General features: G+C 69.5%; 47 protein-coding genes and 1 tRNA gene. 16 read left to right on the top strand and 32 right to left on the bottom strand.

Features of this window, described 5'->3' with window-relative positions:
- The 10 genes from IEY82_RS15645 to IEY82_RS15600 form a co-directional block, all read right to left on the bottom strand.
- Window positions 1-692: hypothetical protein (locus IEY82_RS15645; protein WP_189124848.1), on the bottom strand; the 692-nt coding region annotated here is incomplete at its 3' end.
- A gap of 1,051 nt (window positions 693-1,743) precedes the next feature.
- The gene (locus IEY82_RS15640) at window positions 1,744-3,108 is read right to left on the bottom strand and encodes a hypothetical protein (protein ID WP_189124847.1); all 1,365 of its coding nucleotides are present in this window, start codon (window positions 3,106-3,108) and stop codon (window positions 1,744-1,746) included.
- Window positions 3,109-3,661: 553 nt separating this feature from the next.
- A complete protein-coding gene (locus IEY82_RS15635; protein ID WP_225262855.1) occupies window positions 3,662-4,060 on the bottom strand; it encodes an Rv3654c family TadE-like protein in 399 nt (132 codons plus the stop codon).
- A 299-nt stretch (window positions 4,061-4,359) separates the two neighbouring features.
- Entirely contained in the window at window positions 4,360-4,677 is a 318-nt protein-coding gene (locus tag IEY82_RS15630; RefSeq protein WP_225262856.1) for a TadE family type IV pilus minor pilin, read from the bottom strand.
- Window positions 4,678-4,768: 91 nt separating this feature from the next.
- Complete coding sequence (locus IEY82_RS15625; RefSeq protein WP_189125050.1) at window positions 4,769-4,936, bottom strand: DUF4244 domain-containing protein; 168 nt, start codon at window positions 4,934-4,936, stop codon at window positions 4,769-4,771.
- A 385-nt stretch (window positions 4,937-5,321) separates the two neighbouring features.
- Entirely contained in the window at window positions 5,322-5,963 is a 642-nt protein-coding gene (locus tag IEY82_RS15620) for a type II secretion system F family protein (RefSeq protein ID WP_189124845.1), read from the bottom strand.
- A 930-nt stretch (window positions 5,964-6,893) separates the two neighbouring features.
- The gene (locus tag IEY82_RS15615) at window positions 6,894-7,604 is read right to left on the bottom strand and encodes a type II secretion system F family protein (protein WP_189124844.1); all 711 of its coding nucleotides are present in this window, start codon (window positions 7,602-7,604) and stop codon (window positions 6,894-6,896) included.
- A 453-nt stretch (window positions 7,605-8,057) separates the two neighbouring features.
- Window positions 8,058-9,212 (bottom strand): TadA family conjugal transfer-associated ATPase, encoded by a 1,155-nt coding sequence (locus IEY82_RS15610; RefSeq protein ID WP_189125049.1) that lies wholly within the window; start codon window positions 9,210-9,212, stop codon window positions 8,058-8,060.
- A 62-nt stretch (window positions 9,213-9,274) separates the two neighbouring features.
- Complete coding sequence (gene ssd / locus IEY82_RS15605; RefSeq protein WP_189124843.1) at window positions 9,275-10,315, bottom strand: septum site-determining protein Ssd; 1,041 nt, start codon at window positions 10,313-10,315, stop codon at window positions 9,275-9,277.
- An 821-nt stretch (window positions 10,316-11,136) separates the two neighbouring features.
- Entirely contained in the window at window positions 11,137-11,916 is a 780-nt protein-coding gene (locus IEY82_RS15600) for a Fic family protein (protein ID WP_189124842.1), read from the bottom strand.
- Between the two features lie 294 nt (window positions 11,917-12,210).
- Here IEY82_RS15600 and acs point away from each other — a divergent pair, with 294 nt between their 5' ends.
- From acs to IEY82_RS15580, 4 genes are all read left to right on the top strand, one after another.
- Window positions 12,211-14,184, top strand: coding sequence for an acetate--CoA ligase (gene acs, locus IEY82_RS15595; protein WP_189124841.1), 1,974 nt, complete (start codon window positions 12,211-12,213; stop codon window positions 14,182-14,184).
- Window positions 14,185-14,489: 305 nt separating this feature from the next.
- The gene (locus IEY82_RS15590) at window positions 14,490-14,930 is read left to right on the top strand and encodes a phage holin family protein (RefSeq protein WP_189124840.1); all 441 of its coding nucleotides are present in this window, start codon (window positions 14,490-14,492) and stop codon (window positions 14,928-14,930) included.
- Window positions 14,920-15,840: an alpha/beta fold hydrolase gene (locus IEY82_RS15585; RefSeq protein WP_189124839.1), complete on the top strand. Its 921-nt coding sequence runs from the start codon at window positions 14,920-14,922 to the stop codon at window positions 15,838-15,840. Before IEY82_RS15590 ends, IEY82_RS15585 begins: the two co-directional genes overlap by 11 nt.
- The gene (locus IEY82_RS15580) at window positions 15,837-16,280 is read left to right on the top strand and encodes a DUF309 domain-containing protein (RefSeq protein WP_189124838.1); all 444 of its coding nucleotides are present in this window, start codon (window positions 15,837-15,839) and stop codon (window positions 16,278-16,280) included. Before IEY82_RS15585 ends, IEY82_RS15580 begins: the two co-directional genes overlap by 4 nt.
- Here the strand turns inward: IEY82_RS15580 and IEY82_RS15575 are convergent.
- Entirely contained in the window at window positions 16,277-17,467 is a 1,191-nt protein-coding gene (locus IEY82_RS15575; protein WP_189124837.1) for a MarP family serine protease, read from the bottom strand. The genes IEY82_RS15580 and IEY82_RS15575 overlap by 4 nt on opposite strands.
- 82 nt (window positions 17,468-17,549) lie before the next feature.
- Here IEY82_RS15575 and IEY82_RS15570 point away from each other — a divergent pair, with 82 nt between their 5' ends.
- The gene (locus tag IEY82_RS15570; RefSeq protein ID WP_189124836.1) at window positions 17,550-18,068 is read left to right on the top strand and encodes a HEAT repeat domain-containing protein; all 519 of its coding nucleotides are present in this window, start codon (window positions 17,550-17,552) and stop codon (window positions 18,066-18,068) included.
- On the opposite strand, the gene IEY82_RS15565 is transcribed toward IEY82_RS15570, so the two are convergent.
- Complete coding sequence (locus IEY82_RS15565) at window positions 18,045-18,692, bottom strand: NUDIX hydrolase (RefSeq protein ID WP_189124835.1); 648 nt, start codon at window positions 18,690-18,692, stop codon at window positions 18,045-18,047. The two genes, IEY82_RS15570 and IEY82_RS15565, sit on opposite strands and share 24 nt — an antisense overlap.
- A 37-nt stretch (window positions 18,693-18,729) precedes the next feature.
- Window positions 18,730-19,437: an endonuclease III gene (gene nth / locus IEY82_RS15560; protein ID WP_189124834.1), complete on the bottom strand. Its 708-nt coding sequence runs from the start codon at window positions 19,435-19,437 to the stop codon at window positions 18,730-18,732.
- Window positions 19,438-19,493: 56 nt separating this feature from the next.
- On the opposite strand from nth, the gene IEY82_RS15555 reads away from it, so the two are divergent.
- Window positions 19,494-20,174, top strand: a complete 681-nt coding sequence (locus IEY82_RS15555) for a Crp/Fnr family transcriptional regulator (protein WP_229697594.1) — start codon at window positions 19,494-19,496, stop codon at window positions 20,172-20,174.
- Here IEY82_RS15555 and IEY82_RS15550 read toward each other — a convergent pair.
- The 4 genes from IEY82_RS15550 to sp36 are packed head-to-tail and all read right to left on the bottom strand — an operon-like array spanning window position 20,156 to window position 22,425.
- Window positions 20,156-20,947 (bottom strand): MBL fold metallo-hydrolase, encoded by a 792-nt coding sequence (locus IEY82_RS15550; protein WP_189124832.1) that lies wholly within the window; start codon window positions 20,945-20,947, stop codon window positions 20,156-20,158. The two genes, IEY82_RS15555 and IEY82_RS15550, sit on opposite strands and share 19 nt — an antisense overlap.
- Entirely contained in the window at window positions 20,944-21,753 is an 810-nt protein-coding gene (locus IEY82_RS15545; RefSeq protein WP_189125048.1) for an NUDIX hydrolase, read from the bottom strand. The genes IEY82_RS15550 and IEY82_RS15545 overlap by 4 nt, the downstream gene beginning before the upstream one ends.
- 58 nt (window positions 21,754-21,811) lie before the next feature.
- A complete protein-coding gene (locus IEY82_RS15540; RefSeq protein WP_189124831.1) occupies window positions 21,812-22,273 on the bottom strand; it encodes a RidA family protein in 462 nt (153 codons plus the stop codon).
- Window positions 22,270-22,425, bottom strand: a complete 156-nt coding sequence (gene sp36, locus IEY82_RS15535; RefSeq protein ID WP_165959776.1) for a Sp36 family protein — start codon at window positions 22,423-22,425, stop codon at window positions 22,270-22,272. The genes IEY82_RS15540 and sp36 overlap by 4 nt, the downstream gene beginning before the upstream one ends.
- Before the next feature lie 76 nt (window positions 22,426-22,501).
- On the opposite strand from sp36, the gene bagA reads away from it, so the two are divergent.
- Together bagA and bagB are read left to right on the top strand one after the other, a co-directional pair.
- Complete coding sequence (gene bagA / locus IEY82_RS15530) at window positions 22,502-23,503, top strand: ATPase BagA (RefSeq protein ID WP_189124830.1); 1,002 nt, start codon at window positions 22,502-22,504, stop codon at window positions 23,501-23,503.
- Window positions 23,500-24,627: an ATPase BagB gene (gene bagB / locus IEY82_RS15525; protein WP_189124829.1), complete on the top strand. Its 1,128-nt coding sequence runs from the start codon at window positions 23,500-23,502 to the stop codon at window positions 24,625-24,627. The genes bagA and bagB overlap by 4 nt, the downstream gene beginning before the upstream one ends.
- 43 nt (window positions 24,628-24,670) lie before the next feature.
- On the opposite strand, the gene IEY82_RS15520 is transcribed toward bagB, so the two are convergent.
- Complete coding sequence (locus IEY82_RS15520; protein ID WP_148036282.1) at window positions 24,671-24,967, bottom strand: WhiB family transcriptional regulator; 297 nt, start codon at window positions 24,965-24,967, stop codon at window positions 24,671-24,673.
- 277 nt (window positions 24,968-25,244) lie between these two features.
- Between IEY82_RS15520 and IEY82_RS15515 the strand changes: the two genes are divergently transcribed.
- Window positions 25,245-27,422 (top strand): transglycosylase domain-containing protein, encoded by a 2,178-nt coding sequence (locus IEY82_RS15515; RefSeq protein ID WP_308015965.1) that lies wholly within the window; start codon window positions 25,245-25,247, stop codon window positions 27,420-27,422.
- 42 nt (window positions 27,423-27,464) lie between these two features.
- Here IEY82_RS15515 and IEY82_RS15510 read toward each other — a convergent pair whose 3' ends face one another.
- Entirely contained in the window at window positions 27,465-27,920 is a 456-nt protein-coding gene (locus tag IEY82_RS15510) for a GatB/YqeY domain-containing protein (RefSeq protein WP_189124827.1), read from the bottom strand.
- Window positions 27,921-28,009: 89 nt separating this feature from the next.
- On the opposite strand from IEY82_RS15510, the gene IEY82_RS15505 reads away from it, so the two are divergent.
- The 3 genes from IEY82_RS15505 to IEY82_RS15495 all read left to right on the top strand — a co-directional run bounded on the left by IEY82_RS15505 (window position 28,010) and on the right by IEY82_RS15495 (window position 29,964).
- Entirely contained in the window at window positions 28,010-28,873 is an 864-nt protein-coding gene (locus tag IEY82_RS15505; protein ID WP_189125047.1) for a metallophosphoesterase, read from the top strand.
- Between the two features lie 84 nt (window positions 28,874-28,957).
- Window positions 28,958-29,031 (top strand) — tRNA-Pro (locus IEY82_RS15500).
- A gap of 201 nt (window positions 29,032-29,232) precedes the next feature.
- Window positions 29,233-29,964, top strand: a complete 732-nt coding sequence (locus tag IEY82_RS15495) for an NYN domain-containing protein (protein WP_189124826.1) — start codon at window positions 29,233-29,235, stop codon at window positions 29,962-29,964.
- A gap of 36 nt (window positions 29,965-30,000) precedes the next feature.
- On the opposite strand, the gene IEY82_RS15490 is transcribed toward IEY82_RS15495, so the two are convergent.
- On the bottom strand, window positions 30,001-30,492 hold the full coding sequence (locus IEY82_RS15490) for a hypothetical protein (RefSeq protein WP_189124825.1): 492 nt from the start codon (window positions 30,490-30,492) through the stop codon (window positions 30,001-30,003).
- Window positions 30,493-31,017: 525 nt separating this feature from the next.
- Here IEY82_RS15490 and IEY82_RS15485 point away from each other — a divergent pair.
- Window positions 31,018-32,757: a nitroreductase/quinone reductase family protein gene (locus tag IEY82_RS15485; protein ID WP_189124824.1), complete on the top strand. Its 1,740-nt coding sequence runs from the start codon at window positions 31,018-31,020 to the stop codon at window positions 32,755-32,757.
- Window positions 32,758-32,842: 85 nt separating this feature from the next.
- Here IEY82_RS15485 and IEY82_RS15480 read toward each other — a convergent pair whose 3' ends face one another.
- The 8 genes from IEY82_RS15480 to IEY82_RS15445 form a co-directional block, all read right to left on the bottom strand.
- Window positions 32,843-33,322, bottom strand: coding sequence for a hypothetical protein (locus tag IEY82_RS15480; protein ID WP_189124823.1), 480 nt, complete (start codon window positions 33,320-33,322; stop codon window positions 32,843-32,845).
- Window positions 33,310-35,274, bottom strand: a complete 1,965-nt coding sequence (locus IEY82_RS15475; protein WP_189124822.1) for a hypothetical protein — start codon at window positions 35,272-35,274, stop codon at window positions 33,310-33,312. The genes IEY82_RS15480 and IEY82_RS15475 overlap by 13 nt, the downstream gene beginning before the upstream one ends.
- A complete protein-coding gene (locus IEY82_RS15470; protein ID WP_189124821.1) occupies window positions 35,271-36,170 on the bottom strand; it encodes an S-4TM family putative pore-forming effector in 900 nt (299 codons plus the stop codon). Before IEY82_RS15470 ends, IEY82_RS15475 begins: the two co-directional genes overlap by 4 nt.
- A gap of 144 nt (window positions 36,171-36,314) precedes the next feature.
- The gene (locus tag IEY82_RS15465; RefSeq protein ID WP_189124820.1) at window positions 36,315-38,447 is read right to left on the bottom strand and encodes a peptidase domain-containing ABC transporter; all 2,133 of its coding nucleotides are present in this window, start codon (window positions 38,445-38,447) and stop codon (window positions 36,315-36,317) included.
- Window positions 38,444-38,632, bottom strand: a complete 189-nt coding sequence (locus tag IEY82_RS15460) for a hypothetical protein (RefSeq protein WP_189124819.1) — start codon at window positions 38,630-38,632, stop codon at window positions 38,444-38,446. The genes IEY82_RS15465 and IEY82_RS15460 overlap by 4 nt, the downstream gene beginning before the upstream one ends.
- Entirely contained in the window at window positions 38,629-39,630 is a 1,002-nt protein-coding gene (locus IEY82_RS15455) for a TIGR04500 family putative peptide maturation system protein (RefSeq protein WP_189124818.1), read from the bottom strand. The genes IEY82_RS15460 and IEY82_RS15455 overlap by 4 nt, the downstream gene beginning before the upstream one ends.
- A complete protein-coding gene (locus IEY82_RS15450; protein WP_225262858.1) occupies window positions 39,630-40,580 on the bottom strand; it encodes an MvdC/MvdD family ATP grasp protein in 951 nt (316 codons plus the stop codon). The genes IEY82_RS15455 and IEY82_RS15450 overlap by 1 nt, the downstream gene beginning before the upstream one ends.
- 60 nt (window positions 40,581-40,640) lie before the next feature.
- Window positions 40,641-40,790 carry a hypothetical protein gene (locus IEY82_RS15445; RefSeq protein ID WP_189124816.1) on the bottom strand — a complete coding sequence of 50 codons (150 nt, stop codon included), beginning with the start codon at window positions 40,788-40,790 and terminating at the stop codon, window positions 40,641-40,643.
- Between the two features lie 368 nt (window positions 40,791-41,158).
- Here IEY82_RS15445 and IEY82_RS15440 point away from each other — a divergent pair, with 368 nt between their 5' ends.
- Window positions 41,159-41,914: a hypothetical protein gene (locus IEY82_RS15440; protein WP_189124815.1), complete on the top strand. Its 756-nt coding sequence runs from the start codon at window positions 41,159-41,161 to the stop codon at window positions 41,912-41,914.
- Window positions 41,915-41,991: 77 nt separating this feature from the next.
- Here the strand turns inward: IEY82_RS15440 and nhaA are convergent, their stop codons facing one another.
- The gene (nhaA, locus tag IEY82_RS15435) at window positions 41,992-43,332 is read right to left on the bottom strand and encodes a Na+/H+ antiporter NhaA (RefSeq protein WP_189124814.1); all 1,341 of its coding nucleotides are present in this window, start codon (window positions 43,330-43,332) and stop codon (window positions 41,992-41,994) included.
- A 236-nt stretch (window positions 43,333-43,568) separates the two neighbouring features.
- Here nhaA and IEY82_RS15430 point away from each other — a divergent pair, with 236 nt between their 5' ends.
- Window positions 43,569-43,970, top strand: a complete 402-nt coding sequence (locus IEY82_RS15430) for a hypothetical protein (protein ID WP_189124813.1) — start codon at window positions 43,569-43,571, stop codon at window positions 43,968-43,970.
- 103 nt (window positions 43,971-44,073) lie between these two features.
- On the opposite strand, the gene IEY82_RS15425 is transcribed toward IEY82_RS15430, so the two are convergent.
- Together IEY82_RS15425 and IEY82_RS15420 are read right to left on the bottom strand one after the other, a co-directional pair.
- Complete coding sequence (locus IEY82_RS15425) at window positions 44,074-44,382, bottom strand: hypothetical protein (RefSeq protein ID WP_189124812.1); 309 nt, start codon at window positions 44,380-44,382, stop codon at window positions 44,074-44,076.
- Between the two features lie 57 nt (window positions 44,383-44,439).
- A complete protein-coding gene (locus IEY82_RS15420) occupies window positions 44,440-44,751 on the bottom strand; it encodes a hypothetical protein (RefSeq protein ID WP_189124811.1) in 312 nt (103 codons plus the stop codon).
- Window positions 44,752-44,981: 230 nt separating this feature from the next.
- On the opposite strand from IEY82_RS15420, the gene IEY82_RS15415 reads away from it, so the two are divergent.
- On the top strand, window positions 44,982-47,900 hold the full coding sequence (locus tag IEY82_RS15415; protein ID WP_189124810.1) for an AfsR/SARP family transcriptional regulator: 2,919 nt from the start codon (window positions 44,982-44,984) through the stop codon (window positions 47,898-47,900).
- Between the two features lie 137 nt (window positions 47,901-48,037).
- Here IEY82_RS15415 and IEY82_RS15410 read toward each other — a convergent pair.
- Window positions 48,038-48,466: RNA-guided endonuclease InsQ/TnpB family protein (locus IEY82_RS15410; RefSeq protein WP_189124809.1), on the bottom strand; the 429-nt coding region annotated here is incomplete at its 5' end.

Genomic DNA, 48,466 nt, shown 5'->3' with positions numbered 1-48,466 from the left:
TGCACGGCCTTCGAGGCCGGAACCATCACATACGCGGCACCCGAACTCCCCGACCCCACCACTCCGCCGTCACCGTCACTCCTGAACGCCTTGACCGTGAACCCCACCCGACGGCCCGCAGCCTTGGCAGGCACAGCCAGCACCGCCCTGCACGAGGAACCCGAGCACGCGCTGCCGGCCGCCACCCTGTCTGCCATACCGGACTGAGTGGCGGAAATCACATACGAATGGAGATCCGGCTCAACGCCCTTGCTCCAGGTCACCTGAATCCTCTTCGCGCCCTGAAGCACCGCCTTCACATTGCTCGGCGACGCCGCCGGCCTCCTCAACCTGAACGTACTCGTCGTGTGGACCCTGCCGGCCATCTCTCCCTTGAGAGCCACCGTGTAGGTCCCGTTGGGAGACCTGCCCGCGTCGAAGGTCCCGGAGAGCGTCTGGTTGTTGTCGCCACGGGCGATCAACCGACTGGTGGAGGGACCCTCCACGTACAGGGCCATCCTGAACTGAAGCGCATCGGTCCGCGCGGAAACCAGCACGGAGGCGCCCGAGACGACCTGGCCTTCAGGGGGCGACGTGATCTGGCCGTCAGCGCTCGTCCGATCCGCCATCACGACAGCCTGCGCGGATCCGCCAACCACGATGACCCCGGCCACGACGATCGCCGCAACCACAACTCTGCCAACCGCCGCCACGACGCGTCCCTCCAACGAGAGCCTCGCGCCACCTGACCGCCCTGGCACGCTCAGGCGACGGCCGGAAGCGCAGTCTGCCGACAGAACACGATCAGCAAGCGTCTCTCGGACGCACCTTGAAGACTCGGTTCCGGATTTCCCGGAATGCGGTGCCGATCGACACGGGCCCGAAGAGGAGCGGAACTTTATGTGAGATACCCAGCTCTTGGACTTCATGTCCAAGGACCAGTGATTTGATCGCGATCCAACACCATGTACCCCACAAGCCACTTGCCTGACCAAAATCACGTTTAGCCCCAGATGGAATCACTTTTCAATCGAACGATCAAGGTGCCTAGTCACACGAGTGGATCGACCTCGAACCAACGTCTCCACACGGCCCGAAGTGAGCCGATACCCCGCTCCGCCTCGGCAAGATGACCCTCCGGCTGCCGGCGCACCACCCTCGCGCCGCGCTGTCTCCGCCCTGGGACAGCCGATTCAACCGCCTTCGTCCCTAACTGATGCCGCCTTCTGCGCGCTGGAGCCGATGTCTCCAGGACCTGCACGCCCTTCCGGTCACAACGCGCGCTCCGAGCACCGGCAATGTGATCACCGGTGAGGTCCAGGGTCACGTCCACGGACGTGGTGTATGAATCGACGACCCATCGGCGATCCTGCATTCGGCCAGCTCAACGCCATCCTTCGCCATCCTTCAAGGCCACGGCCGCTAGGCCGCAGGCTCCCGGGATCGACGATCGCCGGACCTCGCGGCGGCCTGCGCACCGAGATCGGCCGCGCCGTTCACTCGATGGCGGGCGACGAGACGGAACCCGCTGTGGCCACGCCCATGGCGACCGCCATCACCAGCGCCGAATGCCATCCCCCACAGCGTCGCGGAGCCCCGATCCCTACCCCGACGACGTCTGCCCACGCTCCGTGACCAGTATCTCCACCGCTATGCGCTCGCCACGGCCAACGGCTACCTGCCCGCCGCAGGCTTACTCGTCCAGGTCTACCGCGGACCTTGCCGCGAACTCAGTCACCTCGGTTGTCTGCGACCCCAGATCGTTCAGCTTTCGCCGCCTTGGTAACCGCGTAGGGGTTGTCCTCCTCGATCGGCGTCCCATAATTCGATCGCCTTACCGGTGGGACGTTCCCAGAACCCGCTGTCCTCCATCGACCTGGGCGACGGAGGGAGGTAGTCGTCCCAGCGATCTTCGGTGTGGACTGCGCGGGGCGCCAGCGGATCAGAAGACTTGGCAATCGCCAGGACGACGGCGGGACGGCGTGCAGTCGTCGCGGTAGGCCGGATACTGTCGCCCCTCATCCGAGCAGGTCCGTCACCGGACGGCGCGTCGGCGACGATGGAGGGACCGGCGGCCGTCTCGGCGGCCAGGGCACGGCGGCGGGCCCATGCTCCGATGTGGGCGGCGGCCAATAAAAGAACGATGCCGCCCGCGATGTAGAGGCCGTACTGTCCCAGGGCCCCGAGTGGCGACTCCGCTGACTGGGCCGTCACGTGGGTGGCGATCGGCGCCGCCTCGGTGTCGGGTTTCACGCCTTCGGGAGTGAGGCTGTCACTGCTGCCCGTGTCGGTCTCGGCAGTCGGGATCGGAAGATTGCCCTGCCGGTCGGCATCCGGCATCGCAGGCAGCTTGTCATCACTGGCCGGCGCCGTCTGCTTACGGGTCGGCGTGGCAACGACCTTCTCCTGCTTCTTGGCCGGCAACGTCGGCAACGCCTCAGAACCCCGAGTGGTGTCCTCACTCTTGGGCCTCGCACTCTTCACCGGCTGCACGGCCTTCGAGGCCGGAACCATCACATACGCGGCACCCGAACTCCCCGACCCCACCACTCCGCCGTCACCGTCACTCCTGAACGCCTTGACCGTGAACCCGACACGGTGTCCCACGGCCTTGGCAGGCACAGCCAGCACCGCCCTGCACGAGGAACCCGAGCACGCGCTGTCGGCGGGCATTCTGCCGACCACACCGGACTGGCTGGTGGACACCTCGTAGGACTGCAGGTCCGGCTCTGTGCCCTTGGTCCAGGTCACCTGGATCTTCTTGGTGCCCTGGAGGGCGGCGTCGACGTTACTCGGTGCCGCCGCCGGTCTCCTCAACTTGAAGGTGCTCGTCGCGTAGGTCCTGCCGGTGATCTCTCCCTTGAGGATCACGGAGAAGGTGCCGTTGGGAGCACTGTCCGCGTCGAAGGTCCCGGAGATCGTCTGGTTCGCCCCACCGCTCGCGACCTGCTGCCGGCCCGTGGAGGTCCCCTCGACGTACAGGCCCATTTTCAGCTGGATCACGCCGGTGCGTGCGGAGACCAGCACAGACCCGCTCGACACCACCTGCCCGTCGGCCGGCGACGTGATCTGCCCGGCGGCTCCGGCGTGTCCCGTCACCACGGCCGCCTGAGCGGATCCACCGAACACGGTGGCTCCTGCCACGACCACTGCCGCGGCCACAACTCTGCCAACCACCGTCACGACGCGTCCCTCCATCGAGAGCCTCGGGCCGCGCGACCGCCCGAGGCGCTCACGCGGCGACCGGAAGTGCGATCCACCGGCCGACCACGATCATCAACCGCTCCCTCGGACGCATCCCCTGGCGACTTAATCCTGGAGCTACCAGAATCCGTCGTAGTCGGTATGGAACCGAGGTAAGCGGAACCTTATGTGAGATATTCAGCTCTTGGACACCACGTCCAAGAACTCGTGATTCGATTGCGACCTAGCACCACTTACCTCATAAGCCCCAGCCTTTTGACCAGCCTTAATCTGCCATTTCGCCCCGAAAGAACCGCTTCTCATCCAACACCGATCAAGGCCGTTCACCAGCCCAAGCACGGAAGCGAACGACTGTCTCGGCATCTCGACACTGGGCCGACGCGCTCCATTTGGACCGTGACACCATTTCACCTCGACCCGGGCCAGCTGGGTGTCTGCCGTCTCATCGCACGCCTGCGCCTGGACGGGTCGCATCGCGTCAGTCGAGCTCGACCTGATCGATCACCCCTGGCGCCCCTGGGTCCACCCGTTCCGGACCAGCCCGCGCCCTACCGGTCAGAGCGCGGGAGCCCACGACCGGCAAGGTGATCGCGAGTGACGTCCGGACATCCACCACCTCGTCACTGATCGTGCATTCGGCCAGGTCAACGCCGTTTCCTAGGGCCACGGCCGCCGCCTTCCCGCAAGCTCCGTCAGGATCGACTACCACCAGCCTGGCGGCGGCCAACGCACTCAGATCGGCGGCATTGTTCACGCGATGGCGAGCGACGCGCGCGACGCCCACCGTGGCCACCCCCATGGCGACCGCCATCAGCAACCCCATGAACGCCACTCCCCACAGCGTCGCGGAACCGCGATCTCTACGCGCGCCGGACATTGTCCACCTTTCTTGACGATGCTGCGACCGGCGGAGCAAAGAACGCGATGCCGGTTTCCAGAGGGCACATCTTGTATGCCAATGCGGCCACCCACGGCCCGCCTACTCACAGGAGACACATCGTTTGCCTGATGACGTTACGGGTTACGACAGCACGCATCACGTGGGCAGATATCTGAAGCACGAACCCTCAGGGGGATTCTGCGCGACGGTGGGTTCGATCTACACATGAGCCGTTTGGACCAGTGCGACAGCACGCTCTTTGAGCGAACACAACTGAGCGCCGATATGACAGTCGATCATTCGGTGTTGGCCACCGCGGTGGCTGACACCTGGACCGCCGGAAGTGACGAGCCCCAGGAGGGCCGTACCTCCACCGAGACGTTCACCGTCGTGTGCTCCCTGTCACGGCTCACGGTCACCTGTGCTCCCGGGCGGGTCACCGAACGTGCGAGATCACCGACCCGGTCCAGGGACTCACCTCTGGCAGCCGCCCGCGCCGCCGCACGGGCCGCGTCCACGCATTCGAGCTGCACCCCAACGGCTTGGATCGCCCATAGCGCCGCGGCCAGCACGATCGTGAGCGCAGGCAGCATCGCGGCCGTCTCAGCCGTCACCGAGCCTCGACACGCCGACCACTTCCTGCCCCGTGGAATCGCCATCGCCGTGGGCGTCACCACATCCCTCACGGCAGAAGGCTTCCTTTCGTCATCCGCCCGTCTTCAGCGCGCGATCGATCAGTGATGAGAGCATCTCCTGCACCTCAGGACTGCTGACCACCTTGAAGAGCAGGGCTGCGAAGGCACAGGCCGCTATGGTGCCCACCGCGTATTCGGCTGTGGACATGCCACGCTCCCTGTACGCCGCCGTGGCCATGGACGGCCTGGAGACCCACCAGCGTCGACAGCGGTCGATCAAAGCTGTTGATGCGGAGGTCCATGGCGTTTCCGGGGTCGTGCTCGGCTCATCCGGGGTGGTTGCGACAACACGCATCATGCCTCCAGGTGCTTGTTCGCCGGGGTCTTGTCCGGCCTGGCGGGCCTTAGCGTCCCTGAACCCGGCCATACGCCGGGCAGCCGAGTCACGTTCTGTGGATAACCCCGAGGCATGGAACACAGGCTGTGGACAGGCTCGACTGACTGATGCAGGCGCCGAGGCCGCGCCGGCTGTCATCAAGCGCGCCGAGGGAAGACCGCCAAGGTGACCGCCATGGGAAACGGCAGAACTGACCGACCGCCATGGAGGGTCGCGGAGGTGACGGCTATGGGAGGACGATGGTGGCGGCGAGGCCCGCTATGACGGGGATGATCCCGACCAGCACGAAGGCCGGCAGGAAGCACAGCCCGAGAGGTGCCACCGCCTTGACGGCGACGCTTCGAGCGGCGGCCACCGAAGCGGCATGGGCGGCGTCTCGGGTGTCGTCGGCGAGACGGATGAGGACATCCGCCACGGGGGCCCCGCTTTGGGTCGCACGGGTCATCGCTCTGGCCAGGCCGCCCATTGCCGAGTCACGAGCGAGATACGCCCAGGTGGGTTCGGGATCCGCCCCCAGACGGAGTTGACTGCTCACCCAGGAGAGGCGCTCTCCCAGGGGGCCTTCCACAGCGGACGCGGCGGATTCGATCGCCGAGCTGATCGGCTGACCCGCAAGGAGGCAGGCGGCCATCAGGTCGGCGGCGAACGGGAGGTCAGTGATGATCCGACTTCGGGTTTGCCGATCGGCGGGATCTTCTCTCCTGTGCAGGATCACACCCACTACCGGAGCGATCAGCAGGCCGGCCACGATCCCCGTCATCCCACCGACCAGCAGGCCGGAGAGGAGTCCTGCGATGGCTGAGCCGACTACCGTCCGGCGGTCAAGCCGCCTCGGCCCCTTGCCACCGGAGTGGAGCCAGCCGGGCATGACCACCCCACCTTCACTCGTATCCGGATGACTCAAGGGCCAAGCTTCTTCGACGCCGATCGCGGCCCTGACGACAGAGGCTTCCGCTTTGATACCGCGCACCTGGGGTAAAGCCGCAGGTTCTGCCGTAAGCCTCCTGAACGGGTCACCGGGGGCGGATCTCGCTTGAAATGTTCGCCATGGCGAAGTCGTTGCCCGCGAGTGTCGCGGGTCCACGGCTCCGGCCGAGAGAGCCGGAGCAGGCGCACGCGGGGAGAATCGTGTCGTCTCCGCGGTGCGGAGCGTCGGCTTGGCGCGGGTAGGCGGAGGGCGCAGGCGGGCCAGGCGGTCCGCCTGGTTCGTCGGCGGCACGCACAGCCACACGGCCAGGGCGACGCAGAGGGCCGAGAGCAGTTCGAGCATTGTCAGGTTCCGTCCTCTGTCTTTCCCGGCCGCGGACCACGACCGGCTGGGAGCCGCATCCGCCACGGAACGCTCCTGCCGTATGGCGCTCCTTGCCGTTCGGCGAGTCGCATGCCGTTTTATAAGCCACTTGCCGCTTGGGGCGGTGCCTGCCGGGGAGCCCTTGCCGCTTGAGGAGGTGCATGCCGCTTGGGGAGCCGCCCCGGCTAGCCGCGCAGCCGGGGACGGCAACCGTGCGGGATGCGGACACGGTGCGGTCTAGGTGGTACGGACCGGTCATTCGTGGTGCGTGACGAAAGCGGCAGCGCTCGCCAGGCCCACGCCGCTGACCGGCAGCAACACACTGCCGATGGTTCCGGCTGACGCACGGTGGGGCCGCCCGATAGGCGCTCACAGCGACCGCTTAGCGCCCCCAGGCAAGAGTGCCTTGGAGTGGGATGACCAAGTAGAGCCCGGACATGCAACTAAGAGTCATGACTAATAGCCGTTGAGTGACCGTGCGAGCACGAAAACCCCTACGGGCACAGTTCAGGAGGCTTGGGCGTGTAGGGCCATGCGGTGTGTCCACCACAGGCCGCACGCGTCGAGGGCGAGACCCGCTACCAGGCAGGCGAAGCCGGGCAGGCTGCCACACAGGAAGTGGAGCGGGCGCATGCCCAGCGCTCCGGCCATGAGGAGCCCGAGAGCCGGAAGAGCGGCCAGCATCCGGGCGGTGGCGCGAGGGCCGGCCAGTTGCGCTGCGACGTCCTGGCGGTGGGCCTGAGCGGCTCGTAACGTGCGGCCGATCCGTTCGACGAGGGCGGACAGACCCGCGCCCGCGGTCACCCCGATGTCCCAGGACGCGGCCAGTCGGCACAGCCCCTCGCCGCCCTGGGCGGGCGCGACGGCTCTCAGGGCCGCGGACACGTCACCGCCGTCTTTGGCCGCCGCCACCAGCGGACGCAGGGTCTCGGGATCGGGGAAGTCGACCGCGGCGACCGCTCGGGTCAGCGCCTCTCCAGGAGTGCGGCCCGCCGTGAGCTCGGCGGCCAGGGACTGGCACAGCTCGATCGTGGCGCGGCGCCACGCGTCGGCTCGTCGCGTGGGGTTGGGACGCACGACGTATCGGCGCAACGACGGCCAGGGCCATGCGCGCTCGGCCGAGGTCAGCACCCGCAGGCGAGCCATCGCGAGATCGGGGCCTGTCCACAGCCATACGGCCGCGGCTGTGGACATCGCGGCCAGAAGTGCCGCCGTCATTGGGAACCTCCGACGAGAGCCCCACCTTCAGGCGGGAGAGGGATCGGACTCCTGCGGAGCAGGGCAGGGGCAGGCGATTGGCCGCCAGGCGGATCGCCGTCGAAACGCCGCGCGACACCGGACGGTTCGGTGGTGTGTTCGACGGTGGCGAGAACCAAGCCGCCGGATGAACGATCGGCAACATCCTCGCCGCAGGGCTTGCGGAGAGGTGAAACGCCTGTGGAGCCGGTGTAAGACCTCAACGAGAGTCCTCTCTCGGGCGGGCGACCGGCGGTGAAGCAGGAAGCCCGACCGGCGACGGTCGGAATCCCGGTTCTTCAGAGCCGGGAGGATGTCAAGAGCCCACCGCGCGATCACGCTGTGGACCTGGGTCGCCATCGCGCACCACGACGGCGCCCTCAGGGCGGCACCTCGCACGATCGAGATCGGCGCCGGCCCGGCGGACGGGCGGACTCACGGCGAGATCCGGCTGGTGAGGAGGCTGTGGCCGGGGCCGAGGTGAGTGCGGCCATGGGCATCGACGGCCAGGGCAGGGACGGCTTCCACGAAGCCCGCGCCGGTCCGCGACAGGAGGCATATCTCGGCGACGCGGCGACGACCGTCCGAACGGCCGCGGGTCAGGTGGACCACCACGTCGAGGGCGGCGGCGAGTTGACTGTGCACGGCTTCGCGGCTCAGCCCTGCCGCACAGCCGAGCGCCTCCAGCCGGGGCGGCACGTCGGCCGCCGCGTTGGCGTGCAGGGTGCCACAGCCTCCCTCATGGCCCGTGTTGAGGGCGCTCAGCAACTCGACCACCTCGGCCCCTCGGACCTCGCCGACCACCACCCGGTCGGGCCGCATCCGCAGAGCCTGACGGACCAGATCGCGCAGGCCCACCCCGCCCGCGCCCTCCAGGTTGGCCGGTCTCGACTCCAGGCGGACCACGTGGGGGTGAAGAGGCCGGAGCTCGGCGGAGTCCTCGACGAGGAGGAGCCGTTCGCCGGGCCCGGCGAGCGACAGCAACGCCGAGAGCAGTGTCGTCTTGCCCGTGCCCGTGCCGCCGGTGACGAGGAAGGCCAGCCGGGCCGACACCATCGAGGTCAGGATCCGGGCCGCCTCGGGCGTGACGGTGCCGGCCGCCACCAGGTCCGGCAGGGTGAACGTGCGCCTCGGCGGCAGCCGGAGCGAGACGCAGGTGCCGCCCGACGCGATCGGCGGCAGGACGGCGTGCAGGCGCACGCCTCCGGCCAGCCTGGCGTCCACGTAGGGCGAGGCGTCGTCCAGCCGCCTGCCCGCCGCCGCGGCCAGCCGCTGAGCCAACCTGCGTACGGCGGCCTCGTCGGTGAAGGTCACCGGGGTGCGCCGGAGCCCCTGACCGTCGTCGACCCACACGTCTCTCGGGCCGTTGACCAGGACATCGGTGACGTCAGGCGCGGCCAGCAGTGGCTCAAGCGGGCCCGCCCCGATCAGGTCGGCGCACAGGGCCCTGGCGACCGCGAGGATCTCGGCGTCACCGTAGACGGACTTCTCCGCCCGCAGCGCGACGGCCACCTGCGCGGCGCTGGGCTCGACGCCGGCCCGGGCGAGCCGCACGCGTACGGCTTCGACCAGCTCCGGCGAGACGCTCACCTGCTCCGGGCGACCGTGCGAGGCGGCAGGCGGGTGGGCCGGAGGTCCGGCGTTGACCGAGGTCACGACGGCAGCAGATCGCGCAGGAGGGAGGTGCACAGGGTGCCGAGCGCGGTGCGCGGGCCCAGCTTCGGCAGCTCGCCCCGGTTGAGCGTGGCGGTGAGGCGCGGCTGGTCGGGCAGCTGGCCGACCACGGGGACGCCCAGTGAGGACGCCACGACGGCTTCGTCGAGCACGCCCGGCCGGATGACCGCGCGGATGTCGGAGGTGTGGCGAGCGGTTTCGGCCAGCACCTGGGCGGCGGCCAGAACGCCTCGTACGTCGGCGGTGGCCACGAGGACGGTGCCGGTCGCCCGGCCGAGCGCCTCGGTCGCGGCGGAGTCGAGGTAGCGGGGCAGGTCGACCACGACGAGGTCGAACCCGCGGTGGCCGGCTTCGAGGACCGAGCGCATGGCCTGGGCGGGAATGGGGCGCACATCGCCCCGGTGGAAGGAGAGCACCGCGAGATCACCGAAGGCAGGCAGGGCCTCGCGGAGCGCCGTCGAGCTGACCCGCCCCTCACGGGCGACGAGGTCGGCCCACCGGGCACCGGCGGCCTCCTCATGGCCGAGCAGGGCGTCGATGCCGCCGCCCAGCGGATCGGCGTCGATCAGCAGGGTGCGCAGGTGGTCGTGGGAGGCGCGGAGGGCGAGGCAGGACGAAAGCACGCTGGCTCCCACACCTCCCCGGCCGCCGATCACGCACAGCACGGCGCCGGACCGAGGCTCGGGCTCCATGGCGTCGGCGAACTCCTCCATCAGGCGGCGCTCACCGTCGGGGAGACTCACGACGGCCTGGGCGCCGACCGCGACGCAGCGCCGCCAGGTGTCGTGGTCCTCCGAATCGCGGGTCGCCAGCAGCACCCGCTCGCGGGCAGGCGGCGCCGTGGCGGCCACCGCGTCGGCCAGATCGCTGCCGATCACCACCAGCGGCGCGAGATTCCAGTAGGGGCGGGCGTGGGCCGGAACGTGTGCCACGTCGAGCTGGGCTCCGGCTGCGGCGGCTGTGCGGACGAGGTCGTCGAGCAGCTCGCGATCCTCGGTGATGACCAGTGGACGGTTCATCGGGGGCCTCCCTGTCGTCGGGGAGGCCAACCATGCTCCGGGCCGGATGGCGCCGAGGAGCCGAACGGAGTTCTGTGGACAGAACGACGGAGCCGGACCTGGCCTGTGGACGAGGCTCACCCGAAGGAGAATCCCGGATCGCGGACGAGGACGTGGCCGACCGTCCGAAGGGGACCAAGCACCCGGCCCCTGGACGGGCATCGCCCCGGACCAGGCCGAGGCTGATGGGAGAAATAGGGCGACCCCCGCCGGGGGGGAGAGCGGGGGTCGCCTGATCGGTCCGGCTCCGGGGGGGTAGAGCCGGTCCCGTTTCAGAAGAAAGCTTTCATCACTTGACCAGAGCATGGCAAGAGATCTGGAAACCAATCCGATGCGCAGTCGCTCCAGTTTCAGGTGATACCACCGTATGCTGCCCGATCAACTCGAGTTTCGTCGAGGAGCAATCTCGTATTTTCGCCAAGTTTTTTTCGTCATCCCATAACGATCACATAAAGACGCTCACCCTGCGTAATCATCACAGGTTGGTAACCACGCCGCCAGGCGCCGGTATGCGCCGCGCCCGAGCCCTCAGGTCCCCGTATTGGCAAAGGTCTTGTTCCCGGGGGTTCCCATCAGGGTGCATCCGTCGTAGAAAGGGGCTACGGACGAGTTGTCCGGGTGCATCAACCGGGTACCCACGCGCGACCAGCCGCGGGAGGCGCGTCGAGACGGGCTTGACCCGCTCCGACGAATTCAGGTGCACGCTTGGTAACCCGGTGTGGTGTACCGGCGAGACGGCGTCTCATCAGCGAGACGCCGTCCGCTATGTCCCCCGCGCCCCCTCAGCCCCGCTGCAGCGCCTCGCAGATCGCCGTCGTCTCGCGCACGCCGAGGGTCACCGCCGACGCGCACTGCCGGATCCACCCGGCCACGCCCTCAGAGCTCCCCGTGAGGTAGGCGCGCAGGCCATCGGCGTACGGCAGCTCCAGATGCCCCACCTCGACGGCGACCAGCGACTTGGGATCGAGGCCGTGTTCGACCAGCGTGAGCCGCTCGGCCGTGCGCGCGACCACGCCGTCGGCCGTACCGAAGGGACGCAGCACGGCGAGCTCGGCATGGACGACGGCGGCCAGCACGATCGCGGGCGCCTTCGTCGGCTTCTCGAGCAGCTCCAGCAGGCTGTCCATCCGCGCCGCCGTCTCGGCGGCGCTTGGCGCGGCGCCCAGCCCGAGCGGGTCGGGGGCGTCGTCGTGGACGCGGGGACGGCCCAGCGCGGGCTCGTCGGTCAGGCCGGCGGCGGCGACCGTGTGCAGCCGGGCGAGCACCTGCCGGGGGGCCTTTCGCCAGGTGGAGCCGAGACGGCCCATCTCGGCCGAGGCGCGCAGCGCGCCCTGCACGACCGGATCGTGCACCTCGTCACGGCGCAGGGCGTCGAGCGGAACGTCGGCGCCCTCGAGCGCGGCCGACGCGCGGGCGCCCCGCAGGGACGACTCGGTGGAGACCGCAGGGCTGGCGCGGCGTAGTACGCGGTGGCGGTAGAGCCTGTCGACGGCCTGCCTGGCCTCCTCCACCGCCTCCGAGACGCCGGGGAGCCGCGCGATCACTGCCAATGGGTCACTCACGGATCCCGACCTTACCTGCGGGTACGGCTCCGCCCTCCACCGCGTCCGGCGGCCGGGGTCGCCGGGGGCCCATAAACCGTCGCCCGCCTCTTCGAGAAGCACGGGAATTGGCGCGTTCCAGGTTAGTTCCATTTCGAACGGACAACAGTTGAATAGCGTTTGTCACGTGATCCGATAAGCGCGCCAACCAGATCATCCGACGGTACAGACCTGTCTAGACCTCTTGTGTGGGGAGGTCGTGAGCTGGTGGAGTGGGACATGACCTACGTAATCTGGCCATAGGAGGAGCACGACGTGGCCCCGGAAACCCCTGGCACCGAGCCGCAGGCCCTGTCCAACCTGCTGCAGGAGAACCGTCGCTTCGCACCCCCGGCCGAGCTGGCGGCGGCCGCGAACGTGACAGAGGCGGCCTATGCCGAGGCGGCCGCCGACCGCCTCGCGTTCTGGGAGGGCGCCGCCGACCGGCTGACCTGGGCCAGACGGTGGGACACCACCCTGGAGTGGAACCCCCCGTTCGCCAAGTGGTTCGTCGGCGGCGAGCTGAACGTCGCGTACAACTGCGTGGACCGCCACGTCGAGGCGGGCCGCGGCGACAAGATCGCCTACCACTGGGAGGGCGAGCCCGAGGGCGACACCCGCACGCTCACCTACGCCGACCTCCAGCGCGAGGTCTGCAAGGCGGCCAACGCGCTGCGCGAGCTGGGCGTCGGCGAGGGCGACCGCGTCGCGATCTACCTGCCGATGATCCCCGAGCTGCCGATCTCCATGCTGGCCTGCGCCCGCATCGGAGCGATCCACTCGGTGGTGTTCGGCGGGTTCTCGGCGACCGCGCTGCAGAACCGCATCGACGACGCCGACGCCAAGCTGGTCATCACCGCCGACGGCGGCTACCGTCGCGGCGCGCCGAGCGCGCTCAAGCCGACCGTGGACGAGGCCGTGGCCCAGTGTCCGCAGGTGCGCAACGTCCTCGTCGTACGGAGGACGGGCCAGGACGTGGCCGTCAGCGACAAGGACATCTGGTGGCACGACCTGGTCGACCGCCAGAGCGACCAGCACACCCCCGAGCCGCACGACGCCGAGCACCCGCTCTACATCCTCTACACCAGCGGCACGACCGGCCGGCCGAAGGGCATCCTGCACACCACCGGCGGCTACCTGACCCAGACGGCCTGGACGCACGACGCGGTCTTCGACCTCAAGCCCGAAACCGACATCTACTGGTGCACGGCCGACATCGGCTGGGTGACCGGGCACTCCTACATCGTGTACGGCCCGCTGGCCAACGGCGCGACGAGCGTCATCTACGAGGGCACTCCCGACACCCCGCACCGGGGCCGGTTCTGGGAGATCGTGCAGAAGTACAAGGTCAGCATCCTCTACACCGCTCCCACGGCGATCCGGACGTTCATGAAGTGGGGCGACGACATCCCCGCCAAGTTCGACATGTCCAGCCTGCGCGTCCTCGGCTCGGTCGGGGAGCCGATCAACCCCGAGGCGTACGTCTGGTACCGCCACAACATCGGCGGCGACCGGTGCCCCGTCGTCGACACCTGGTGGCAGACCGAGACCGGCGCCATCATGATCAGCCCGCTCCCCGGCATCACGCACGGCAAGCCGGGCGCCGCGATGCGCCCGCTGCCCGGCATCAGCGCCGACGTGGTCGACGACCAGGGCAACAGCGTCCCCGACGGCGGCGGCGGCTTCCTGGTGATCCGCGACCCGTGGCCGGCCATGCTCCGCACGATCTGGGGCGACGACCAGCGCTACATCGACACCTACTGGAGCAGGTTCGAGGGGATGTACTTCCCCGGCGACGGCGCCAAGAAGGACGAGGACGGCGACCTGTGGCTGCTCGGCCGCGTCGACGACGTCATGCTCGTCTCCGGCCACAACATCTCCACCACCGAGGTGGAGAGCGCGCTGGTGAGCCATCCGAAGGTGGCCGAGGCGGCCGTCGTGGGGGCCCCCGACCCGGTGACCGGCCAGGCCATCGTGTCGTTCGTGATCCTGCGCGGCTCGGCCGAGGAGGGCGACGACATCGCCACCGAGCTGCGCGCCCACGTGGCCAAGACGCTCGGCCCGATCGCCAAGCCGCGCCAGATCCTGATCGTGCCCGAGCTGCCCAAGACCCGCTCGGGCAAGATCATGCGGCGGCTGCTGCGCGACGTGGCGGAGAACCGCAGCATCGGCGACGTGACCACGCTGGCCGACAGCACGGTGATGAACCTCATCTCGGAGAAGCTGCCGAGCGCCAAGTCGGAGGACTGACCTCCGGGCACCGACAGACCGCTTGTCCCGAAATTTCGGGACAAGCGGTCTGTTCGCGTAGGGGCAGGGCAAAAGCGCACTCCTCCCCTCACGGCGGTATCTTCGTCGATCGGGTAGGTGTGGAAGGGATGCCGGGGATCCACGCCTGTTCCCCGGCGTATCCGGGGGCGCCTGACAAGCCGTACGACCAGGCCCGGCGAGACCGTCCGAGGTAGGGGCGTCGCCGACTTCCGTACGGGTACGCAAGGGGCGCGATGAACTGGATGATGTTTGACACGGCCACCAGGCCTCGATAGGAGACGTTCATGCCGCAGACTCCCGAGGAAGAATCCCTGGGCTCACTGGTCGCCCAGGCGAGCAGCCACATCTCGACCCTGGTCCGCTCCGAGATCGAGCTGGCCAAGGCCGAGTTCAGGTTCGACGCCAAGCGGGTCGGCACGGCCGGTGGGTTGTTCGCCGCGGCCGCCTTCATGGCGCACCTGTGCCTGATCCTGGCCTCGTTCACCATCGCCTACGTGCTGGAGCAGTGGCTGCCCACCTGGGCGTCCTTCCTCATCGTGACGGTCTTCTACCTGCTGGTCGCGGGCCTGCTCGTGTTCGTCGGGATCCGCCGGCTCAAGGGGCTGTCGGGCATGAGGCGCACCACCCAGTCGATCAGGGACCTCAAGGAGATCGCCACGCCGGAGGAGCCGACGGCCGGACAGGTCGGTCTGCATCGCGAGCCGGTGAGCCGAGATGGCGCCTGACGAGTCGGTCGTCCAGATCGAGGGCCCCTGGCAGCACCGGCAGGTGCACGCGGGCGGCACCCGCTTCCACGTGGTCGAGGCCGGCGAGGGCCCGCTGGTGCTGTTGCTGCACGGGTTCCCGCAGTTCTGGTGGACCTGGCGCCACCAGCTCGCGTCACTCCCGGCGGCCGGCTACCGGGCGGTGGCGGTCGACCTGCGCGGCTATGGCGGCAGCGACAAGCCGCCACGCGGCTACGACCTGCCCACGCTGGCGGGCGACGCGACCGGCCTGATCCGGGCGCTCGGCGAGACCGGGGCGATCGTGGTCGGCCACGACTGGGGCGGCCTGCTGGCCTGGACGATGGCGGTGCTCGAACCGAAGAGCGTCTACCGCCTGGTGACAGTCTCGGCGGCGCACCCTCTGCGGCTGCGCAACGCGCTGTTCACCGACCCGTTCGGCCAGTTAAGGGCGAGCGCGCACGCGCTGGGCTACCAACTGCCGCTGCTGCCCGAGCACCGGCTCACGCGCGACGGCGCGTCACTGGTCGGCCGGCTGCTCGACCGGTGGTCCGTCCCCGGCTGGCCCGACCAGGAGACGGCCCGCACCTATCGCGAGGCGTTCCGCATCCCGGCCGTGGCCCACTGCGCGCTCGAGTACCACCGCTGGTTCGGCCGCTCGCAGCTCCGGCCCGACGGCCGGCGCTACGCCCGAGCCATGCGCACCGAGATCGAGGCGCCGACCCTGCAACTGCACGGCGCGCTCGACCGCCGCGTGCTGCCGCGCACCGCGCAGGGTTCGAGCCGCTACGTCGCCGCCCCCTACCAGTGGAGGCTGATGGAAGGGGCAGGACACTATCCGCATGAGGAGGTGGCCGGGATGTTCGACACGGAGCTGATCGGCTGGCTGTCCGATCCGGAGCCTGACCGATGAGAGACCGCGACCCCGACGGCAGGCCGCGCAGCGCCCGGCCCCGCGACGCCTTCGGCAGGCCGCTGCCTCACGGCGCGCCAGGGGTGGAGCGGGTGCCCGACGACTACGCCCCCACCACCGAGCAGGCGCTGGCCGACGGCCGCCGCTTCCTCGCCTCGGGCCTGCCGTTCAACGCGCACGAGGTGTTCGAGGGCCGCTGGAAGTGCGCGCCCGACGACGAACGCGAGCTGTGGCAGGGGCTCGCGCAGATCTGCGTCGGCCTCACCCACCTGCAGCGCGGCAACGGGCGCGGGGCCCTCACCCTCTTCGGTCGCGGCGCGGCCCGCGTGCAGGGGTACGGCCTGCCGTACGACGAGGTGGGCCGGGCGGCCTCCGGCCTGAGCGACGACAGCGACCCCGACCAGGCCATCGCGCTGATCCTGGCCGCGCTGCCCGGCTAGTCGCAGTCCTGCGTGCCCGCCGGGGTGGTGTCGTCGCGGCCCTGGTCGGCGTCGGGCTTGACCTCGGCGGCGGTGAGCACGTAGCCGGTCTCCTCCTGGCTGACCGCGGCGGCGAAGATCACGCCGTAGACCTGGCCGTCGACCGTGAGCAGCGGGCCGCCGGAGTTGCCGGGCAGCACCTTGCCGCGGATCGAGTAGACCTGGCGCTCGACGTTGGTGCTGCGGTAGATGTCGGGGCCCTGGGCTTCGAGCCGGCTGCGGATGCGGGCCGGCTCGGCGGTGAAGCCGTGGCCCTTGGGGAACCCGGCGATGATCGCGTTGTCGCCCTTGCCGCCGTCGTTCTTGAAGGTCAGCTGCGGCAGGCCGAGCCCGGGAACGTACAGGACGGCGATGTCACGCTGCGGGTTGTAGCGCACCACCGTGGCGTTGTGGCGTTTGTTGGTGGAGTCGATGACCTGCAGGTCGCGCGTGACGCCGGCGACCACGTGCGCGTTGGTCATGATGCGGTCCTTGGCGTAGACGAAGCCGGTGCCCTCGATGTGCTTGTTGCAGCTCTCGGCGTTGCCCTGCACCTTGACGATGGCCCGCTGGGCGCGCCCGAGCTTGGCGCCCTGCAGCACGCTGCGCGGCGCGGGCGGCACGTCGACCAGCCGGTCGGCGCCGATGGCGTCGAAGACCGGGGGGAACTCCGAGCGGTCGATGAACTTCTTGAACGGCTGCTGCCAGTTGCGCGCGGCCTGCGGGATGGCGTCGTCGACCGTGGTCAGCAGCATGGAGTTCTTCACCTGCTCGACGAGCGGTGCGAACGAGGTCGAGACGATCAGCGACCCGATCAGCCAGGCGATCACGAGCACCGACAGCGCGCTGGCGAACGTGCCGCCGACCGCGTCGGCGACCTTGGCGGGCTCCCACGTCACATGGCTGCGTACGACGGCGCCGATGGTCGAGGAGGCGAACTGGCCGATCGTGGCGGCCAGGAAGACGATCACGATGGCGAGCAGGGCCTGGGGGGTGTCACCGTCGACGACGGCCTTGGAGATCGGCGGCGCGATGAAGACGCCGAGCACCGCCCCGCCCACGAAACCCACGAAGCTCATGACGCCGATGATGAAGCCCTGCCGGTAACCCGAGACGCCGAAGGCGATCACGAGGCCGATCAATATGAGGTCAAGCAGATCACCGCGCACGGTTCAAAGGTAACCAGCGATACGGTCAAGCGTGCACGTCTTCGTCCATGACGGCGTTTCACCGATGACTACCTTGAGCCCTATGTCGCCTACCGAGGGAACAGTGCGCTGCCTCGTCGAGGTGGCTCTGGGCGATCCTGATCCCGACGGTCCGCTGCGCTGGGAGGTGATCTCCGAGCTGCGGCGGCGCGGCGACATGGAGTCGTTCATCGAGGCCCGACGGCTGTGCGCGTCGGACGACGTCGGCGAGCGCATGCTCGGGATCGACATCATGGGCATGCTCGGCAGGTTCGTGGACCGCGCGCTGCCCGTGCTGCGCTATCTGGCGGCCAGCGAGGAGGACGCCATGGTGCTCTACGCGGTGCTCATCGCGTTCGGCCATCTGGCCGACCCTCGGTCGCTGCCCTCCGTGATCGACCTGGCCGCCCATGAGGACGCCCGGGTGAGGTACGGCGCCGCCTACGCGCTCCAGCACGTGCTGGGCAACCCGCCCGACCGGGCCGGCCTGGACGCCCTGCGCCGGTTGGCGGCCGACGGCGACGCCGACGTGGCCGGCTGGGCCTCGCTCGGTGTGGCGCTAACCACGGGTGGCGAGTTTTAGCACGTCCGGCGGCAACGGCTCCACCCGCGCCGGGTCCCAGGGCCGCTCCAGCCCGCCCTCGCGCATGACCCGGTCGAGCACCATCGCGGTGAACCCCCACACGAGCATGCCGCGAACCCGGAAGGCCGGCCCCATGAACCCGGCCTGGTGGCGCAGGGTGAACCGGTTGCCCGGATCGACCAGCTCGGCGATCGGCACCCGCTCGACGGAGTCGACCTCGTCGGGCGACGCCGCGTGCACGGCGGACGGCAGGTGCCACCAGCCGACGACCGGGGTGACCCGGTTGTCGCTGCGGCTGACGTAGAGCTCGGGCATCGTGCAGAGGACGCGCACGCCGCGCGGGTCGAGCCCGGTCTCCTCCTCGGCCTCGCGCAGGGCCGCCTCGACGGGGCCGCCGTCGTCGGGGTCGATGCCGCCGCCGGGGAAGGCCGGCTGACCGGCGTGCCTGCGGCCGAGCGTGCTGCGCTGGATGAGCAGCACGTCGGGGCCGAGCGGCCCTTCGCCGAAGAGCATGAGCACCGCCGCCCGTCTGCCGCCCTCGGCGGGCGGGCGCAGGCTCCGGGGAACGGGGAAATGTACGGCTCGCGCCGCCAGTCTGTCGAGCCAGTCAGGGACCACCGTCACGCCATCTCCAACACGCCAGGCCTTCCGGGACTTCCCGTCAGGAGAAAGGACCCGATCTTACGAGCTTGCGGGCCTCGTCGGCGCTCGTCGGGCCGGTGCCGTAGGAGGGGCAGAGGGTGGCCAGGGGACAGACGCCGCAGGCGGGCCGGCGGGCGTGGCAGATGCGGCGGCCGTGCCAGATCACCCGGTGGGAGAAGACCGTCCATTCGCGTTTGGGGATCAGCTCTCCCACGAGGTGCTCGATCTTGACCGGGTCGGTCTCGTCGGTCCAGCCGAAGCGGCGGACCAGCCGCTGGAAGTGGGTGTCGACGGTGAGGCCGGGGACGTCGAACGCGTTGCCGAGCACCACGTTGGCGGTCTTGCGGCCCACGCCGGGGAGGGTGACCAGGTCTTTCAGCTTGGCGGGCACCACACCGCCGTAGCGGTCGCAGACGGCCTGCGCCATGCCGATGATGCTGTTGGTCTTGGCGCGAAAGAAGCCGGTGGACCGGATGATCTCTTCCATCTCGGCTCGGTCTGCCGCCGCATAGTCGGACACGGTGGGGTACTTGGCGAAGAGGGTAGGAGTCACCATATTGACCCGTTTGTCCGTACACTGCGCCGAGAGGATGGTGGCGACCAGCAGCTCAAGGGGGCTGCCGAAGTCAAGCTCGCAATGAGCATCGGGATAGGTTTCCGCCAAAATGCGGTTCATCCGGCGAGCACGCCGCACAAGGGCGAGTCTTGACTCAGTGGGCATTCCCATAGCCTATGTGGGCCGCCTGGGGTGGGGTGAGCCACAATGGCAGCAGAGGAGGCAGAGTGAACACCGAAGATGTGCTGGGCAAGGCCCCCCTGTTCGCCGCGCTCGACCGCGAGAGCGCCGCGGCGCTGCGGACGAGCATCACCGAAGTCCAGCTGTCGAAGGGACAGACGCTCTTCCACGAGAACGAGACCGGAGACCGGCTCTACGTCGTGCTCGAAGGCAAGATCAAACTGTCCCGCCAGTCTCCGGACGGTCGCGAAAACCTCCTCAGCGTCCTCGGTCCGAGCGAGATGTTCGGCGAGCTGTCGTTGTTCGACCCCAGGCCCCGCACCGCCACCGCGACGGCGCTGACCGACGTGCGGCTGGCCGGGCTCGGCCACGACGACCTGCGACCCTGGCTCACCGGCCGCCCCGAGGTGGCGCTCCACCTGCTGCGGGCGCTCGCCCAGCGGCTGCGCCGCACCAACGACGTGCTGGCCGACCTGGTCTTCACGGACGTGCCCGGCCGGGTGGCCAAGCAGCTGCTCGACCTGGCCGAGCGGTTCGGCAGCAAGACCGACGAGGGCACCCGGGTCCATCACGACCTCACTCAGGAGGAGCTGGCCCAGCTGGTGGGCGCCTCGCGCGAGACGGTCAACAAGGCCCTGGCCGACTTCGCGCAACGTGGCTGGCTGCGCATCGAGGCCAAGGCCGTGGTCATCCTCGACATGGACCGGCTCTACAACCGTTCGAGATAGTCGAGCTGGGCCCGCACCGACATCTCGGCGAAGGGCCAGAGCGACCTGTCGACGTCGGCGTAGACGATCTCGACGACCTCTCGGGGCGTCCGCGCGCCCTGCCGCTGGGCGGCCCTGATCTGGTCGAGCCGTTCGCGGCGGTGGGCGATGTAGCCGTCCAGCGCGCCGATCGGGTCCGGCAGCACCGGGCCGTGCCCGGGCAGCAGGGCCTCCGCCTCCAGGCTCTCCGCGACGGCCCTCAGCCGGTCGAGAGTGCGCAGGTAGTCGCCCAGGTCGCCGCCGTCGGACGCGATCACGGTGGTGCCCCTGCCGAGCACGGTGTCGCCGGTGAGCATGGCCCGGTCCGCGGGCAGCCAGAAGCAGAGCGAGTCGAACGAGTGGCCCGGCGTGCCGTACACGTGGATCTCGACGCCGCCCGCGGTCACGACGTCGCCCTCGCCCAGCCCCTCCTCGCCCAGCCGGTGCCTCGGATCGAGCGCCCGCACCGGCGCCCCGACCAGTTCGGCGAACCGCCTGGCGCCGCCGCTGTGGTCGTGGTGGCCGTGGGTGAGCAGGATCCCGGTGACCCGGCGCTCACCCAGGTGGTCGGCGACCCTGCGCAGGTGGCGCTCGTCGTCGGGGCCCGGGTCGATGACGACGGTCTCCCGGTCGCCGATGATCCACGTGTTGGTGCCGTCGAGCGTCATGGGCGACGGGTTGGGCGCCAGCAGGTTCTCGGCATGGGTCGTACGGGATCCGTCGGGGCCGCCCAGAGGGATGTGCAGACCGCTCATGAGGTCACCAGCCGCCACTCGCCGTCGATCTCCAGCACCTGCGGCAGGATCGTGACGATCTCGCGCTCCGCGGCCAGCACCGCCCCCACGCTGTCGTACGCCGTCAGCTCGGTCAGGGTCTGGTGCGTCGGCGGCATCAGGAAGATGGAGCCCTGGCGCGCCAGCTCGATCGCCTCCGCCGGCCGCTGCCAGACGACCTGATCGGCCTCGCCGCCCACGTCACGGGTGCGTTGCCCCTCGGGGAGCACGGCGACGAAGAACCGGGTGTCGAACCTCTTCCGCTCGACCTCCGGGGTGATCCAGTGGGCCCAGGCCTTGAGCAGGTCGGAGCGGAGCACGAGGCCGCGCTTGGCGAGGAAGTCGGCGAAGGCCAGGCTGCGATCGATGAGCGCCAGCCGGTCGGCCTCCCAGTCGTCTCCGGTGGTGTCCGCGACGACGGAGTCGGGGCCGGGACCGGCCAGCAGCACGCCGGACTCCTCGAAGGTCTCGCGCACGGCCGCGCAGACCAGCCCGCGCGCCACCCGCTCGTCGGCGGCCAGGGTCCGGCCCCACTCCGCCGGCGACGGCCCGGCCCAGGCGACGGCGTTGTCGCTGTCGCGCGGGTCCACCGAGCCGCCCGGGAAGACGTACGCGCCCGCCGCGAAGGCCATCGTGGACTTGCGCCTGAGCAGGTAGACCTGGGCGCCGCCGCCAGGCGGCCCCTCGCGCAGGACCGCCACGGTGGCGGAGTCCCGAGCGGGGACCGGTTGGACGCGTCCGGCGATTATGTCCCGGGCCCGTGCGGCGAGCTCGTCTGGGAGCGACAGACCAGTCACAATGACCTCCTTCTAGAACATCACTCGGTCATGGTGACATATCCGGCACTCAGCCCACTTCGGCGACTAGCTCCACTTCCACCGGAGCGTCGAGCGGGAGGACCGCCACGCCGACGGCGCTGCGGGCGTGCGAGCCCACCACTGAGCCGAGCACCTCGACCAGGAACTCGCTGGCCCCGTTGGCCACCTGCGGCTGCTGGGTGAAGCCCGGCGCGCTGGCCACGAAGACGACGGCCTTGACGACGCGCTTGACGGCGGCGAGGTCGCCGACCTCCGACTTGAGCGCGGCCAGGGCGTTGAGCGCGCAGAGACGGGCCATCTCCTTGCCCTCGTCGGCGCTCACCTCGGCGCCCAGCTTGCCGGTCAGGGGCAGCTTGCCGTCGACCATCGGGAGCTGCCCCGAGGTGTAGACGAGGTCACCGGTGCGGACGACGGGCACGTACGCGGCGAGCGGCGCGACCACCGCCGGCAGGGTCAGGCCCAGCTCGGCCAGCTTCTCCTCCGGAGTCACTGCTTCTCCCTCTTGAAGTAGGCGACCAGCTGCTCGGGCGTGGCGCCCTGCAGGATCTGGACCAGCTCCCAGCCGTCGGCGCCGAAATTATCCAAGATCATTTTTGTGTTGTGGATGAGCACGGGTGCCGTGAGGTACTCCCATTTCTTCATGGGGATCAGCGTAGTGTGAGCTATGTCAAGGCTGCCCGTCGACTTACGTCGAGTGACCGTTCGGTAGCCTCGAATCGTGGAGTCTCTGGACACCGATTGGGACGGCGTGCGCCTGCACGTCGTCACCGGCAAGGGCGGCACCGGCAAGACGACGGTCGCCGCCGCTCTCGCTCTCGCGCTGGCGTCGGGCGGGCGTAAGGTGCTGCTCGTCGAGGTCGAGGGCCGGCAGGGCATCGCGCAGATCTTCGACCTGCCGCCCCTGCCCTACGAGGAGCGCCGCATCGCGGTGGCGCCGGACGGCGGTGACGTCTACGCGCTGTCCGTCGATCCCGAAGAGGCCATGCTCGAATACATGGAGATGTTCTACGGGATGCGCCGCGCGGGCCGGGCGCTGACCAAGATGGGCATCGTCGACTTCGCCACCACCGTCGCCCCCGGCTTTCGCGACGTGCTCGTCACGGGCAAGACGACCGAGGCCGTGCGCAGGCGCGACAAGCGGGGCAAACGGGTCTACGACGCGGTCGTGCTCGACGCCCCGCCGACCGGTCGCATCGCGCGTTTCCTCAACGTCACCCAGGAGGTGGCGGGCCTGGCCAAGGTGGGGCCGATCAAGAACCACTCCGAGCTGGTCAACGGGGTCGTCAAGTCTCCCGAGACGGCCGTGCACTTCGTCACGGTGCTCGAGGAGATGCCGGTGCAGGAGACGCTCGACGGCATCGCCGAGCTGGCCGAGGCGGGCCTGCCGGCCGGCGGGATCTTCATCAACATGGTCCGCGAGTCGCAGCTCCCGCGGTCCGTCCTCGACCTGGCGGTCAAGGGCCGCTTCGACCCGGCCGAGCTCGCGCTGGGGCTCAAGACCGCCGGTCTGGCCGACGGCTCCGACGCCTCCGCGATGGCCGAGGCGCTGGCCGAGGAGATCGCTGAGCACGCCCGCCGCGCCGAGCTGGAAGACTCCGAGCGTGAGTCCCTGGCCGAGGCACCGTTGCCGCGGTACGAGCTGCCGCTGCTGGCCGACGGCGTCGATCTGGCCGGGCTCTACGAGCTGGCCGAGACCATCCGCACCCAGGGAGCCGCGTGAAGAAGCCCCCCGTTCTCGACATCGACGCGATCCTCGACGACAAGGGCACCCGGATCATCGTCTGCTGTGGCGCGGGCGGCGTGGGCAAGACCACCACGGCCGCCGCGCTGGGACTGCGGGCCGCCGAGCGCGGCAGGTGCGCGGTCGTGCTGACCGTCGACCCGGCCAGGCGGCTGGCCCAGTCGATGGGTCTCAGCGAGCTCGACAACACGCCCAGGCTGATCAGCTCGCCCGAGGGCGGCGGGCAGTTGTTCGCGATGATGCTCGACATGAAGCGCACGTTCGACGAGATCATCGAGGCCCACGCCGATCCGGTGCGCGCCCGGCAGATCCTGTCCAACCCCTTCTACCAGTCGCTGTCGTCGAGCTTCTCCGGCACCCAGGAGTACATGGCCATGGAGAAGCTCGGCCAGCTCCGCCGGTCGGACGAGTGGGATCTGATCATCGTCGACACGCCCCCCTCGCGCTCGGCGCTCGACTTCCTCGACGCGCCCGAACGGCTCGGCCGCTTCCTCGACGGCAGGTTCATCCGGTTGCTGACCGCCCCGGCCAAGGCCGGCGGGCGCAGCGCGTTCCGGCTGCTCAACGCGGGGTTCGGGCTGGTCGCGGGCGCGATGACCAAGCTCCTGGGCGCGCAGGTGCTGAAGGACCTGCAGACGTTCGTGTCGGCCCTCGACGCCGTCTTCGGCGGGTTCCGGCAGCGCGCGGAGATGACGTACAAGCTGCTGCAGGCGCCCGGCACCGCGTTCCTGGTGGTGGCCGCGCCCGAGCGCGACGCGATGCGCGAGGCCTCCTACTTCGTCGAACGGCTCGCCGAAGAGCGCATGCCGCTCGCGGGGCTGGTCGTCAACCGGGTGCACGAGTCACCCGTCACGAAGCTCTCAGCCGCACGGAGCGCCGCCGCGGCCGAGGAGCTGGAGTCTCGGGGCGAGCACGAGCTGACCGCCGCCGTGCTGCGGCTGCACGCCGGTCGGATGCAACTCGCGGCCCGCGAGCACCGAGAGCAGGAGCACTTCGTCACGGCACATCCCACCGTGCCGGTGGCACAGGTGCGCGCGATGTCGGAGGACGTCCACGACCTGGCAGGTCTGCGCGAGATCGGGGAGCTCCTGGCGAGCGCATGAGAGTACGGCCGGCGAGATCGCCGGCCGTACGCTCCGGGCTGGATCAGCCCGCGATCAGCTCGTTGGTCCGTTCGTACTCTTCTTTGGCGGACTCGAGCAGCTCACGCCACGAGTCCACGTCCGGTCGCCGCCTCAGGAGAGCCCGGCGCTCACGTTCGGTCATACCGCCCCACACCCCGAACTCGATGCGGTTGTCCAGCGCATCGGCGAGGCATTCGGTACGGACCGGGCATCCTCGGCAGATCAGCTTTGCCCTGTTTTGGGCGGCACCTTGGACGAACAGCGCGTCCGGGTCCGCACCCCGACAGGCGGCACGGGAGGTCCAATCCGTGATCCACATTTCGACCCCACTCCCCTTAGGTGGTCAGTCGTCATTTGGGGCCGACGGGCGCGGGCGCCGAGCCTCCGTATTCAGTTGCCGCAGAGGAGAACGTACGCAACTAGACGTTCGGGCCGACAGACCCCAGAGGACCAATTTCTAGGTGGAGTGTTGACCGGGAATGACTAGTCACCCCCGTCAGTCAAGGCGAAATGGTGACGAGTTGCCGATAAGGTCACTCTTTCGACGTACCCTGGTCCTTGTGCAAGCTCAGGGCAAAGATCGATCATCAGCGTTCTTGAACGTCACGCGGCTGATCGCCGCGGGTGTGGCCGCAGGGGTGCTGACGGCCGCCGTGGCACTGCCCGCCGTCGGCGGTGCGGGCGTCACCGCGAAGTCCGCGATGGAGGGGATCAACCTCAAACCGGAGGAGCTCAACGAGCCTCCGCTGCCCGAGCGCACAGTGCTCCAGGACGCCAACGGCAAGCAGATCGCGCAGTTCTACTACGAGAACCGCCAGTCGGTGGAGCTCGACAAGGTCGCTCCGATCATGCAGACGGCGCTGATCTCGATCGAGGACTTCCGCTACTACCAGCACGGACCGATCGACATCGAGGGCACCGCCCGAGCCCTGGTCAAGAACCTGACCACCGGCGGCGTGACGCAGGGCGGATCCTCGATCACCCAGCAGTACGTCAAGCAGGTGCTGGTCAACGCCGCGGAGACGCCCGAGGAGCAGCAGGCGGCCATCGCGCCGACCGTCTCCCGCAAGCTCAACGAGCTGCGCTACGCCATGGCCATGGAGAAGAAGTACTCCAAGGACCAGATCCTGGAGAAGTACCTCAACATCGCCTACTTCGGCGCCGGCGCCCACGGCATCCAGGCCGCGGCCAAGCGCTTCTTCGCCAAGCCCGCCTCCGAGCTCAACCTCGTCGAGGCGGCCACGCTCGCCGGAGCCGTCCAGAACCCCGCGCGCACCGACCCCAACGTGAACAAGAAGTCCCGGGCCGCGCTGCTCGAACGGCGCAACGTCGTGCTCGACCGGATGGCCGAGCTCGGCAAGATCACGCCGCAGGAGGCGACCGAGGCCAAGGCCAAGAAGCTCGGCTTCAAGGACGTCAAGGTGCCCGGCGGCTGCGAGGTCAGTAAATACCCGTACTTCTGCCTCTACGTCCAGAACGAGATCCTCACCAACGAGGAGTTCGGCAAGACTCCGAAGGAGCGACTGCGCCTGCTCCAGCGCGGCGGTCTGACGATCAAGACCACGATCGACCCGAAGATGCAGGCCGCCGCCGACAAGGCGATCAAGAGGTACGTCAGCACCAAGGACAAGCCGGTCGCCGCGCAGGCGATGATCGTGCCGGGCACCGGCGAGATCAAGGCCATGGCCGCCTCCCGCAAGTTCGGCGGCAACAAGAAGAAGAACGAGATCAGCTACAACGTCGTCGCCGACGCCAAGCACGGAGGTGGCAGCGGCTTCCAGCAGGGCTCCACCGCCAAGCCGTACACCCTCGCCGCCGCGCTGGAGGAGGGGATGAAGTACAACGACGGCTTCCCCTCGCCCGCCGGCTACACCGCGGCCAGCTACGGCTCCTTCCGCGACTGCAAGGGCAACCGGGTCGGCGACCCCACCCACGAGGTGCGCAACTCCAGTGAGGGCGGCGGCGGCTTCAAGACCCTGCAGTCCGGCACCTGGGGCTCGGTCAACACGTTCTTCCTGAAGCTCGAGGAGCGGGTCACCCTCTGCAAGGTGGTCAAGCTGGCCAAGCGCCTCGGGCTCAAGCGGGCAGACGGCGGAAAGCTCCGCGAGGTCGAGACGTTCACGCTCGGCGTCAACGAGGTCGACCCGGTCACGGTGGCCAACACCTACGCCGTCTTCGCCTCCCGCGGCCAGTACTGCACACCGCTGGCGATCACCGAGATCAAGGATCGCAACGGCAAGGCCAAGCAGTTCAAGCCCAAGTGCTCGAAGGTCATGGACCCCGAGGTCGCCGACGCGGTCAGCGGCATCCTGTCCGGCGTCTTCACCAAGGGCACGATGACCGGGGTGGGCGGCATCGGCCGTGACGCGGCGGGCAAGACCGGCACCACCGACGGCTACACGGCCGCCTGGTTCGCCGGCTACACCCCCAACCTTGCGTCCGCGGTCAGCCTCGGCGACCCGCGCGGCGCGTTCGGCCATGACCTGACCAACGTCGTCATCAAGGGGCGCCACTACGACTACGTCTACGGCGCGACCATCTCCGGGGCCGTCTGGAAATACTCGATGATCGACGCGCTGAAGGGCATCGAACCCGTCAAGTTCACCCCGGTCAACCAGGCACGCTTCGGCGGCTGCACCGACGTCTGCGCGCCCAAGCCCAAGAAGAAGCGCGAGGACGGCGGGCCCGACCTCATGGACCAGCTCAACGACCAGTTCGACCTGAACGACGACAACCCGTTCGAGCGCGGCAACCGCGGCCGGGGCCGCGGCTGAGCCCCGCGAGGCCTCCGCGGCGACGCGGAGGCCTCACCGGCGCTAACCGGAGAGCCGCGCGCGGACGGCCGCGGCGACCCGTCCCCCTTCGGCCCGGCCCGCGACCTTCGGGTTGACGACCTTCATGACCTGCCCCATGGCCTGCGGACCGGAGGCGCCGGTCTCGGCGACCGCCTCGTCCACGAGCCGCCCCAACTCCTCGTCGGACAGCTGCGCCGGAAGGTACTCCTCCAGCACGGCCTGCTCGTCGAGCTCCGCCTGGGCCTGCTCGGCACGCCCGGCGTTGCCGAACGCCTCGGCCGCCTCGCGCCGCTTCTTGGCCTCCTTGGTCAGCACCTTGATGACCTCGTCGTCGGAGAGCTCGCGGGCCTGCTTTCCGGCGACCTCCTCCACGTTCACCGCGGCCAGTGCCATGCGGATAGTCCGGAGACGTACCTCGTCCCGGTTCTTCAGCGAAGCCGTCAGATCGGCCTTCAGCTTGTCTTTCAATGCACTCATGCGGTCCATCTTGCCGTCTGGGCGAACGGCTCGCGCCGGATGTCGGGCATCATGAGTACGTGAGGAAAGCCGTCGCGGTGCCACTGTCCATGCTCGGTCTCGGCCTGGCCGGGGTCGGCTACGCCTCGGTCGTCGAGCGCAACTCGTTCCGGCTGCGCCGCTTCGACGTGCCGGTCCTGGAGCGCGGGCAGCGTCCCGTACGCATCCTGCATCTGACCGATCTGCACCTGACGCCCCGGCGCAGCATGCTGATCAACTGGGTCCGCTCGCTCGGCGCCCTACGGCCCGACCTGGTCGTCAACACGGGCGACTCCATCGCCCACCCTGACGCCGTCCCCTCGCTCCTGCACGCCCTGGAGCCGCTGCTCTCGCGCCCCGGCCTGTTCGTGTACGGGTCCAACGACCTCTACGCCCCCAAGCCGAAGAACCCCTTCCGCTACCTGTGGCGCACCTCCAAGAGCGAACGCCGCCAGCACATCCCCACGCTCCCGTGGGAGGAGCTCGGCGCGGGCATGGCGGCCGAGGGCTGGCTCGACATGAACAACACCACCGCCCGCGTCAAGGTCGGCGACCTCGACGTGGCCGTGGCCGGCATCCACGACTCCCACATCGACCGTGACCGCTACGACCTCGTCGCCGGTCCCGCTCCCGCCGACGCCGACCTCCGGCTCGGCGTCATGCACTCCCCCGAGCCCCGCAACATGACCCGCTTCGCCGCCGACGGCTACCAGCTCCTGCTGGCCGGCCACACGCACGGCGGGCAGCTCTGCATCCCGTTCTACGGCGCCCTCGTCACCAACTGCGGCATCGATCGGGCCCGTGTGAAGGGGCTGAGCCGCCACGACGCCGCCTGGCTGCACGTCTCGGCCGGCCTCGGCACCTCCCCGTACGCCCCGGCCCGGTTCGCCTGCTTCCCGGAGGCCACGCTGCTCACGCTGCTTCCCCGGCGCTGAGGCGGGCGGGCGCGGGGCGGACGCGGTCACAAGCGCCCTCGAAGTCCGCTAGACTTTCCCAAGCACGTGCAAGACGGCGTGCACCGGGGTGTAGCGCAGCTTGGCAGCGCGCTTCGTTCGGGACGAAGAGGTCGTGGGTTCAAATCCCGCCACCCCGACAGAGTAGCCGCAGGTAGAAGGCCGCTTCCGAAGATCGGAAGCGGCCTCTCTTGTCTTCTGAGTGACTAACTGCGTGACTACCACCTCTGCTGCTGACGCCCTGACCGCTCTAGGTTGACGTTCGAGCCACAGCCAGGACGTCTGCGACGACCACGGTACGGACCGTAAAAAGTTGCCTTGCCAACTGCTAACTTTTAACGGTGCGGATAGGTGTCTATGTTGACGGCTTCAACCTCTACTACGGCGCGCGTAACGCCTGCGGCAAGAGCACGCCGGGTTGGCGCTGGCTGGACATTCGCAGCCTGGCGCAGACCCTGATTAGCTCTCGCATCAACTGGTCGGGGGCGCATCTTGAGCGCATTGTGTACTGCACAGCCCGTATCGATGGAGCTACGAATCCATCAGGACAGGCCGACCAGGACATCTACCTCAAAGCCTTGCTCGCCCACAAGAGCGTGGATCTGATCGAGTACGGCTACTACGTAGCCCGCGTCAAGATGGCGCCCCTCGCGACGAAGGATGCAAGGGGACGCCCTCAGCTGGTTACCCCGCAGTGGCCAGTCATGATTCAGGACGGACAGAACAACCCAGTCCGTAACGCCGCGTTCATGGTGTCCTACGCTAACCGCGAGGAAAAGGGCTCCGACGTCAATGTAGCCTCCCACCTGCTCATTGACGTTTTGACGAACAAGATCGACGGGGCACTGGTCATCTCCAACGACAGTGACCTGAGGTTTCCCGTACAGCAAGCACGTCTGCACGTACCAGTCGGGCTGGTCAACCCATCGCCTGCGCAGCTGGCAGGAGCCCTCAAGGACCAAGCCGCAGTTGGTGTTGGTCGACACTGGTGGAGGCAGCTAAGAGCCGTAGACTTCAGGAACCATCAGCTCCCCGACCCTGCTGGGGGCTACGCCCGCCCTCCAGGCTGGTGACATCGCTAACAGGGAAGATGGCTGAGACCACGAACGTTATGTATAGTGAAGGCATATACCACCCGGCTCCTTGTGGGCCGGGTTTTCTATGCCTGGACTTGCGTAGTGGTGGTCGGGGGACGGAACGGGTATAGGGCCGTCCCAGCGGCCTCCGATGGCGGCCAGCGCGGACGCGGACGCCGCGACCCCTTGTCCCACCCAGTGCGGGTCCTCGGTCCCGCCCTGCTCGACGGGCCACCACCACGACGCCACGGCCAGAAAGCGACCGCGGGCGGCCACGATGTAGGCCTCAGTCGTCACGTCCCCCATGTCCGGGCTCCACGCCGCGGTGTTCGTCAGCCTCGTCCCGTGCCAGCCCGCGCGATCGAAGGGCCGCGCGGCGGTGCTGTCGCCCTGGCCCTTGTCCGCGCACCGCCGCGCCGCGCGGCCCGCCAGGTCCGCCAGCCGCTGCGACAGCTCCGGCGAAACGACCCAGAGCCGCAGGGTCAGCGCCGTCGGCAACTCGGCCACCTTCGCGGCACCTGACAACCGTAGGAGACCAGGAGTACCACCGCCCCCGCGGCCATGGCGAGGGCGAGCGCGCGGCTCTTCACGTGATCCACATGTGTTCGACGCGACCAGGCGCGATGCGGTTCGCGCCTTCGATAAGGGGCGTGGGCGCCCGACGTGGTTCAGGTGCTTGCGAAGCCGCCCGCCGCGTCACCGCAAATGCCGCATCACCGTAAATAGTGTTGCCCCACTCCTGAGGTGGCGATAACGTAAAGATCGTGACTGCCGGGTCGGCCATGGGCCAAGAGCGAGTGGGGCACCCGGCCACGGCGTGAGCGCCGGGCGGGCGCGAGGTCCGCCGCGTCTCCTGACTTCCTGATCTGAAGCATCGTTCTCATCGCGCTTCCGCGCGCTCCCACGGCGTCGGCGAAATCGCCGTCACGCAGTCCGTAATCGCCCCCGTTTTCTTCATCACCTCAAACCACTGGCCTTCACGTGGCTACGTGGTCGATTCGTCATGCCCGAAAACGCGCCGCCGAGCCATTCCCACCAAGAAAGCAGAGCATGCCGTACGACTTCAACCAGCAGATCATCGAGGAATTCCGCGCCAACCGCGGGCAAGTGGGCGGCCCTTTCGAGGGAGCCCGGCTGCTCCTGCTGACCACCACGGGAGCCCGTTCGGGAGCCCGTCACACCGTCCCGCTCGGCTACCTGCACGATGGCGGAGGCCGCCTGCTGGTCATCGCCTCGGCCGGTGGCGCGCCGCACCACCCGGCCTGGTTTCACAACCTGCGGGCCAACCCTCGGGTCACTGTGGAGACCGGCGTCTTCACGATCGAGGCCGAGGCCGTCGTCCTGCACGGCGAGGAACGCGACCGGCTGTTCGCCAATGCCGCGGAAGCCGACCCCGGCTGGGCCGACTACCAGGTCAAGTCCGGCCGGGTCCTGCCCGTCGTCGCGCTGACCCCTGTCTCCCACGCCTTTCCTGACCTGCCGGAAGGCGACGTGCTGGAGGCGATCCACGGCACCTTCCGGCGAGAGCTGGCCCTGATCCGCGCCGAGGCCGCCGCCTCGGGTCCGCGCCTGGGCGCGCAACTGCGTGTCAACTGCCTGACCCTGTGCGGCGGGCTCCACCACCACCACACCAACGAAAGCGGCGGGCTGTTCCCCTACCTGCGTGACCGCCACCCTGAGCTCGACGCGGTCCTGGACCGGTTGCACGCCGAGCACTCCGTCCTGGCCCGCCTCCTGGACGACCTGCAGGCACTGCTCTCAACGGAGCCGGCCGACCTGATGACCGACCTGACGACCGAGATCGACCGGCTCATCGCCGAGATCGAAGACCATCTCGCCTACGAGGAACGGCACCTCGTCCCCCTGATGAACGCGCTACCGCCCCGACACGAGGATCACTTGACCGTCACGCGCATCCCCACCACCCCCGACGACCACGCGGCCGTGATGGCCGAGATGCAGGGCCTGGCCTCCCAGGCGCCACCGCTCGCCGGCGACATGACGCCCGCGCTGCCCCATACCGGCGGCGTACCAGGACAGTGGGTCACCGCCACAGAGGGCTCGGCGACCGAGTCCGGCGTCACGTTGTACGTGCACGGAGGCGGCTTCGAGCACACCCAGCCCGCGCTGGAACCTCTCATGGCCCACCGTCTGTCCCAGGCCACCGGCCGCCCCGCCTTCAAGGTGGACCAGCGCCTGGCCCCCGCCGATCCGTACCCCGCCGCCCTCGACGATGTCGTGGCCGTCTACCGGAGCCTGCTCGAACAGGGTGTTCCCGCCGACCGCGTCATCCTGTCCGGCGAGTCGTCGGGCGGCACCCTCGTCCTGTCGGCCCTGCTGGCGCTCAAGGAAGCGGACGTCCCGCTGCCCGGCGCGGCCATCGCGATCTCCCCGCTCACCGACCTGACCCTGTCCAGCCGGTCCCTGGACACCAACGACGGCCAGGACGTGATCAGCCGCCCCGTGGCCGAACACGTCGCCAGCCAGTACCTGGCCGGGGCCCCGGCCGACCGGGCACCCCAGTCTCCCCTCCATGGCGACCTGTCCGGCCTGCCCCCGCTCCTGTTGGTGGCCGGGACCAAGGAGGTGCTGCTGGACGACGCCCGCCGCTTCGCCGCGGCCGCCTCGTCCGCCGGCGTCGACGTGACCCTCGACCTGTACGAGGGCCTGCCGCACGCCTTCCACGCGAGCGTGATGGCACAGGATCCGCCCCCCATCGCCACGACCTTCCTGCGCCGCCTCACCGACTGGATCAACAAGACACAGGCAGGGGGTACTGACGTGCGCTGATCGGTCCCGACAAGGGCCTGGGCGGAACCCGCATCGTGGTCGCGTACGGTGCTCAGCCGGTGCGCGACCACGCCGCGGGTCCGGGTCAGGCGCTGCGGTCACGGCGGCGAATCTCGGCGTGCACCTCCAGCCGGGTCGAGCTGCGATCGTCCCTGAGGTCAAAGGTCTTGGCCGCCTGGGCGAAGCCGCGGAGCACCGGGTCGAGTCTCCGCCACGCGTTGAACAGTTTGTTGGCCCGGGCGAAGATCCTCTCCTTGTGCCTGACCGTCAGGCCGTTTGCCTCGTCCTCCATTTCCTGCACCCGCTGGTGAAGGAGATCCAACTGCTGTGCGTACGTGCGCAGCGGCGTGACCAGCCCGCTGACCGTGTCCGCCTGCTGTTTTCCGCGTACGATCTTCCTTCGTTCTCGCAGTGCCTCCTTGAGCCACTCGCAGCGTTCCAGGAGCGAGCGGAGAATGGCGGACGCCGGTATCAGTCGCGCGTCGAGGTTCGCATCCAGCGCCTCGGCCTCGTTCCAGATCGTTTCCGCCAGTTCGGCGGCTTGGCTCCAGGTCAGGGGGACCATGGGGGATCATGGTCCATCGCCTCCCGCAGGGCCTCCAGCGCCTCCCGCGCGGCCACGGCGCCGTTCACGAGTCCGGAGAACCGCGGCAGCGCCGCCTGCGCCGCCTGCTCAGTGACGGGCAGCAGTCTCTCCAGCCGGGTGAGATGCATGGTCGCGTCCCTCCTGAGCGAGCTGAACGACACGCGCCAGTCGAAGGGGAATCTCTCGTCGGCCTGAAGCGCGGGCACCTGGTCGAGGGCTGTTCTGATCTCCTCGGCCAGGTGCCGGGGCAGAATGACTCGGCCGATCAGGTCGTAGCCGTCCACGGCCGACGACGCCTCGTGCATCAGGCGTTCGAGGTCCCTCGCCTGCCCGGCGAGCCGCTCCACCGTCCCCGCGCGGACGATCTCGCCCAGATGCCTGTCCGCCTCCAGCACGTCGGCGAGGCGCTGCCGTCGCAGCGCGAGCAGGTGTGGAACCAGGTCATCCAGCCGGTCCGCCGCGGCCAGCCACCACCACAGCTCTTCCGCTCTTCTGACGGCGGGGGGCGCGTGCAGTCGGCGGAGCAGCCCTTTCAGGTCCTCGCCGAGCTCGTGGCAGAAGGTCGTGTAGCCCAGATCACCGTACGGAGTGGTCGTGGACGGCACGGCTGACGGTTCGTCCGGCTCGGGGACGACGAGCCGGAGCCGTGGCACAGGTGAGGGCTCGGGGAATCGCGCGGGAGGGGCCGGTGAAGGCTCGGGCTCCTCCGCCGGCTCGGGCATGCCCATCTGTGCCGACGTGACGAGGAATCCCGGCTGGGGCTCCCAGTCTGGTGCCGTCCTTTTCAGGAACGCGTTCACGCAGTGCGCGGCCAGGCGGAGGAACCACAGCCGCTTGTCCCGATCGTCGTCGAAGGTGATGTGCAGCAGCGCCGCGGCCGCCACCGAGAGGAGAAGTTGCAGCGTCCACGTGTCGATCGCGTCCGGATACAGCCGGCGGAGCTCCTCGGCCATCCTTCCCAGGAAGTCGCCCTCTGGCGCGGACTCGGCGTCCGAGGCGAGCACCCGGATCAGGTGGTCTCGCGCGTCCTCGGCGGGATGCCGTGCGTTGATCACGGACAGGGCCAGCATGGCGGGATCCCGGGTGAGGGGCGCGCTGGGATCGAAGGACGTCAGGTCCACCAGCCGGAATTCGGTCGCCTTGGCGCTGGACGCGGCGGTCTTCGGGACGAGGATGTTACCGGTGTGCAGGTCCCCGTGGGTGAGCCCGTTGAGGCATGGGAGTGTGATGCCATCGGCGGCGCGTAGCGTGCCGTCGGCCAGGGCCAGGGGATTGGGCAGGTTCGCCTGTGGGCTCTCGCCCGCGAAGCGCAGAGTCTGATGGGGTGGCAATCCGCTGCGTCGGGCCCATCCCAGGAGACTCCCGCCGTCCTGCCACGCCCAGCGGAGCTCGTCCCGCAGGAATGCGGCCGGATTCACCTTCGGGGTGGTGACGATCTTCCCGCGGTTCCACTCGCGGATGAGGCTGCCGCAGACGGCGGAGAAGACCTCGCGGAGCTCGGCAGGGGAGTCCAACTGCGCCATCTGGCGCATGCCGCGGAGCGTGCCCCCCGCGACCTGCTGGACCATGACCACGCCACCGCCGGCGGTCCGCCGGACGCCCAGCATGCGACCCACGAGATGTCTCTCGCCGAAGTCGTCCTGCTGGATCCACGCGGCCTTGTGCCGGGACGGCTCGTGCGCGAACTCCTGCTCGCACGCCTTGACCACGACGATGGTGGACGGCTGGACATCCTCCTGAGCCGCGTGCAGGAAGAGAGCCAGAAGCGGGCTGTCGGTGAATCCGGACTTCTCCCAGCGCTCAGGAGGTAGGGCGAGAAGGTAATTCTCGTCGCGGGCCCACGCGTCCAGCGCTGCGACAGCGCTCTCGCCCAGAGAGCCGACGATGTGCGGCCGGTCCGCCGGATGGATGCCGCAATCCGACATGTTCATGGTCGTGGCCTCCCCCCGTTCCGGACCCGGGCAGCCAGATCTTGCTGCGCCGCCTCGTAGTCCGCCCGGTCCTTCGCCTGGGACCACCGAGAGAAGACCTCCGGCACCCGCACATGCGTCTGCCGGGCGTGCAGCACGACGTCCTGGACCTGTCGCGCCAGGACGAGCAGGTCGGCGGCCTGCCCCGGCGAGTTGGTCCGGTCGTCGAGCAGGTCGGCCACCCGGTCGCGTTCGGTGGCTGTGTCACGTTGCGCCCGGTAGGTGTCCAAGGCCATCAGCAACGCCCCGATCGACGGCACGTACCAGCGGAGCAGAAGCTCACCGACGGTGAGGCCGACCGCCCAGCCGACCGCCAACCCCGTCACGCTCCACACGCCGACCGCCGTCAGCAGGACGCGGGCGAAGCGACGGCGGATCCTGGCCGCCCAGCTGAGATTCTGCGCCTGGCAGCCCAGCACGTCGAACGGCCGGGGCAGCCCCACCGTGACGTAGTAGTCACGCACCGCCTCGTCGGACAGCTTGGAGCGTTGGGCCAGGGCGTGGACCTCGTGGATCGGGATCCGCTTGCCCGCCGCCACGTCGTTCCACGGCAGCTCGAACACCTCGACGTCGAACATCTCCTGCAGCAGCGCCGCCCGTCGCAGGGCCCCCCGGCCGGCGGTGCCGAGTCCGGCCGCGTACGCGATCGCCCACAACGCGCCGCCCACCGCGATCGGCGTGGCCGTCGCGGGAGCCACGGCACCGATGAGCCCCAGCAGCCCGAGGAGCGCTGAGACGGACAGGCGCAGCCCATCGATGCGCTGCGCGCGGAGGTGGCAGAGGCGGGCGGCGCGCAGGAGGTCGTGCATGTGGGGCCGGTTCTGGCGCTCCTGGACAGTACCTGGGGGAGCCGGCACGTGTACCTCCCGCCCTGACAGGTCCCGGTAAGTCCGCATTCTCACTGTGGGCCCGCCGTCCCCACGTGTCCAGAACTCACCCGGTCGTGATCGCCTCCCGTCGAGCGAACGCGCCGAGGTCGTGGTCGGCGGCGGACGGCCCGGCTAACGGATGGACTGGTGCTCGCTCAGGGCGGCGTACCGGCCGCCGTACCTCATCAGCTCGTCGTGAGTGCCGTGCTCGACGACGCGGCCCGCCTCGATGACGAGGATCTGGTCGGCGTCGCGCACGGTGCTCAGCCGGTGCGCGATCACGATGCGGGTCTGGGTCAGCCAGGCGAGGTTCTGCTCGATCGCCGCCTCGGTGGCGGTGTCGAGATGGCTCGTCGCCTCGTCGAGCAGGAGGACCCGGGGCTGGGGCAGCAGCGCCCGGGCGAGCGCGATCCGTTGCCGCTGGCCGCCGGACAGGCCGCTGCCCTCGGTGAGCAGCGTCTCGTAGCCCATCGGCATGGCCATGATGTCGTCGTGCACGCAGGCCAGTCTGGCCGCCGCCACGACCCGCTCCAGCGAGGCGTCGGGAACGGCCAGGCCGATGTTGTCCCTGATGGTCCCGGTGAAGAGGTGCGGATCCTGGGTGACCACGCCGAAGCGGCTGCGCAGCCAGCTCACGTCGACGTCGCTCGCGGGTGTCCCGTCGTACCGGATCTCGCCCTCGACCGGCTGGTAGAGGCCCAGCAGGATCCGTCCCAGCGTGCTCTTGCCCGACCCCGAGCTTCCCACCAGCGCCAGCTTCTGGCCGGGGCCCACGGCGAGGGACACGTTCCTGAGCGTCCACGGGGAGCGCGGGTCGAAGCGGAATCCGACGTTCCGCAGCACGACCTCGCCGCGCAGGCGCGGTCTCTGCCCGCCTTTCCGCTCGGGCTCGGCCTCGACGATGTCGGCCAGCCTCTCGAAGTGCGCGCCGGCCTCCTGGAGCTCCTGCAGGCTGGTCAGGAGCGAGGTCAGCGGAGTGAGCGTGGACACGGCCAGCGCGTTGAGCGCGATCATCGTGCCCAGGCTCAGCTCACCGTCGAGCACCCGTGACGCGCCCACGAGGAGCAGCAGCGCGGGGCCGAGAATCCTGACCCCGGAAAGGACCGCGTCCAGGACGCCGCGGGTCAGGCCCAGGCGCAGGTCGGTGTTCATCTGGGCGGTGAACATCCCCGACCACCGTTCCATGGCCCGCCACTCGGCGCTGGACGCCTTGATCGTCTCGATGCCCCCGATGGACTCGATGAGCCTGCCCTGGGTCGTGGCCGCGGCGGTCAGCCCGCGCCCGGTGAGGTCCGTGATCCGTCTGCGGGTCGCCAGCAGCATCACGACCTGTACGGCCGCCACGGCCGCCAGGCAGCCGCCGAGCACGGGATCGCCCACCAGAACGAGGGTCATGAGGACCACGGCGAGCGGGCCGTCGAGCAGCGCGGAGAGCACCTGGCCGGACAGCATGGCACGTAGGCTGGCCGCGCTCTGTGTGCTCATGACCAGGTCACTCGTACCCCTGAGGGTGAAGAACCGGTAGGGCAGCGCGAACAGGTGTCCGACCACCCCCGCCGTGAACTCGGTGTCCGCCCGCGCCCGCAACATGAGCAGCACGGCCGTACGGAGGTAGCTGAGGATCGCCTGGGTGAGCACCACGAAGCCGAGGCCCACGAGGAGGATCCGCAGCAGATAGCGGTCCTCGCCGGGCAGGATCTCGTCGATGACGAGCCCGGACAGCAACGGCAGGACGAGGCCGAGCCCCTGCAGCAGCAGGGACGCGAGCACCGCCTGGAGCATCAGGCCGCGGTGGCGCGTCAGGAGAGCGCGGACCAGGTCCCGGCGCCACGGGCCGCGCCTCGGGCCCTCGACTCTGAAGTCGGGGCCGGGCTCGAAGGCCAGGACGACCCCGGTGAACCCGACGTCGAACTCCTCCGCCGTGAGCCTGCGCCGCCCGGAGGCGGGATCGACGACCTCGACGACGTCCGGACGCCAGCGCTCGACGACGAGGAAGTGGTTGAACTCCCAGTGCACGACGAAGGGGCCGGGCACCGCGCCGAGCTGCGCGGGGGCGAGCGAGAGCGCCTTGACGCGCAGGCCGTACGACTTGGCGGCCTCGGCGATCGCGAACGCGTTCAGCCCGTCCCGCGACACCTGGAGGTGCTCGCCGACCTCGCGCACGGTCACGCGTCGTCCGTGGTGCCCGAGGACCATCGCCAGGCAGGCCGCGCCGCAGTCGGCCATGGTGCTCTGCCTGATGACCGGCACCCGCCCGCGCCTCATCGTCCCGCCCCGAGGGCCGGCAGGATGCCGACCAGCAGCACGCCCGCCATGGACAGCCCGAGCAGTCCGGCGTAGACCCACAGGCCGATCAGGAGTCTCCTGGAGATCTGGTACGGCCGTTCGACGCGCCGCCGGGAGGCGATGTGGTGGTGAACCGCCTTCTCCCGGTACGGAAGCGGGTTCACCCGCCGGTCCGGTCGGCGGTTCCCCAGAACCACTCGATCTTGGCCGTGCTCCGGCGCCGTTCGAGCCAGTCGGCGAAGATCCGGCGTTCGGCGAGGTCTCGGACGGTGGCGTCGAGAACGGCCGGTTCCACGGCCAGCACCTTGATCAGCAGGTGACCGCGCTCTGTCGGGAAGGGCCCGACGACCGTCCCCGGTGTGGCCCCGAACACCTGGTCGGCCGTCTCCTGATCCAGCTCTCCCCTGCGCAGGGTGGCGAACACGTCGCCCGGCCGGGCCGTACCGTCGGCGAACGCCCGTTCGGCGGCGTCGAGGAACCCGTCGGCGTCGGGCACGCGCGGCCCCGCCCCGGCGGCGAACTCGACCCGCGCGACGCGGGCGACGTCGAGTTCGTGACCGTGCTCGGCGAGCCACTCCTCGACCTGCCCGCCGGCCACCCGCGAGCGGAGCCGGGCCACGGACGCCTCGACGGCGACCAGCTCCTCCAGCTCAGGGTGGGAGAGGTGGTTGCGATCCATCCACTCCCGGACCGCGCCCGCGGTCAGCAGTCCCCGCGCCCGGCGGAAGGCGTCCGTCGCCGCCTGCAGCTCGGCGTCGGTGAGCGGTTCCGGCGCCTCCTCCAGCAGCTCGCGCACCAGGCTGTCGGTGATGAGGCGGTCGGCCAGCCGGGACTCGTCCCAGATGAAGTCCAGGCAGGCGATCGCCCTGGCCACCGGCGTTTCGACCCCGTTCACCCGGAGCAGCAGATGCTCTCCGGCGCGGTGCACGCCACGCAGCGGCCAGGGCAGCGCCCGGTCGGGACACCACGAGAGGGAGATCGTGGCGCCGTCCCCGTCCTTGATGAGCAGGGCGTGGTGGAGCGATCCGTCGTACTCCTCGCGCTGCCTGATCAATCGCACCCGTGCCGCCGGGTGGTCCGCCCTGAACGCGGCCAGGTCTCGCTCGGCCGCACCGGCGCTGAGCAGGCCGACCGCCTCGGCGAGCATTCGCCCGTCCGCCATCACGTGCCTCCGCGCATGAGCAGCTCGCCGACGGCCGCGCTGACGGGCAGCCCGGCCGCGTCCTCGATCCAGAGGAACTGGCCGTTCGGATTGATCTCCAGGAAGACGTGGCGGCCGTCCGGCGTGCGGATCAGGTCGATCGCGCCGTAGGCCAGCCCGAGACGTTCGACCAGCTCCAGGCAGCGTCGCGAGATCTCGGCGGGCAGCTCGTGCGGCCGGATGGGCGTCGCGCCCGGGTCGTAGTGCCGCCAGTCGTACCTCGTGTGGTTGCTCACCTGGGAATGGATCTCCGCGGCGAAGATCGTGCCCCCGACCACGGTCACCCGGATCTCGACGTGCTTGGGCACGTACGCCTGGATGATGACCGGGCAGAGACGCAGGGCGTCCGCGTACGCGACGTCCATGGGGGTGACGGGGGCCGCGAACCGGCCGAACCGTTCGCCGTCCGCCTCAAGCCGGTTGCCGTGCACGGGCTTGGTGATCACGCGGCCCTCGTGCCGGTCGTAGAAGTCGAGAAAGCTCTCCGGATCGTTCGTGATCAGCGTCGCGGGCAGCTCGAAGCCCAGTCGCCCGGCCAGCTCCAGCTGGTACGGCTTGCGCGCCGCGCGGTCGATGACCGGTCGCGAAGCGGGGACCGTGAGGCAGCCGAGGCTGTCCCAGAGGCCCTCGGTCATCAGGCGGCACTCCTCCGCCACGTGGTCAGGGGCGGTGACCCGCGGATCGACGACCGGGTCGAGCGGCCGGCGGTACCAGAGCGCGGTCAGCTCGTCGAGCACGATGCGGCGGCCGTCGCGGCCGAGCACCCGGCGGGTCGAGCCGTCGCCGGAGTGGCTGATCTCAAGGGTGGCTGCGGTCGGGAAGGAGGCGGGATCGAAGACGACGACGTCCGCGCCCGCGGCCATGAGCGGTTTCACGACCCGGTCGGCGTGCTCATCTCCGTCAGAGGTCAAGACGAGGATCATCGGCGTGGCTCCGGACGGGGGCGCGACGCGGTCGCGCCCCCGCGCGAACTAGTTGCTGTCGCCGGAGGTGTGGCTGTGGCCGCCGTGGATCACGATGACCTGGCTCTTGGCGCCGCCGCTCACCTGAAGAAGCTGCCCCTCGTCCAGCTCCGGACCGAGAGCCGCGATGTCGTCCAGCGTGGTACGCGTCCTGCTCATGCGTAGCCGCCCTTTCTTCCCGTACGGGACGCCTGGTGCGCCCCGTGGCATCGAAGCAAGGTAGGCGAGCGGCGACCGGCCCCGCGTCCGCCACTCGGGTGATCTCGTGTCACCCCTCCAGCGGACGCGGAACGCCGTGATGGTCGGGCAGTACCGGACATTTAGCACCAATATGGGACGGCCTTCGCCAACGTGATATCTGCCGCACGTCCGGTCGCCAACCTGTTTACCTTGTGCATTTTTCCTTGACATTGCGTAAGCTAGAGCAGGTAGGGGCTTTACCCCGCCCCGTAACCCTCGTCCCCGACACCCCGCGCCCACGAATCCATGGCGCCGGCGAGCGTATGAACCTCTTCCATGACGACCCCATGTCCCGCCCCCTCACCTATCCCGGCCGCGTCCCCGCCACGTCAGGCGTGCTGGTGGACGACGCGTACCTGCCGCTGCGCCCCATCGCGGACGCCTCGGCGGGTGAGTGGCGGGCCGGCGACGAAACGCTGGACGAGGTGCTGGCGGAGCTCGGCCGCACGCCGATGCCGGAGCGCCACCCGGTCGTGGCCGTGGGCTCCAACGCCTCGCCGAGCCAGCTGCGGCGCAAGTTCGTCAGGCGTGGGATCCGGCCGGTCATCCCCATGACGCTCGCCGACGTGGCCGGCCTCGCGCCGGGCGTCTCGGCGCACGTCAACCGGTGGGGATACGTGCCGGCCGTGCCGGTGGAGGCTCCGGGCGAGAGGTCACGACTCTTCGTGCTCTGGCTCGACGATCACGAGCTGGCCGTGCTGGACGCCACCGAGCCCAACTACGACCGCCGCCGCCTGCCCGTCGAGCGCCACCCTGTGACTCTGGAGTCGGGTGTCCGGCTCCCGCCCTGCTTCGTCTACGTCGGCCGCCACGGCTGCCTGGTGGACGAGACCGGCCGGGCCAGACGTCTCACCGACCAGCGGAGCCTGATCCAGTGCCTCCTGGACGAGTCGGCCGAGCTTCGCCGCCTGTGTGGGAGCACTCCTGACGAGTTCGTCGCACTGGTGCGTGACGAGACCCTGCGCGACACGATCCATCGGCTCTTCCCGGTGGAGCGCCGCGCCCTGCCGCAGCCCAGGCTCGCGGACCTGCCGTCGCACTAGCGCGCCGCTGTGTCCGCGCCCCTCGCACGACTGTCCTGCTCGGCCGGGGCGTCAGATTCACCGGGTAGCCGCGGCGATCATCCCTGCCTGTGGTCGCCTGCGATGGTCTCGTCACCGGCGTCCTGGTACAGGTCGGGGATGCCGTCGTGGTCACGGTCGATGGTCTCGGCCTCGTGGACGCGCCGGTGGACGCGGCTGCGCAGCCGAAGCAGGACGGTGGCGAGCAGAGCCGAGACGATCGACGCGGCCAGCACCGCCACCTTGACGTGATCGTCGGTCGCGGTGCCGGCGCCGAAGGCCAGCTCACCGATGAGCAGCGAGACGGTGAAGCCGATCCCGGCCAGAATGGACAGCGCGGCCAGGTCGACCCAGGCCAGATCCTTGTGCAGGCGGGCATGGGTGAAGCGGGCCACCAGCCAGGTCGCGGCCATGATGCCGAGCGGCTTGCCGACGATCAGGCCGACCAGCACACCGAGGGCGACGGGGCTGGTCAGGGCGTCGGTCAGCCCGTCCAGGCCGTTCAATGCGACCCCCGCCGACAGGAACGCGAACACCGGCACGGCCAGGCCCGCCGACAGCGGCCGGAAGCGGTGCTCGAAGTGCTCGGCCAGTCCTGGTCCGGCATCGGGCCCCCCGGCCTTCTCGCTGCGCGCGACCGGCACGGCGAAGGCCAGCAACACTCCGGCGACCGTGGCGTGCACTCCCGAGGCGTGCACCAGCGCCCAGGTGGCGAAGGCCAGCGGAAGCAGCAGCCACCAGGCGCGTACCCGCCGCTGCACCAGCGCGGCGAAGAGGCCCAGCGGCAGCAGCGCCGTCAGCAGCGGGATCGGGGAGAGCTGGTCGGTGTAGGCGACGGCGATGATGACGATGGCCACCAGGTCGTCGACCACGGCCAGCGTGAGCAGGAAGGTGCGCAGCGCGGTCGGCAGGTGGCGGCCGACGATCGCGAGCACGGCGAGGGCGAAGGCGATGTCGGTGGCGGTCGGGATCGCCCACCCCCGGGCGGCGCCCTCGGCACCGCCGGCGACCAGCAGGTACAGCACGGCCGGAACGATCACGCCGCCCAGCGCCGCCGCCACGGGCACCGCGGCCCGGCGGGCCTCTCGCAGGTCACCGGCGACGAACTCCCGTTTGAGTTCGAGCCCGGCGACGAAGAAGAAGATCGCAAGGAGGCCGTCGGCTGCCCACGTGGCCAGACTGAGATCGAGGTGCAGCACCGCGGGACCGAAGGTGAGATCGCGCACCGCCTGATAGCCGTCACTCCATGGGGAGTTGGCCCACACCATCGCCGCCACCGCGCCGACCAGCAGCAACGTGCCGCCGACGGTCTCCTTGCGCAGGATGTCGGCGATGCGGCGCATCTCATGCCACGATCCCCGGCCGAGCAGGTCAGGGGCAGGTCGTGGTGCGTGGTTCATGAGTGCTCCGGTTTCGGGATCGGGTCGGACGTTGCCGACCAGACTTCCCGGCGCACCATTTCCACCCTACAGTCCGTCTTCGGGACCTGCCTCCGGAGCCCGCCTCCCCCGGCGAACCGTCCGCCAAAGCTCGCATTATGCGGACTTAACAATCTTTCCGGCACTATCGGAGATGATCAGCCGGTCGTCATCACCCGTACGCCCGGAAACCCCCGTTCTCTCGGAGAAGAGGCCCCATGAGACGCGCGCTCAGCGCCGCCATCATCGCGTTGGCGACCATCGGAGGCACCGCCGCGATTTCCGCCCCGGCATTCGCCGCCCCCACCTCGGACGACCCCCTGGTCCTCACCAGCGACCAGCTCACGCCCGCGCTCGACTGCGACAAGCCCGCCACCCTGCTGAAGGACGGCAGGTGGCACGTCGTGCAGGCGAGGCACGACGATTGCCGCCGCAAGCACAAGAGGACCGAGTGCCTGACCGGACCGGTCAAGCACGGCAAGAAGTGGCAGGTCCATCTCCATGACGAGAAGGGATTCGTACGGGTCCACGGCTTCAAGCACAGGGACGACGCCGTACGTTTCGCCAAGAAGCACAAGCGCGACCTCAGCCTGATCGACTGCGCCGCCTACCGCCGCTGACCTCAGCACTCGGCGACAGGGCAGGCCCCCTGCCCTGTCCCTGTCGCCCACGTGAGTGACGCGAGGACGCTCCGCCCGGAGCGTTGTGAACGTCAGGCTCCGACTACCTGAAGCGAACGCGTCCGTCCCTCAGCTCTTCGTCGAACTGACAGCTGGCGATGGACTTCTCGCCTCCGGACCGCCACTGTCCGTACCTGAGCGTAGGCACGGGATTACCGGGCTTGTAGCACCGGGCCTCCGCCTGGTACTCCCCGGTTCCGGCGTGGCAGGACACGGAGAAGGTACGAGAGGTGGACGTTGTGACGCAGTTGGTGGGCTGGGCTTGCGCGGCCGTCGCCGGCAGGGCCAGGCCGCCGGCCATGATCCCGCCGAGCGCGGCCACCTGCAGTGCCCGCTTCATCTTCGAACCCATGACTCTCCTCTCACGGGCGGCACCCGTCCGGGCGCCGCCCCAGACAGCGGACCCGGACTAGGAGAGGATGATGCCGCCCCCGCCCACCTCTTCCGTGCTCTGACAGCTGACGTTGGACCTGTCGCCTCCAGGGCTCCGCCAAGGGCCGTGCCTGATCGTGTACTTGAGCGTATTGATCTTGTAGCACCTGGCCCACACCTGGTAGGTGCCAGTGCCCTTGCCGCACCATCCGGACCAGCCGTTGCCATAGGGGACGCTGCTGCAGTTGCTGGGTGTGGCCTGCGCGGCCGTCGTGGGCAGGACCATGGCGCCGGCCATGATCCCGCCGATCGCGGCCACCTGCAGCATCCGTTTCACCTTCGAACCCATGACTCTCCTCTCACGGGCGGCACCCGTCCGGGCACCGCTCCAGACCCCCGCGGACCTGGGCCGAGCGTGCCCCAAAAGGGGATTTTCAGCCTGTTCAACAGGGTTTCGGCGAACCTGTCCGAAGAATAAGTAAGGCGATTTATACAGCGACTTGTGATCGGCTATCGATACACTTGCCGAAGATCACTCAACGGGACTCAAGATCTTGCTGGCGCTGCGGGGGGCAGGCGTTGCGGTTCTTCATCCTCGGTCCGGTCGAGGTGGCGACGGCTGACGGACCGGCATCGGTAGCCCGGCCTCGGCATCGTGCGCTGCTCGCCTACCTGTTGCTCCAGGCCAACCAGGTGATATCGCCTGACCAGCTCATCGAGGCGATCTGGGGTGGCGCCGAGCCGAGCTCCGCGCGGTCGCAGATCCACGTGGCGCTATCCGAACTGCGCCGAGCCCTGCGGAAACTGGGTCTGGACGAGGTCATCGCCACCAGACCCGGTGGCTACCTGCTGGCCCTGGCCGACGACGAACTGGACGCCGGCAGGTTCGGACGCCACGTCGAAGCGGCTCGGGATCTGCGGAAACGCGACGAAGTCGAGGAATCCGTCCGGAGGCTGCAGGCGGCACTAGGGCTGTGGCGCGGTCATGCCCTGGCCGACATCAGCGCGGCGTACGCGCAGTCGGCACGGCAGGCACTGCACGAGCACCGGCTGAACGCGCACGAGTCGCTGGCCGAAGCCGAGCTCACACTCGGGCACCACGACGCCCTGCTTCCGGCGCTGGGCAAGCTCGTCGAGCAGCATCCGTTACGAGAGCGCCTGGTCTGCCATCTGATGCTCGCCCAGTATCGGGCCGGCATGCAGGCCGAAGCCCTCCTGACGGCCCGACGCCTGCGCGCCCGGCTGGTCGAGGAGCAGGGACTCGATCCCAGCACCCGGTTCTCGGCTCTGGAGAAGGCCATCCTCAACGCCGATCCGGCACTGGACCTCGCTCCCAGAACCATCACGATCTCGGCGCCGCCCAGTGACACCACACCGGCCCAGTTGCCTCTGGACACGTGGGGATTCACCGGCCGTGATCGCGAGTTGGCCGAGCTGGATCTGCTGGCCGACGTGCGGGACACGCCACCTGTGGTGCTGATCGTGGGCACCCCTGGGGTCGGAAAGACCGCGCTGGCGGTCCGCTGGGCTCATCGTCACGGGGATCGGTTCCCCGACGGGCAGCTTTACGTGAACATGCGGGGATTCGACCAGGATCGGCCTCCGCTGGACTCCTTCGCCATTCTGCGTCGCTTCCTGTCCTCATTGGGAGTGGATCCCGGCGCCACACCCGAGGACGTGGACGAGGCCGCCGCCCTGTTCCGATCGCTGCTCGCACGACGCCGAGTTCTGATCGTGCTGGACAACGCCCGCAGCGCCGACCAGGTACGGCCACTGCTGCCGGGCTCGGCGACCTGCGCCGTCCTGGTGACCAGCCGCAACCGGTTACGCGGGCTGGTGGCCCACGAAGGTGCCCGCCTGCTCCAGCTCGGCCCGCTCACCGAGGACGAGGCGAGTGACCTGCTCCGCGTCGCCCTGGCTGGAAGAAGTGACGCCCTGGCCGGAGGACGTGACGCCCTGGCCGGAGGAAGTGACGCCCTGGCCGGAGGAAGTGACGAGGACGGCGACGCGGCCGCCAGGCAGGTGGCCCTGCGGTGCGCGTACCTGCCGCTGGCCCTGCGGTTGGCGGCGGCGCAGCTCACCGGCCAGCGACACCTGACGCTCGCTGACTACGCCCGCCAGTTGACGACCGGCGACACACTGGCCGTGCTCGACGAGCACGGCGACCTGGACGGCGCCGTCAGCACCGCGTTCCGGCTCTCGTACCAGGCCCTGCCACCCGCGACGCAACGCCTGTTCCGCCTGCTGAGCCTGCTGCCGGGACAGGACTTCGCGCCTGTCGCCGCGGCCGCCCTGCTCGGCGTCTCCCTCGCCACCATTCGACCCCGGCTCGAAGAGCTGTGCATAGGCCACCTGGTCAGCGAGCATCGTCCCGGCCGGTACGCGATGCACGACCTGCTGCGCAGCTATGCCGTCCGCACCCTGGAGAGCGAAGAGCCCGAGGCCGACCGCACGACGGCCGCCCGGCGCCTGGTCGACTTCTACGCGGAGACCGTCTTCGAGGCCTACCCGTTGCTCCAGCCCCGCCGGCTGGCGGGCGACAGGGAGGTGGTCTATCCCCCGCGCGAGCCCCTGCGTTTCGCCGACAGGGCGTCCGCGCTGGACTGGCACGATCAGGAGCTCGAGAACCTGGTCGGTGTCGTCGCCCTGGCCAACGCACATGCCTGGCATCGCCGCGCGTGGCAGTTGGCCGCCGATCTGCTCGCCTACTTCATCATCCGGCGGCGTTGGCCGGAGTGGCTGTCCGTCCTGCGAACCGGCCTGCTCTCGGCCGAGCGAAGCGGCCAGCCGGAGGGCAGGGCGCACATGGAGAACGCCCTGGGAGTGGTCCACAAGCAGATCGGCAGGTACGCGGCGGCACGCGAGCACTACGGCAGAGCGATCGAGCTGGCGGCCAGGGCCGGCAACATGCGCATGGTCGCCGCGTTCAACGCGAACCTGGGGGGACTCGCCATCAACGAGGGCGACCTCGAAGGCGGCCTGCGCCACCTGCGGACCGCCCTGTCCATTCCGGAGTACGGGCAGGTCCCCCAGTACGCCGTCGCGGCCTACATCAACCTGGGGTGCGCTCTGATCGACATGGAGAGGTATCCGGCGGCGGCCGACGCACTCCAGCGGGCACTCATGTTCGCCGACGTCGCCGACGACACACAGCAAGCCTGCTACTCCCATCACAACCTGGCCGAGATAGCGCTACGTCAGGGAGATCCGGTCACGGCCCGTCGGCACGCCGAGCGCCAACTGCGGCTGGCCGAAGAGATCGGCGATCCGCTGCGGAGGGCCTCCGCTCACGACAGCCTCGCCTCCGCCCTTGTCCACGAGGATCAGGCCACCGCCCGGACCCACTGGCTGGAGGCGCGGCGCATCTATCGGGAGCTCGATCATCAGATCGCCGCCGTACTCGACGAATGGCTCGCGGCTCTCGACACCTTCAGCGACGCGGCCGAGCTCGCCGCGGCCGACGAAGCCCGCCGCCGCCGGTGTCGCCACCTCATCTGAGCACCAGCCGCTCCCGCGCAGCGAGTGCCGCCGGACCCGTCGGGGGTCCAGGAGATAGGGGCGAGTCAGCTTCTCAGCCCTGAAGGGAATGAGCTTGCAGCTCCTGGCCGTCGGTGGCTTCGACGGTCTGGTCCGCGTCAGGCAGCGTGACTCACTGCCCAGCCCGTCTCACCGCGTGCGGCGATGTTGCGGGCTGCGTTGACGTCGGCGTGCTCAGCGAAGCCGCACGACGTACAGGCGAAGGTTTCCTGGTCGGGCCGGTTGTTCTTGGCCACGTGCCCGCAGGCCGAGCAGGCTTGCGAGGTGTAGGCCGGGTCCACCCAGACCAGGGCGACCCCGGCACGGGCCGCCTTGTAGGCGATGAAGTGGCCGAGCTGGTGAAACGACCACGCATGCAGCGTGACCCGCTGGGGCTTGCGGAGCCGTACCCGGTCGCGGATCCCCTGGAGATCCTCCAGGGCGATGCCTCGCCCGGTGCGTGCAGCCTCGGTCACGATGCGTCTGGCGATGGTGTGGTTGATGTCGGCGGCGAAACGTGCTTCCTTGCGGCGGCGTTTCCTCAGCAG

It is taken from the genome of Nonomuraea cavernae (genome assembly GCF_014646355.1).
GTDB lineage: Bacteria > Actinomycetota > Actinomycetes > Streptosporangiales > Streptosporangiaceae > Nonomuraea > Nonomuraea cavernae.
The sequence above is the reverse complement of the archived record's forward strand: the minus strand, read 5'-3'. Positions and strand labels throughout refer to the sequence as shown.

Excerpts from the sequence above, each read along its gene's own strand:
- IEY82_RS15635 (WP_225262855.1), bottom strand. The coding sequence starts at position 4,060 with ATGTCCGGCGCGCGTAGAGATCGCGGTTCCGCGACGCTGTGGGGAGTG.
- IEY82_RS15625 (WP_189125050.1), bottom strand. The coding sequence starts at position 4,936 with ATGGCCACGGCGGCGTACAGGGAGCGTGGCATGTCCACAGCCGAATAC.
- IEY82_RS15620 (WP_189124845.1), bottom strand. The coding sequence starts at position 5,963 with ATGCCCGGCTGGCTCCACTCCGGTGGCAAGGGGCCGAGGCGGCTTGAC.
- IEY82_RS15615 (WP_189124844.1), bottom strand. The coding sequence starts at position 7,604 with ATGACGGCGGCACTTCTGGCCGCGATGTCCACAGCCGCGGCCGTATGG.
- ssd (WP_189124843.1), bottom strand. The coding sequence starts at position 10,315 with ATGAACCGTCCACTGGTCATCACCGAGGATCGCGAGCTGCTCGACGAC.
- IEY82_RS15590 (WP_189124840.1), top strand. The coding sequence starts at position 14,490 with ATGCCGCAGACTCCCGAGGAAGAATCCCTGGGCTCACTGGTCGCCCAG.
- IEY82_RS15585 (WP_189124839.1), top strand. The coding sequence starts at position 14,920 with ATGGCGCCTGACGAGTCGGTCGTCCAGATCGAGGGCCCCTGGCAGCAC.
- IEY82_RS15580 (WP_189124838.1), top strand. The coding sequence starts at position 15,837 with ATGAGAGACCGCGACCCCGACGGCAGGCCGCGCAGCGCCCGGCCCCGC.
- IEY82_RS15570 (WP_189124836.1), top strand. The coding sequence starts at position 17,550 with ATGTCGCCTACCGAGGGAACAGTGCGCTGCCTCGTCGAGGTGGCTCTG.
- nth (WP_189124834.1), bottom strand. The coding sequence starts at position 19,437 with ATGGGAATGCCCACTGAGTCAAGACTCGCCCTTGTGCGGCGTGCTCGC.
- IEY82_RS15550 (WP_189124832.1), bottom strand. The coding sequence starts at position 20,947 with ATGAGCGGTCTGCACATCCCTCTGGGCGGCCCCGACGGATCCCGTACG.
- sp36 (WP_165959776.1), bottom strand. The coding sequence starts at position 22,425 with ATGAAGAAATGGGAGTACCTCACGGCACCCGTGCTCATCCACAACACA.
- IEY82_RS15520 (WP_148036282.1), bottom strand. The coding sequence starts at position 24,967 with ATGTGGATCACGGATTGGACCTCCCGTGCCGCCTGTCGGGGTGCGGAC.
- IEY82_RS15510 (WP_189124827.1), bottom strand. The coding sequence starts at position 27,920 with ATGAGTGCATTGAAAGACAAGCTGAAGGCCGATCTGACGGCTTCGCTG.
- IEY82_RS15505 (WP_189125047.1), top strand. The coding sequence starts at position 28,010 with ATGCTCGGTCTCGGCCTGGCCGGGGTCGGCTACGCCTCGGTCGTCGAG.
- IEY82_RS15485 (WP_189124824.1), top strand. The coding sequence starts at position 31,018 with ATGCCGTACGACTTCAACCAGCAGATCATCGAGGAATTCCGCGCCAAC.
- IEY82_RS15480 (WP_189124823.1), bottom strand. The coding sequence starts at position 33,322 with ATGGTCCCCCTGACCTGGAGCCAAGCCGCCGAACTGGCGGAAACGATC.
- IEY82_RS15475 (WP_189124822.1), bottom strand. The coding sequence starts at position 35,274 with ATGAACATGTCGGATTGCGGCATCCATCCGGCGGACCGGCCGCACATC.
- IEY82_RS15465 (WP_189124820.1), bottom strand. The coding sequence starts at position 38,447 with ATGAGGCGCGGGCGGGTGCCGGTCATCAGGCAGAGCACCATGGCCGAC.
- IEY82_RS15455 (WP_189124818.1), bottom strand. The coding sequence starts at position 39,630 with ATGGCGGACGGGCGAATGCTCGCCGAGGCGGTCGGCCTGCTCAGCGCC.
- IEY82_RS15445 (WP_189124816.1), bottom strand. The coding sequence starts at position 40,790 with ATGAGCAGGACGCGTACCACGCTGGACGACATCGCGGCTCTCGGTCCG.
- IEY82_RS15440 (WP_189124815.1), top strand. The coding sequence starts at position 41,159 with ATGTCCCGCCCCCTCACCTATCCCGGCCGCGTCCCCGCCACGTCAGGC.
- nhaA (WP_189124814.1), bottom strand. The coding sequence starts at position 43,332 with ATGAACCACGCACCACGACCTGCCCCTGACCTGCTCGGCCGGGGATCG.
- IEY82_RS15430 (WP_189124813.1), top strand. The coding sequence starts at position 43,569 with ATGAGACGCGCGCTCAGCGCCGCCATCATCGCGTTGGCGACCATCGGA.
- IEY82_RS15425 (WP_189124812.1), bottom strand. The coding sequence starts at position 44,382 with ATGGGTTCGAAGATGAAGCGGGCACTGCAGGTGGCCGCGCTCGGCGGG.
- IEY82_RS15420 (WP_189124811.1), bottom strand. The coding sequence starts at position 44,751 with ATGGGTTCGAAGGTGAAACGGATGCTGCAGGTGGCCGCGATCGGCGGG.